52 protein-coding genes (2 of these 52 cut by a window edge) are annotated in these 56,777 nt (G+C 69.6%); 30 read left to right on the top strand and 22 right to left on the bottom strand.

All coding sequences use genetic code 11. The annotated features are described in order from the left end of the window. The 7 genes from ACWDNU_RS01040 to ACWDNU_RS01010 form a co-directional block, all read right to left on the bottom strand. On the bottom strand, window positions 1-103 hold the beginning of the coding sequence (locus tag ACWDNU_RS01040) for an SDR family NAD(P)-dependent oxidoreductase (protein WP_449667192.1). The gene continues 629 nt to the left of window position 1, outside the view; 103 of the gene's 732 nt are visible here — the first part of the coding sequence; it begins with the start codon at window positions 101-103; the stop codon falls past the left edge of the window. A 7-nt stretch (window positions 104-110) separates the two neighbouring features. After that, window positions 111-1,496: an MmgE/PrpD family protein gene (locus ACWDNU_RS01035; protein ID WP_449667191.1), complete on the bottom strand. Its 1,386-nt coding sequence runs from the start codon at window positions 1,494-1,496 to the stop codon at window positions 111-113. Next, window positions 1,493-2,332 (bottom strand): mycofactocin-coupled SDR family oxidoreductase, encoded by an 840-nt coding sequence (locus ACWDNU_RS01030; protein ID WP_449667190.1) that lies wholly within the window; start codon window positions 2,330-2,332, stop codon window positions 1,493-1,495. The genes ACWDNU_RS01035 and ACWDNU_RS01030 overlap by 4 nt, the downstream gene beginning before the upstream one ends. Before the next feature lie 109 nt (window positions 2,333-2,441). Further along, window positions 2,442-3,254, bottom strand: a complete 813-nt coding sequence (locus ACWDNU_RS01025) for an IclR family transcriptional regulator (protein ID WP_449667189.1) — start codon at window positions 3,252-3,254, stop codon at window positions 2,442-2,444. A 55-nt stretch (window positions 3,255-3,309) separates the two neighbouring features. Continuing rightward, window positions 3,310-3,984, bottom strand: coding sequence for a nitroreductase (locus ACWDNU_RS01020; protein WP_370937511.1), 675 nt, complete (start codon window positions 3,982-3,984; stop codon window positions 3,310-3,312). Window positions 3,985-4,191: 207 nt separating this feature from the next. Continuing rightward, window positions 4,192-5,586: an MmgE/PrpD family protein gene (locus ACWDNU_RS01015; RefSeq protein ID WP_449667188.1), complete on the bottom strand. Its 1,395-nt coding sequence runs from the start codon at window positions 5,584-5,586 to the stop codon at window positions 4,192-4,194. Window positions 5,587-5,603: 17 nt separating this feature from the next. Further along, window positions 5,604-7,067, bottom strand: coding sequence for an aldehyde dehydrogenase (locus ACWDNU_RS01010; protein WP_449667187.1), 1,464 nt, complete (start codon window positions 7,065-7,067; stop codon window positions 5,604-5,606). Between the two features lie 158 nt (window positions 7,068-7,225). Between ACWDNU_RS01010 and ACWDNU_RS01005 the strand changes: the two genes are divergently transcribed. Both ACWDNU_RS01005 and ACWDNU_RS01000 read left to right on the top strand, forming a co-directional pair. After that, entirely contained in the window at window positions 7,226-8,395 is a 1,170-nt protein-coding gene (locus ACWDNU_RS01005) for a CaiB/BaiF CoA transferase family protein (RefSeq protein WP_449667186.1), read from the top strand. A gap of 20 nt (window positions 8,396-8,415) precedes the next feature. Beyond that, complete coding sequence (locus tag ACWDNU_RS01000; RefSeq protein ID WP_449667185.1) at window positions 8,416-9,309, top strand: HpcH/HpaI aldolase/citrate lyase family protein; 894 nt, start codon at window positions 8,416-8,418, stop codon at window positions 9,307-9,309. A 440-nt stretch (window positions 9,310-9,749) separates the two neighbouring features. On the opposite strand, the gene ACWDNU_RS00995 is transcribed toward ACWDNU_RS01000, so the two are convergent. From ACWDNU_RS00995 to ACWDNU_RS00940, 12 genes are all read right to left on the bottom strand, one after another. Next, window positions 9,750-10,445, bottom strand: a complete 696-nt coding sequence (locus ACWDNU_RS00995; protein WP_344273608.1) for a GntR family transcriptional regulator — start codon at window positions 10,443-10,445, stop codon at window positions 9,750-9,752. A gap of 79 nt (window positions 10,446-10,524) precedes the next feature. Then, on the bottom strand, window positions 10,525-11,355 hold the full coding sequence (locus ACWDNU_RS00990) for an acyl-CoA thioesterase domain-containing protein (RefSeq protein ID WP_449667211.1): 831 nt from the start codon (window positions 11,353-11,355) through the stop codon (window positions 10,525-10,527). A 62-nt stretch (window positions 11,356-11,417) separates the two neighbouring features. Continuing rightward, window positions 11,418-12,569 (bottom strand): CoA transferase, encoded by a 1,152-nt coding sequence (locus tag ACWDNU_RS00985; protein ID WP_449667184.1) that lies wholly within the window; start codon window positions 12,567-12,569, stop codon window positions 11,418-11,420. Further along, window positions 12,566-13,378, bottom strand: a complete 813-nt coding sequence (locus tag ACWDNU_RS00980; protein ID WP_344273614.1) for an enoyl-CoA hydratase/isomerase family protein — start codon at window positions 13,376-13,378, stop codon at window positions 12,566-12,568. Before ACWDNU_RS00980 ends, ACWDNU_RS00985 begins: the two co-directional genes overlap by 4 nt. Then, window positions 13,375-15,063, bottom strand: a complete 1,689-nt coding sequence (locus tag ACWDNU_RS00975; RefSeq protein WP_449667183.1) for a CoA-transferase — start codon at window positions 15,061-15,063, stop codon at window positions 13,375-13,377. Before ACWDNU_RS00975 ends, ACWDNU_RS00980 begins: the two co-directional genes overlap by 4 nt. Next, a complete protein-coding gene (locus ACWDNU_RS00970) occupies window positions 15,060-15,515 on the bottom strand; it encodes a MaoC family dehydratase (protein WP_449667182.1) in 456 nt (151 codons plus the stop codon). The genes ACWDNU_RS00975 and ACWDNU_RS00970 overlap by 4 nt, the downstream gene beginning before the upstream one ends. Beyond that, window positions 15,512-16,726 carry an acetyl-CoA C-acetyltransferase gene (locus ACWDNU_RS00965; protein ID WP_449667181.1) on the bottom strand — a complete coding sequence of 405 codons (1,215 nt, stop codon included), beginning with the start codon at window positions 16,724-16,726 and terminating at the stop codon, window positions 15,512-15,514. The genes ACWDNU_RS00970 and ACWDNU_RS00965 overlap by 4 nt, the downstream gene beginning before the upstream one ends. Then, window positions 16,719-17,582, bottom strand: coding sequence for an FAS1-like dehydratase domain-containing protein (locus tag ACWDNU_RS00960; RefSeq protein ID WP_449667180.1), 864 nt, complete (start codon window positions 17,580-17,582; stop codon window positions 16,719-16,721). Before ACWDNU_RS00960 ends, ACWDNU_RS00965 begins: the two co-directional genes overlap by 8 nt. After that, window positions 17,579-18,313, bottom strand: a complete 735-nt coding sequence (gene fabG, locus ACWDNU_RS00955; RefSeq protein WP_449667179.1) for a 3-oxoacyl-ACP reductase FabG — start codon at window positions 18,311-18,313, stop codon at window positions 17,579-17,581. Before fabG ends, ACWDNU_RS00960 begins: the two co-directional genes overlap by 4 nt. Before the next feature lie 8 nt (window positions 18,314-18,321). Further along, the gene (locus ACWDNU_RS00950; protein ID WP_449667178.1) at window positions 18,322-19,470 is read right to left on the bottom strand and encodes an acyl-CoA dehydrogenase family protein; all 1,149 of its coding nucleotides are present in this window, start codon (window positions 19,468-19,470) and stop codon (window positions 18,322-18,324) included. Further along, on the bottom strand, window positions 19,467-20,294 hold the full coding sequence (locus ACWDNU_RS00945; RefSeq protein WP_449667177.1) for an HpcH/HpaI aldolase/citrate lyase family protein: 828 nt from the start codon (window positions 20,292-20,294) through the stop codon (window positions 19,467-19,469). The genes ACWDNU_RS00950 and ACWDNU_RS00945 overlap by 4 nt, the downstream gene beginning before the upstream one ends. Further along, complete coding sequence (locus tag ACWDNU_RS00940; protein WP_449667176.1) at window positions 20,291-21,460, bottom strand: acyl-CoA dehydrogenase family protein; 1,170 nt, start codon at window positions 21,458-21,460, stop codon at window positions 20,291-20,293. The genes ACWDNU_RS00945 and ACWDNU_RS00940 overlap by 4 nt, the downstream gene beginning before the upstream one ends. A 243-nt stretch (window positions 21,461-21,703) precedes the next feature. Between ACWDNU_RS00940 and ACWDNU_RS00935 the strand changes: the two genes are divergently transcribed. Beyond that, window positions 21,704-22,381, top strand: coding sequence for a GntR family transcriptional regulator (locus ACWDNU_RS00935; RefSeq protein ID WP_449667175.1), 678 nt, complete (start codon window positions 21,704-21,706; stop codon window positions 22,379-22,381). A 130-nt stretch (window positions 22,382-22,511) separates the two neighbouring features. On the opposite strand, the gene ACWDNU_RS00930 is transcribed toward ACWDNU_RS00935, so the two are convergent. Then, window positions 22,512-23,750 carry an IS110 family transposase gene (locus tag ACWDNU_RS00930; RefSeq protein ID WP_449667174.1) on the bottom strand — a complete coding sequence of 413 codons (1,239 nt, stop codon included), beginning with the start codon at window positions 23,748-23,750 and terminating at the stop codon, window positions 22,512-22,514. A gap of 248 nt (window positions 23,751-23,998) precedes the next feature. Here ACWDNU_RS00930 and ACWDNU_RS00925 point away from each other — a divergent pair, with 248 nt between their 5' ends. Then, window positions 23,999-25,159: a CaiB/BaiF CoA transferase family protein gene (locus ACWDNU_RS00925; protein ID WP_449667173.1), complete on the top strand. Its 1,161-nt coding sequence runs from the start codon at window positions 23,999-24,001 to the stop codon at window positions 25,157-25,159. Between the two features lie 13 nt (window positions 25,160-25,172). On the opposite strand, the gene ACWDNU_RS00920 is transcribed toward ACWDNU_RS00925, so the two are convergent. Next, complete coding sequence (locus tag ACWDNU_RS00920; protein WP_370937497.1) at window positions 25,173-26,159, bottom strand: AraC family transcriptional regulator; 987 nt, start codon at window positions 26,157-26,159, stop codon at window positions 25,173-25,175. A 201-nt stretch (window positions 26,160-26,360) separates the two neighbouring features. On the opposite strand from ACWDNU_RS00920, the gene ACWDNU_RS00915 reads away from it, so the two are divergent. From ACWDNU_RS00915 to ACWDNU_RS00790, 26 genes are all read left to right on the top strand, one after another. Continuing rightward, entirely contained in the window at window positions 26,361-26,834 is a 474-nt protein-coding gene (locus tag ACWDNU_RS00915) for a MaoC family dehydratase (RefSeq protein WP_093574833.1), read from the top strand. Window positions 26,835-26,860: 26 nt separating this feature from the next. Beyond that, window positions 26,861-28,810: an AMP-binding protein gene (locus ACWDNU_RS00910; RefSeq protein WP_449667172.1), complete on the top strand. Its 1,950-nt coding sequence runs from the start codon at window positions 26,861-26,863 to the stop codon at window positions 28,808-28,810. Continuing rightward, on the top strand, window positions 28,807-29,967 hold the full coding sequence (locus tag ACWDNU_RS00905) for an acyl-CoA dehydrogenase family protein (protein ID WP_449667171.1): 1,161 nt from the start codon (window positions 28,807-28,809) through the stop codon (window positions 29,965-29,967). The genes ACWDNU_RS00910 and ACWDNU_RS00905 overlap by 4 nt, the downstream gene beginning before the upstream one ends. 180 nt (window positions 29,968-30,147) lie before the next feature. Then, window positions 30,148-31,227: a LuxR C-terminal-related transcriptional regulator gene (locus ACWDNU_RS00900; protein WP_449667170.1), complete on the top strand. Its 1,080-nt coding sequence runs from the start codon at window positions 30,148-30,150 to the stop codon at window positions 31,225-31,227. A gap of 92 nt (window positions 31,228-31,319) precedes the next feature. Then, entirely contained in the window at window positions 31,320-33,386 is a 2,067-nt protein-coding gene (locus tag ACWDNU_RS00895; RefSeq protein ID WP_449667169.1) for a hydantoinase/oxoprolinase family protein, read from the top strand. A gap of 10 nt (window positions 33,387-33,396) precedes the next feature. Further along, window positions 33,397-35,322: a hydantoinase B/oxoprolinase family protein gene (locus tag ACWDNU_RS00890; protein ID WP_449667168.1), complete on the top strand. Its 1,926-nt coding sequence runs from the start codon at window positions 33,397-33,399 to the stop codon at window positions 35,320-35,322. 8 nt (window positions 35,323-35,330) lie between these two features. Then, window positions 35,331-35,591 carry a hypothetical protein gene (locus ACWDNU_RS00885; protein WP_449667167.1) on the top strand — a complete coding sequence of 87 codons (261 nt, stop codon included), beginning with the start codon at window positions 35,331-35,333 and terminating at the stop codon, window positions 35,589-35,591. 5 nt (window positions 35,592-35,596) lie between these two features. After that, the gene (locus ACWDNU_RS00880) at window positions 35,597-37,159 is read left to right on the top strand and encodes a class I adenylate-forming enzyme family protein (protein WP_449667166.1); all 1,563 of its coding nucleotides are present in this window, start codon (window positions 35,597-35,599) and stop codon (window positions 37,157-37,159) included. A gap of 30 nt (window positions 37,160-37,189) precedes the next feature. Continuing rightward, a complete protein-coding gene (locus tag ACWDNU_RS00875) occupies window positions 37,190-37,909 on the top strand; it encodes a hypothetical protein (protein ID WP_449667165.1) in 720 nt (239 codons plus the stop codon). Window positions 37,910-37,922: 13 nt separating this feature from the next. Further along, window positions 37,923-38,726: an SDR family NAD(P)-dependent oxidoreductase gene (locus ACWDNU_RS00870; RefSeq protein WP_449667164.1), complete on the top strand. Its 804-nt coding sequence runs from the start codon at window positions 37,923-37,925 to the stop codon at window positions 38,724-38,726. 54 nt (window positions 38,727-38,780) lie between these two features. Next, the gene (locus ACWDNU_RS00865; RefSeq protein ID WP_449667163.1) at window positions 38,781-39,122 is read left to right on the top strand and encodes a hypothetical protein; all 342 of its coding nucleotides are present in this window, start codon (window positions 38,781-38,783) and stop codon (window positions 39,120-39,122) included. 18 nt (window positions 39,123-39,140) lie between these two features. Next, entirely contained in the window at window positions 39,141-39,899 is a 759-nt protein-coding gene (locus ACWDNU_RS00860; RefSeq protein WP_449667162.1) for an SDR family NAD(P)-dependent oxidoreductase, read from the top strand. A gap of 50 nt (window positions 39,900-39,949) precedes the next feature. Beyond that, complete coding sequence (locus ACWDNU_RS00855) at window positions 39,950-41,386, top strand: helix-turn-helix domain-containing protein (protein ID WP_449667161.1); 1,437 nt, start codon at window positions 39,950-39,952, stop codon at window positions 41,384-41,386. 88 nt (window positions 41,387-41,474) lie between these two features. Further along, the gene (locus tag ACWDNU_RS00850) at window positions 41,475-42,890 is read left to right on the top strand and encodes an MmgE/PrpD family protein (RefSeq protein ID WP_449667160.1); all 1,416 of its coding nucleotides are present in this window, start codon (window positions 41,475-41,477) and stop codon (window positions 42,888-42,890) included. Then, a complete protein-coding gene (locus tag ACWDNU_RS00845) occupies window positions 42,887-44,245 on the top strand; it encodes an aldehyde dehydrogenase (protein ID WP_449667159.1) in 1,359 nt (452 codons plus the stop codon). The genes ACWDNU_RS00850 and ACWDNU_RS00845 overlap by 4 nt, the downstream gene beginning before the upstream one ends. 107 nt (window positions 44,246-44,352) lie before the next feature. Next, window positions 44,353-44,559: a hypothetical protein gene (locus ACWDNU_RS00840; RefSeq protein ID WP_449667210.1), complete on the top strand. Its 207-nt coding sequence runs from the start codon at window positions 44,353-44,355 to the stop codon at window positions 44,557-44,559. A gap of 76 nt (window positions 44,560-44,635) precedes the next feature. Then, window positions 44,636-45,952: an MFS transporter gene (locus tag ACWDNU_RS00835; protein WP_449667158.1), complete on the top strand. Its 1,317-nt coding sequence runs from the start codon at window positions 44,636-44,638 to the stop codon at window positions 45,950-45,952. Window positions 45,953-45,987: 35 nt separating this feature from the next. Continuing rightward, a complete protein-coding gene (locus ACWDNU_RS00830; protein WP_370937482.1) occupies window positions 45,988-46,254 on the top strand; it encodes a hypothetical protein in 267 nt (88 codons plus the stop codon). A gap of 243 nt (window positions 46,255-46,497) precedes the next feature. Then, window positions 46,498-46,707 (top strand): hypothetical protein, encoded by a 210-nt coding sequence (locus ACWDNU_RS00825; RefSeq protein WP_354742013.1) that lies wholly within the window; start codon window positions 46,498-46,500, stop codon window positions 46,705-46,707. Window positions 46,708-46,721: 14 nt separating this feature from the next. Beyond that, entirely contained in the window at window positions 46,722-48,752 is a 2,031-nt protein-coding gene (locus ACWDNU_RS00820; RefSeq protein WP_449667157.1) for a hydantoinase/oxoprolinase family protein, read from the top strand. A 5-nt stretch (window positions 48,753-48,757) separates the two neighbouring features. Next, window positions 48,758-50,719, top strand: a complete 1,962-nt coding sequence (locus ACWDNU_RS00815; RefSeq protein WP_449667156.1) for a hydantoinase B/oxoprolinase family protein — start codon at window positions 48,758-48,760, stop codon at window positions 50,717-50,719. Then, entirely contained in the window at window positions 50,719-51,453 is a 735-nt protein-coding gene (locus ACWDNU_RS00810; protein ID WP_449667155.1) for a hypothetical protein, read from the top strand. The genes ACWDNU_RS00815 and ACWDNU_RS00810 overlap by 1 nt, the downstream gene beginning before the upstream one ends. Continuing rightward, the gene (locus ACWDNU_RS00805; RefSeq protein ID WP_449667154.1) at window positions 51,450-52,904 is read left to right on the top strand and encodes an aldehyde dehydrogenase family protein; all 1,455 of its coding nucleotides are present in this window, start codon (window positions 51,450-51,452) and stop codon (window positions 52,902-52,904) included. The genes ACWDNU_RS00810 and ACWDNU_RS00805 overlap by 4 nt, the downstream gene beginning before the upstream one ends. Before the next feature lie 16 nt (window positions 52,905-52,920). Then, a complete protein-coding gene (locus tag ACWDNU_RS00800) occupies window positions 52,921-54,528 on the top strand; it encodes a class I adenylate-forming enzyme family protein (RefSeq protein WP_449667153.1) in 1,608 nt (535 codons plus the stop codon). Next, window positions 54,525-55,331 carry an SDR family NAD(P)-dependent oxidoreductase gene (locus tag ACWDNU_RS00795; RefSeq protein ID WP_449667152.1) on the top strand — a complete coding sequence of 269 codons (807 nt, stop codon included), beginning with the start codon at window positions 54,525-54,527 and terminating at the stop codon, window positions 55,329-55,331. Before ACWDNU_RS00800 ends, ACWDNU_RS00795 begins: the two co-directional genes overlap by 4 nt. A 106-nt stretch (window positions 55,332-55,437) precedes the next feature. Further along, complete coding sequence (locus ACWDNU_RS00790; RefSeq protein ID WP_370937474.1) at window positions 55,438-55,815, top strand: DUF2255 family protein; 378 nt, start codon at window positions 55,438-55,440, stop codon at window positions 55,813-55,815. A 13-nt stretch (window positions 55,816-55,828) separates the two neighbouring features. Here the strand turns inward: ACWDNU_RS00790 and ACWDNU_RS00785 are convergent, their stop codons facing one another. Beyond that, a protein-coding gene (locus ACWDNU_RS00785) for a LuxR C-terminal-related transcriptional regulator (protein WP_449667151.1) crosses the window boundary here: on the bottom strand, window positions 55,829-56,777 show its 3' portion. The gene runs 122 nt beyond the window's last position; only the last 949 of its 1,071 coding nucleotides appear in the window; the start codon falls outside the window, past its right edge; its stop codon occupies window positions 55,829-55,831.

Genomic DNA, 56,777 nt, shown 5'->3' with positions numbered 1-56,777 from the left:
AGACGGATGCTCCCGCCTGGGCGAGCCGGGACGAGATTTCCGCGCCCATGCCCCGGCCCGCTCCGGTGACCACGGCGACTTTGCCCGCGAATTCTTCTGTCATGAGTCCGTCAGTCTTCCGGTGTCAGGGGCAGCAGCAAGGCCGCCATCACGTCGTCGACCTTTTCCAGCGCCAGAACGTCCTGGATCATCCGGTCCGCCGTCGAATCCTCGAGCGGCAGCACCGAGAACGGCAGGCACATCCGGAACTTGTCGATGAAATCCTGTTCGCTGAAGGGGTTCTTCGGATGCCCCTTCACATAGACGTGTTCGGTGGCGATCACCCGCCCGTCGCGCAGGGTCGTGGTCAGCCGGGCGCCCCAGTCGGAAACGGACGGATCCTCGACGGCGGAGATCCGGGTCATCAGCTCGCGCACCTCCGGACGCCGCCGCGCTTCGTCCGAATAGGACTGCACGAACACCCGTCGGTCGAAGGCGGCAGTGGCCACGGCGTAGGGAAGGCTGAACTGGCATTCCGGGACGGTTTGCGGTTCCCACTTCTTTTCGGTCGGCTCGCACACTGCCCGCCAGCCCGAGGTCGAGACTGCGATGTGGACGCTCGCGATGTCGGCGGCAGCGAACTCGTGCGTGCGCATCTGCTCGGTGATGCCGTCGATCGAAGAGTGCGAGAAATAGCAGGCGCTGTAGCCCTTGGTGGTGATCTGAGTCGCCGTCCAGTCCTTTCCGAGACCGCGGGTCAGCGCGTCCGGATCGGTTTCCCAGCGCGCCGTGCGCAGAAAACCGTTGGGTCCGGTCAGCACTTCCTGCCGGGGCCCGGTGATGCCGCGGCGAGCGAGCAGGCACGCGGTGATCGCGGATTGGCACACGAGCCCGTGGTGCACGCGCACCATCAGCGTCGCCGGTGCGTAGATGCCCATCGTGTGCGGCTGCGTCATCGTGCGGGCGATGCCCTGGGCGTTCTCCAGCTCCTCCGGGGAGAATCCGAGCAGGCTGCCGACCGCGGCGACAGCTCCGAAGATGTAGTGCCCGCCGCAGTCGTTGTCCTTCACCGCTTTGCTGATCACCCGGTACGCCGATCCGATGCGGATCAACGTTTCCTGGCCGATCACCAGCGCGGTCAAGAACTCCGCGCCGGTCACGTCCGACCGCAGCCCGGTGGCGGCGAGCAGGCTCGCGACGATGTACTCGCTGACGTGCCCGGCTTCCTCGTGCAGATCGCCGCAGTCCATCGCCCTCGGCATCGGGCCGATGGCCAGCGCGGCTTCGGCGGCGGGCACGCATCCGCCGTAGAACGGCAGGGGCGTTTCCGGTTTGCCACCCTTGTCCCGCACTAGGTCCGCGATGGCCGGGATGCCGTCCATTCCGGACCCGCCGATCAGGACCGCCATGCCGTCGAGCAGGGCGTGTTTCGCGTGCCGGACGACGTCTTCGGGAAGGTCGGCGTAGGTCGTCTGCGCTGCGAACCGGCACAGCGCGCGCATGGGGTCCTCGGTCATTTCAGCGTCTGCCCCGCGTCAATCTTCAGTTCGAGCCCGGTCACGTAGCGCGCTTCGTCGGAAGCGAGGAAGGCCACCGCGTTGGCGACGTCCTCGGGCTCGACCCATGGCACATCCATCACCGGGATGGTCGCGAACCGGTCCTTGACCCGGTCGGCGGTGCGTTCCGCTTCCGGGAGGTCCGGTGCGAACAGCGCGTACGTTTCGTCGTTGTGGATCAGTTTCGTGTTGACCGATGTCGGCGCCACGCAGTTGACCCGGATCCCGAACGGGGCCAGCTCCAGTGCTTGCGTCTTCATCAGGCCGACCACGCCGTGTTTGGCCGCGACGTACGGCGAAAGGTTCTGCATTCCCTTGATCGCCATGGTCGAGCTGGTGAAGATCATCGACCCTCCACAGCCCTGGTTCTTGAGGATCGGGATCGCCGCTTTCGCGGTGTGCCACACGCCTTTGAGGACCACGTCCTGAGTGGTCTGCCATTCGAGGTCGGAGATCTCTTCGCTCAGCCCGTACGACCAGATCCCGGCGTTCGCGACCACCACGTCGAGGCGTCCGAGCTGGCGCACCCCGTCGTCCAGCGCGGCCTTCAGCGCGGCGTAGTCGCGCACGTCGACCTGCGCGGTGACCACCGAGCGTCCCAGACTTTTCACCCCGCGCGCGGTTTCTTCGAGGTCTGCGGGCGTCGCTGGCGGCGCCACGTTGGTCTCCACCGGTGCGGCGATGTCGACGGCGATGATGTCCGCACCGTCCCGCGCCAACCGCAGCGCTTCGGCGCGGCCTTGCCCGCGCGCCGCTCCGGTGACGAACGCGACCTTGCCTGCGAGTTTTCCTGGCATGCGCCCAGCTCCGTTCTCGACTCCGTTGTCCGGCCCCGAGATTCGTCCGGTTCGGCCGATGCGGGAAGGGTGTTTCTCGGCTGCCGAGAAACGGCCGGTGCGATGAGTCTCAGCCGAGTTCGATGGCACGCCGGATCTGGCGCAGGAGCAAAGCGATCCGCGGGTCGGGCGAGTGGAGCCGGTACGCGCGGGAGATGCCGCGGGCAGTGGTGTGCAGCGCGGGCAGCAGTTCGGCGGCCGCGTCGGCGGCGAACGGGACGGTGACGGAAAGGGCGGCGAGCGCGGTGCGGTCGCCGGCGAGGATCGGGACGGCGATGCCGGTGGAGTCGAGGGAGATCCAGCGGCGCGCGACGACGTGCCCGACCCGGCGGGCCTCGTGCACGATCCGGGCCACCTCGGCGCGGTCGACGACGCTGTGCTCGGTGAAGCGGACGATCTTGGCGGAAGAGAGGATCTCGTCGCGCACGCCCGGCCGGGCGAACGCGACGAGCACGATGCCGGGCGACGAGGACAGCGCGGGCAGCCGGACGCCGGGCTGGGTGACATTGGTGGCGCCGGCCTGGCGTGCGGACAGGGTGTCGACGTTGAGCACGTCGTTGTGGTCCAGTACCGAAAGCAGCGTCGGCGCCTGGACGACGGCGCGCAGATCCTCCAGGTAGGGGAGAGCGCTCTCGCGCAGCGTCGGCAGGCCGGCCGAGCGGGCCGCGATCTCCCACAGCCGCACTCCGATCCGGATCCGCCGGTAGGCGTCGCGCTCGAGGATTCCCAGCCGGGTCAGTTCCGCCACGATGCGGTGCGCGGAAGGCACCGGAATCCCGGTGCACCGGGCGATCTCGGACGCGGTGCGCGCGCTGCTCGTGTCTTTGACAGCCTCGAGCACGCGCACGACCCGCTCGATCATCGACTCGCCGCGCGGAGACATCCGCCCCGCCTCTTGCTGCGCCTGGGGGCATTCTCCTGAAGTACGACGGCCGGTGTCATTCGTCGGCCCAGGTCACCACTTCCTCCAGTGGCGCGCGAGCGGTGCGGTAGCTGTTCGTCGGATGGTCCTCGTCGGGATAACCGAACGAGATGCCGAGCAGGATCTTCCGGTCGTCCGGGATGTCGAAGTGCTGCCGGATCAGCGTGGCGTGCCCGGCGAGCGCGGCCTGCGGGATCGCGCCCAGCCCGAGGCTTTGCGCCGCCAGCAGGAAGGTTCCGACGTACAGGCCGCTGTCGACGGCGCCGTAGAGGTCGTGCACGGCGTCGGTGGTGACGATGGCGACGTGCGGGGCGCCGAAGAAGCGGAAGTTCTCGAACGCTTGCCGGGCGGATGCTTCCCGGTCGCCGCGTTCGATGCCGACGGCTTCGTACAGTTGCCAGCCGCTGGCGCGGCGCCGTTCGCGGTACACGCCGCGGTATTCGGCGGGCGGGGCGAAGTCGAACTCGGCCGGGTTCTCCCGCGCCCACTCGGTCATCGCTTTCCGGAACCGTTCGGTCGCCGCGCCGCTGGTGACGATCACCTGCCAGGGCTGGGTGTTGCACCACGACGCCGTCCGCTGCGCGAGCGACAGCAGCCGCTCGACGACCGGCCGGGGCACCTGCCGGTCCTGGTAGGCGCGACAGCTCCACCTTGCCACCAGCAGATTTTCGAGTGCCTCGTCAGGGGTCATGCTCACAGTCTAGCAATAATATAAAAAATATTTCTAGACCGGCGCAGGGTGCGATGCGGTGCCGGGCTCGATCGGAGAGTGCGAGTTTCCGGGCGATCGAACGGTTCGCGTCGCCCGGCAGACCGGCGGCAAGGAGTCATCGAGTCCTGTGGCAGGCAAGCGAAAAGCGGCGGCGGAGGCCGAGACCCGCCGCCGCTTTTCGCCGGTTCAGGCCCGCAGCAGCTTGGCGAACTCGGCGGCCGGCTGGTCGAGGTCGCCGTCCTTGATCGCGTGCAGCAGTGCGGCCCGCTGGTCCTCGCTCAGCGCCGAGGACAGCACGTCGTGGAACTTCGCGTCCAGATCCGCCTGCGACATCGGGTTTTCCGCCGTCCCGGCCGGGTTGTCCACGAACACGTGCTCGCCCGTGCCGTCCTGATAGGTCACCGTCAGGTCCGCGACCCAGCGCCCGGGGTACTGCTCGTCCAGGTCCGGCCGCACCTCGATTTTCACCTTCCGGGCCAGCGCGGCGACGTCGCTGTCTTCGCCGAGGTCCAGTTTCCCGGCCAGGTACGCCTGATGCGTCGAGAACCCGTTGCCGCGCCCCAGCGCCGACAGCGCGAACTGGAACGGCAGGCTGTACTGGAGGTGTTCGATGATCTTCGGCGCGTACGCGTTGCGGTTCTGGTTGCCGATCACCACGTCCCCGCCGGTCTGGATGCCCAGCAGCACCGACTCGATCCGGTCCGCGTCTCCGGTCAGCTGCCGCGCGCCGTCGATGTAGGCGTGGTTGATCCCGCAGCAGCAGTAGGGCTTGAGCCAGACGCGGGAGATCTCGAAGGTCTCGCCGAGCCCGAAGGCGGCCGCGGCCTCGTCGCCGACCTCCAGTCGGGCGAAGGTGCGGAAGAAGCCCTTCGAACCGGTCAGGAAGGTGGTCGGGCCGGTGATCCCGGCCCCGGCGAGTTCCGCCGCGCGGATGCCGCCGCGGGTCCCGATGCCCGAGTGCACGCGTTTGATCGAACCGCCGCCGGAGGTGTACTCGGTGGTGCCGGAAGCGTGGCTGAGCGCGATCGAGAGCGCGTGTCCAGTGGTCTCCAGGTCGAATCCGCGCAGTTTGGCCACCACTGCGGCGGCACCGAAGGTCGACAGCAGACCGTGCGGGTGGAACCCGCGCACGAGGAGGTCGGGATTCGCCAGCTTGCCGATCCGGGTGTAGACCTCGTATCCCGCGACGATGGCGGTGAGCACGTCGCGCAGGTCGGAGCCGAGTTCTTCGCCGACGGCCAGGGCCGCGGAGATCACGCAGCTGCCCGGATGCGCGGAACTGGACCGGTGCGCGTCGTCGTACTCGAAGCCGTGGCCGAAGGTGGCGTTGAGGAACGCCGCGTCGGCCGCGCTCATCGCGTCGCCGGTCGCGACGACGTGCGCGTTTCCGGGGACGTGTGCCGCCCTGGTCGCTTCCAGCACGGCTTGGCTCCACGGCAGCGCCGCGCTGCCCACCTGGAGGGCGAGTTGGTCCTGCAGCAGCCGACGGGTCCCGGCGACGGCTTCGGCCGGGATCGCGTCGAAGGTCAGGTCGGTGACGAGCCGCGCCGCGGCTTCTTCGACGGGAGAGAAGGTACCCACAGTGGTTGCCTTTCCGATCAGGAGAGGGGGAGGCCGTAGGACTTGAGCTCGACGTAGGCGTCGAAGCCCTCGGGGCCCGCTTCGCGGCCGATGCCGCTGTTCTTGAATCCGCCGATCGGCGCGGTGAAGCCGACCGGGTTGCCGTTGACCTCGACGGTGCCGGTGCGGATCCGCCGGGCGACCGCCAGCGCGTGCTCCGGGTCGGCGGAGAACACCGAACCGTTGAGGCCGTAGTCCGAGTTGTTGGCGATGGCGACCGCCTCGTCCTCGGTGTCGAAGGCGTGCACGGTCAGGACCGGGCCGAAGATCTCCTCCTGGGCGATCTTCGCGCCCGGATCGACGTCGGCAAACACGGTGGGGGAGACGTACCAGCCGCGCTCCAGCCCGTCCGGCCGTCCGCCGCCGATCAGCAGCGACGCGCCGGATGCCCTGCCGTCGGCGAGATAGCCCTCGACCCGGGTGCGCTGCGCCGCGCTGGCGAGCGGGCCGATCTCGGTCGCCGGGTCGAACGGATCGCCGACCGGCATCGACCCGATCAGGTCCACCAGCCGGTCGTGGAGTTCGTCGCGGCGCGAGCGGGAGACCACGATGCGGGTCTTGTTGCTGCACACCTGGCCGGTGTTGCGCAGCGACACGGCGCGGACGGCGGCGATCGCGGCGTCCAGGTCGGCGTCGTCGAGCAGCACCGCCGCGGACTTGCCGCCCAGTTCGAGCGTGCAGCGGCGCAGGTCCTGGCCGCACAACGCGCCGATCCGCCGCCCGGCCGCGGTGGAACCGGTGAACGACACCTTGTCGACGCCGCGATGCCGGACCAGGTATTCGCTGACTTCCCGCCCCGCCGGAACGATGTTGACCACTCCGTCGGGCAGCCCGATTTCTTCCAGCAGGTGGCCGAGGAGGTAGGCGTCGAGCGGGGTTTCCGGCGAGGGCTTGAGCACCATGGTGCAGCCGGCCAGCAGGGCCGGCGCGAGCTTGATCATGGTGATCAGCAACGGTGCGTTCCACGGCACGATCGCGGCGACCACCCCGACGGGCTCCCGCGTGACGAGCGCGTGCCCGGTCGCGGACCGGCGGGTGTCTTGCCACGGGTAGTCCGGCGCGAGATCGAGGAACGCGTCGAGCAGCAGTCGCGGGCCGATCGCCTGCATCTTCGTCGACAGCGTGATCGGGCAGCCCATCTCGGCGCTGACCAGCTGCGCGATGTCGGTTTCGCGCTCGGCCAGAGCGGCGCTGAGCTTGCGCAGCACGGCGATCCGCTCTTCGAGCGGCAGGCGGGGCCACGGGCCGTGGTCGAACGCATGGCGCGCTGCGGCGACTGCCGCGTCCATGTCCGATTCGACGCCCTCGGCCACCCGGGCGAGGACTTCCTCCGTGGAAGGGGAAACCACGTCGAAACGCCGGCCGGACGCCGGGGCCGTCCACCGCCCGCCGAGGAAAAGCTTGTCGTAGTGGCCTTGCCACAGCTGGGGCTGTGCGGGCATCGGGGCACGCTCCTTGCTCGTCCGAGGGAGACCGGGGTCAGCATACAGAATATAAAATATCTAAACTAGAGGCGGCGGCGAACGGAAGCGCCTTGACTCGCGACGGGCCAGATAATATAAAATATTATCGCAGTGCACCCTCAGCGAAGGCGGGCGACATGCAGCACAAGCCACTCGACGGCATCCGGATCCTGGAGATCGGGGGCTACATCTCGCTCCCGTTCGGGACCTCGATGCTGTGCGGCCTCGGCGCCGAGGTGGTGAAGGTGGAGAAGCCGGTCGTCGGCGAGGACTTCCGGCGCCGGATGAACAACGGGAGCCCGTACTTCCGCCAGTACAACGCCGGCAAGCGCAGCCTTTCGGTCGACCTCAAGACCGCCGAGGGGATCGACCTGATCAAGGCGCTGGTGCCGCGCTTCGACGTGGTGCTCGAGAATCTCCGCCCCGGCAAGCTCGCCGCCATGGGCCTCGGTCCCGATGAGTGCCGGGAACTGCGCCCGGACGTCGTCTACGGTTCGGTCACCGGGTTCGGCTCCACCGGCCCGCTGGCCGACCGGCCCGCTTACGACACGATCGGGCACGCGTTCGGCGGGTTGTACTCGCTCTTCAGCGACGACGGGCGGCCGCAGCTCGCCGGTGGGCTGAGCGCGGACCTGGTCACCGGGCTGACGACGGCGGCGGGCGTCCTCGCCGCGCTGGTCGGCAAGCTGAAGACCGGGCAGCCCCAGCGGATGGAGACCTCGATCATGGAGGCGGTCAGCGTGCTCACCGCCGACGGCATCACGCAGGCCTTCGAACTCGGCCGCGATCCCAGCCGCACCAGCAGGCACCCGCAGGCGCAGAACTTCTGCGTGCCGACCTCCACGGGCGAGTACCTCGCGGTGCACCTGTCGTCGTCGCAGAAGTTCTGGCAGGCGCTGTGCCGCGCGCTGGAGCGCACCGATCTGCTCGAGGACCCGCGCTTCGCCGAGTACCGCCCGCGCGAGGCGAACTACTTCGAGCTGGTGCCGATCGTCGAGGCGGAGTTCGCGCGCAAACCCAAGGAATATTGGGAGCGCGTGCTCACCGAACACGACGTGCCGTTCGCGCCGGTGCTGTCCATGACCGGCTACCTCGACCACCCGCAGGTGCGGCACCTGGACATCGCCGACCATCAGCCGGACGGTCTCGCGCTGCTCCGGCCGCCGTGGACGTTCGACGGCGTGCGCCCGGACCGGTCTTCGGTCGCGGCGACGGTGGGCGCCGACTCCCGTGCGGTCGCGAGCGAGGTGCTGGCGGCCGAAGACGTCGAAAAGCTGTTCGCGACCGGCGTCCTGTACGAATCCTGAACGATTACTGGAGAACTTCGATGAAGCCGTACCGTTCCATGCTCTTCGTCCCCGGCCACAAGGCTTCCTGGGCGGACAAGGGTCTCGCGTCCGGTGCCGACGCGCTGATCCTCGACCTCGAAGACTCCGTCCCGGTCGCGGAAAAGGAGAGCGCGCGCCCCGTCGTCGCGGAGACGATCGACCGGCTGCACGCGCAGGGCGTGCGTCCCGACGTATGGGTGCGGCCCAACGCGTCGGTCAGCGGCATCCAGGGCGCGGACCTCGAAGCGGTCATCCGGCCCGGACTGGCCGGGCTGTTCCTGCCGAAAGTGTTCGACGCCGAGGAACTGATCCGCATCGACGCGGTCGTGTCGCACATCGAGGCGCGCGAGGGACTCGAAGCGGGCAGCGTCGGGCTGATCGTGAGCTTCGAGACCGCCGTGTCGATGGCGCACTGCGAGGAGATCGCCGCCGCGACGCCTCGGGTGTCCAGCCTGCTCGGCGCGACCGGCCCGAGCGCCGACGTCGGCCGCGAGCTGGGCTTCGAGTTCACCCCGGCCGGCCTGGAGACGCTGTACCTGCGCAGCAGGCTCGTGCTCGCCGCCCGCGCGGCCGGACTGCACCACCCGGTGGCCGGGGTGTGGCAGGACATCCGCGATCTCAACGGCGCGCGCCAGTTCTGCGCGGACAACAAGCAGCTGGGCTACCGCGGGATGGTGTGCATCCACCCGTCGCACGTGGCGATCGCCAACGAGGTGTTCACGCCGACGCCGGAGGCGGTCGACCACTCCCGGCGGCTGATCGAGGCGTTCCGCACGGCGGAGGCGGCGGGCAGCGCGGCGGTGGACTTCGAGGGCCAGCACGTCGACATCGCGCACGTGAAGACAGCGGAGGGGATCGTCGCGCAGGCGGACGCGATCGCGGCGAACGCTTGAGCTGTTCCCGGCTGCTTCCGGGGGCGGTCCGCCTCGGCCGGTTCGAGGATCGTCGCGCGGGCGGAGACTAGTGCGGCGAATGCCCGGAAAGCACCAATGCCAGGAGCTTAAGGCGGCGCTGCGGGTGCGTTCGAGCAGCGTCCGCCCAGGTCGATGGTGTCGCCTGGCCTGGGATGCGGGGTGTGCGGTCCGTGAGGGGAACCCTGAGGGAATCTGATTCCTTCAGGGTGGCCCTCACGGACCGCAAGACATGGTCAGGCGGGGAGCAATCGGGCATTTCGGCGGCTGTGGCGTCTCTTGTGGACGGTCAGCGAGACTGAGACCACGCGGCTCAAGATCCTGGCATTGCCGGAAAGCACCGGCTGGGTCACCTCGATCGAGGTGACCCAGCCGGTTTCGTTCTGTCAGCGGCAGGCCGCTCGGCCACTGTCCGGTGTGGACTATTCCGTCTCTTCCGACCAGAGACCGCGCTCCTCGAGCATCCGGACGACGTTGTCGGCTCCGTCGAGGATGTGCCGTTCGGCGATCGTGCGCGCCTTGCGGGCGTGGCGGCCGCGCAAGGCCTGCAGCAGCTCGGCGTGGTCGGCGAGGGTGTGCTCGACGTGGCCTTCGATCGTCGCGTAGAAGCGGTTCGGCAGGTGCTTGACCACCGAGCTGAGCAGCAGCGTCAACCGGTGGGAGTCGGCGGCCAGGTTGAGCTGGCGGTGGAACTCGTGGCCGAGCCGGGTGATCGCTTCCTGGTCCCCGGCTCCGGCGGCCTTCTCGAAATCCTCGTTGATCGCTTCGAGGCGCGCGACCTGCTCCGGCGTGATCTTCTTGGCGGCGCGCGCGGCCAGTTCGGCGGAGAACTGGGCCTGTGCCCAGAACAGGTCCCGCACGTCCTGGCGCGACACGGGGGCCACGACGAACCCGCGGCGCGGCACGAGTTCCACGAAACCCTCGCTGCGCAACGAGAGCAGCCCTTCGCGCACGGGCGTGTTGCTGACCCCGACCGCCTCGGCGATGGGTTCGGTGCGCAGGAATTCGCCCGGCTTGACGTCGCCGGACATGATCAGCTCGCGGACGTACGTCGCGACTTCCTCGGGCAGCTGCTGACGGCGGTCGCCGCCGCGCAGCCGGGCCAGTTCGTCGGCCACGGGCCACCTCCCCAACGCCTCGAAGCGGTTTCGAGGATCTGATGTGCAGCAAAGAACATGATATATCGACGGCAGGGGATTATGGCACGGCCGGCAGGCTCCCGGGCGCGCCGACCCGCCGGGGATCCACCGGCGCGGCGGCGAGCAGCGCGGTTCCGCTGACCGTGCCGAGGGGCCCTTCGCGGTCGAACACGGTCGCGGTCGTGACCGCGACGCCGTCGTGCTCGACGCGGTGGTCGGCGGCGAGGCCCAGCTGCAGGTCGCTCGCGGGGACGCGGCCGAGGGTGAGCGTGAGGTCGGCGTTGATGAACTCCAGACCGGCGTCGCCCCAGTTGGTCACGAGGTTGACCAGGTCCGCGGCGGTCGCGGCGTGCTGGAAGGGCGTGGGCCGCTCGCCGCGCACGATGTCCTGGGGGAACACCCAGATCGTCTTGCGCGAGGCGTTCTGGTGCGGTTCGGGCGATCCGGTCCAGCCGACGCCCTCGCTGTGGAACACGCGCGGTTCCTCGGTCGCGGGCGCCACGTCCGGCGGCGGTGGCGCGGGGTGCCCAGCCGGGGCCCAGACGCTGCCGACAGCGGGGGAGCCGGCGGCGAGGAACAGTCCGGAGCCCTTGCCGACAAGGGTTTCCCCTTGCCAGAGCGTCGCCTCGACGAGGCAGAGGCGACGTCCGCGGCGCACGACCTCCGTCCGTACGGCCGAGGGCGCGAACGCCGCCGGGCGTAGCAGATCGACAGTCCAGCGGGCCGGGCGGAACACCTCCGTCCCGGCCGCCCGCTCCGCGGCGCGAGCGAGCGCTCCGCTGGTCGCCATGCCGCGCAGCTGCGCGCCGTCGCTCCAGCTCGCCCGTGCTTCCGGCAGCGGGTGCAGGAGTTCGCCGTCCGGGCCTGGCGCCGCGGTGAAAAAGGCCATCGTCACCTCCCAAATATAACATTTTATATGTCAGAGGAAGGAGGCGGCCGCGGACAGCGTCGTCAGTTTTCGGCGGGCGTCGGCAGCACTTCGTCGTTGTGCTGCCCGACTTCCGGCGCGGGGCACGGGGCGAGCCGGGCCCCGTCCACTTGGATCGGCGACTTCGGCGCCTGGTGCGGGCCCGCGCCGGGCTGGTCGACCTCTCCGAACAGCGCCAGTTCGCGCAGCGCGGCCCCGCCGTCGCGGCCGAGTTCGGCGAAACTGCGGTAGCGCTCCCACAGAATCCGGTGCCGTGTCAGCGTTTCCGCCGCTTCGGCGTACGGCGTCCGCCCGAACCACCTCGCGAGCAGCGGCGTGATCACGTCGCGGTGCCGGTAGCGGTCGGACTCGGTGGCGAACGAGATTCCCAGCGCCTCGGCCAATCCGGCGAAGGCGGCCGACAATCCGGTCGCGGCGAGCATTTTCGCCCAGTGCCGTTCGGTGAGCAGCACGATCATCACCCGGACGCCGTCGGCGGTCTCGAAATCGTGGCCGTAGGTGCCGTAGACGTCGTTGCCCGACTTCGTCCGCTCGTGGCCGGTGAGCTGTGCTTCGGCGAGGTAGCCGAGGTTCCCGGCGGTGGCGAGGGCGACGTCTTCCAGCGCGACCCGGATCGACCGGCCGCGGCCGGTGACCTGGCGGTGCCGTTCGGCGGCCAGCAGCCCGACCGCGAGATACAGCCCGGCGCAGACGTCCCACGCGGGCACCACGTGGTTGACCGGCGCGGAGTCGGTGCCGGTGAGCAGCGGGAAGCCGGTGGCGGCCTGGACGGTGTAGTCGACCGCGGCGCCGCCGTCGGCTCGGCCGGTGAGCAGGACGTGGATGAGGTCCGGTCGCCGCTCGCTCAGCGCTTCGTAGCCGAGGTCGGCGTGTCGTTCGGTGTTGGTGACGACCACGCACGGGCCGCCGTCGACGATCAGGTCGGCGACCCGGCGGCGGTCCACTTCGGACTCCAGGTCGACGGCGATCGCGCGTTTGCCCTTGTTCAGGCCGGACCAGTAGAGGCTGGTTCCGGAGTCAGAGAGCGGCCAGCGGGTGCGGTCGGCGGCGCCGCCGAGCGGTTCGACGCGGATCACGTCCGCGCCGAGCTGGGCGAGGGTGAGCCCGCACAGCGGGGTCGCGACGTAGGCGGACAGCTCGACGACCCGCAGCCCTGCCAGCAGTGCGGGGTTCATGCGTCGTGCACCCGGGAGAAGTCCGGCTTGCGGCGTTCGCGGTGCGAGGCGAGGCCTTCGTGCACCTCGGGCCCGCCGAAGCCGTAGAACTCCAAGGCCAGCGAGGAGTCGAAGATGGCACCGGCGAGCTGGCGGTACCAGAGGTTGAGGCTCTGCTTGGTCCACCGGATCGCGGTGGGCGCGCCGTTCGCCAGTTCGTGCGCGATCTCTCGGGCGGTGGGCAGCAGGTCGGCTTCCTCGTCCACACACAGCGACACCAGGCCGATCCGTTCGGCTTCGGCGCCGTTGAGCGGTCGGCAGGTCATCAGGTAGTACTTCGCTTTGGCCATGCCGCACAGCAGCGGCCAGCACACCGCGGCGTGGTCGCCTGCCGCGACGCCGAGGCGCGTGTGGCCGTCGATGATCTTCGCGTTGGCGGTGACCACGGAGACGTCCGCGAGCACTCCGGCGACGAGCCCGGCGCCGACGGCGGGGCCGTGGATCGCCGAGACAATCGGCTTCGAGCAGTCGATCACGTTGTAGACCAGGTCCCGCGCCTCCCTCATGGTGCGGGAGCGCGCTTCGAAGTCGGTGGCCAGCTTCTCGACCAGGTCGAACGACCCGCCCGCGGAGAATCCCTTGCCTTCGCCGCGCAGCAGAACGGCTTTCACCGAAGGGTCGCGGTCGAATTCGCGCCAGACGTCGGCGAGATCGGCGTGCGCGGCTTCGCTCACCGCGTTGAGATTCGGGGCGTCGAGGACCAGTTCGAGGACGCCGTCCTCGTCCGGTCCGTCGATCCGCAGGTTCTCGAATCGTGCGTAGCGGCTCATGCCGCTCCCTTCTTGCCGTCGCGGAGGAACAAGCCCTCGCGGTCGTACTTTCGCAGCTGTCGTACGTCTTCTTCGGTCACCTCGGGCAGTTCGCGCAGGTCGTCGGCGACGGTGAGGTCCCAGCCGCACCGCGACCGGACGTGCTCGACGCGTTCGGCCAGCGGCTCCGGACCGGGCGCGATCGCGGTGAGCACGAGTTCGCCTTCGCGCTGGGTCAGGATGCCGAGATCGGTGACCACTGCCCGCACCCGTGCGCCGGGGCTGGTGACGTAGCTGCAGTTTTCGATGAACCGCCGCGGGCTCATCGTCCCGACGACGTACGTCTCGTCGGCGCCGGTCACGACGTCGTTCCCGCCGCCGGAACCGACGAGATACGGGCCGCCGGCGATGCGGGTGGTGTTGATGTTGCCGTGACGGTCGATTTCCGCCGCGCCGACGCAGGCGATCGAGCGCGTCGCGGGGCCGTTGACGAGATTCCCCAGCGCCTGTTCGGTGTCGAGCAGCATCGAGGACGACGGGAAGTTGGCGAAGCTGAAGATGAACGGGTCGCCGGGCGTCGGGGAGTAGTCCCAGAGCCCGAGTTCGGCCGCCAGCGCGACCTCGTGCCCGTCGGCTTTCGCTTGTTCGACGGCTACCCAGGCGGCGAGGTTCGCCAGCCCGGCTCCGGCGAGCACGCCGTCGGCTCGGGTTTCGGCGATCCGGGACCGGACGAGCGCGGCGAGCCAGGTCGCCGCCCGTTCCGGACGCGTCACTGGCCCGGTGTGTTCGCCGCGGCCGGTCGGCGGAGTCGGCTGCCCGAGCGTGCGGGTCAGGCCGGCGAGCCGCGCTTCGCCGAGTTTCGCCAGGTAGGTGTCGTGGTCGACGAGGATCCATTCGCGGATCCAGTCGTCGAAGTCCGCCGAACGGCTCGCTTCCCGCGCCGCGATCCAGAACTCGACGTCCTCGGCGTAGCCGTCGACCGGCAGCCGCGCGCCCTCGGTGCCGGGGAAGACGCCGCCGGGATGGGCGCCGAACGGAGCCTCGACCACGGCCAGCACCCGGTGCGCCGGGATGCGGACGAACGACGCCCACGGGCGCAGGTCGTCGACGACTTTCTCCACCGTCGCCAGCACTCCGCGCCGGGCGGCGAACGCGCCGATCGAGCCTTCGAACATCGGCGGTGCGATCGCCAGGTTGCCCTGTCGGTCGGCGACCGCGGCGTGCACGATCGCGACGTCCGGGGTGAGCGGCGCGACCAGGCCGACCCGGCCGAAGGGGGTGTCGACCTCCGCGTAGCCGGGGTTTTCGGCCATTGACGAATCGCGCACCGAGCCCGTGACGACTGCGGGCACGCCGGTGGCGGCGGCGCGCAGGCCTTGGATGTAGCTGAGGAACGACCAGTTCTCGACCTCGACCGAACCGTCCGAATAGGACTGCTGGAACACCGGATTCGGCGTGAACACGGGAAACGAGTCTCCCGAGTAGACAGTCACGACCTTCTCCAGGCACCCGGAGCGGAACAGCACCGCGCCGAGCGACGAGAGGCTGGCCATGATCAGCGTGAACCGCGACGGCCGGTGCCAGTGCTGCCGTGCGATCTCGCGCACGAGCGCGCTCCAGCGGCTGTGTCCCAGGATGACGTGCAGCGCGTCGCCCTCGCGGACATGGCGGGCGACGGCTTCGTCGAGGCGGCAGAACTCGGTCATCCGGCCACGACCACCAAGGTTTCGGCGACACACGCCGGCTTCGCCGCGCCTTCGAGTTCCACGGTGTACCGCGTGGTGACGGTGACCCCGGCGGCACTGTCTTTCGCCTCGGCGAACGTCGCACGGGCGCGCAGCCGTGACCCGACCGGGACCGGGGACGGGAAGCGGACTTTGCCCAGCCCGTAGTTGATCCGCGCGGACCCGAAGTCGAGCCGGACCAGCTGCGCGCTGAAGAACGGAATCAGCGACAGGGTCAGGAAGCCGTGCGCGATCGTCGACCCGAACGGCCCGTTCGCGGCCCGCTCGGGATCGGTGTGGATCCACTGCCGGTCGCCGGTGGCTTCGGCGAACGCGTCGATCCGCGCCTGGTCCACGGCGAACCAGTCGGTCGGCCCGATTTCCTCGCCGATCGCGGCCCGGACTTCGTCGGCTGAGCTGAATACGCGGGTCATGCGGTTACCCGCTCGAAGACCGCGGCGAGGCCTTGTCCGCCGCCGATGCACATGGTTTCGAGTCCGTAGCGTGCTTCGCGGCGCTGCATTTCGCGGGCCATGGTGGCGAGGATGCGGGTGCCGGTGGCTCCGACGGGGTGGCCGAGGGAGATTCCGGAGCCGTGGACGTTGAGCCGGTCGAAATCCTTGTCGCCGAAACCCCATTCGCGGGTGCAGGCCAGGGCCTGTGCGGCGAACGCTTCGTTGAGTTCGATGAGGTCGATGTCGGAGATCTTGAGCCCGGCGCGTTCGAGTGCGAGCGCGGAGGCGGGCACCGGGCCGATGCCCATCACCTTCGGCTCGACCCCGGCGACGCCGTGGGACACGAGCCGGACGAGGGGGCGGAGGCCGAGTTGGTCGGCGCGTTCGCGGGTGGTGACGATGCAGACGGCGGCGGCGTCGTTCTGGCCGCTGGCGTTGCCCGCGGTGACCGTCGCTTCCGGGTCCTGTTTGCCCAGTACCGGTCGCAGCTTGGCGAGCGTTTCGACGGTGGTGTCGGGCCGGGGGTGTTCGTCGGTGTCCACGACGACGGTGCCCTTCCGCGTCTCGACCGGCACCGGGATGATCTCCTCGGCGAAGACCCCGGATTGCTGTGCGGCGACGGCCCGTCGGTGCGATTCGGCGGCGAGCCGGTCTTGTTCTTCGCGGCTGATGCTGTACTGCCGCCGCAGGTTTTCGGCGGTTTCGAGCATGCCGCCGGGTACCGGGTAGTGCTTGCCGCCGGGGGTTTGGCGCCCGCGGGTGAGGGAGTCGTGGAGGTGGACGCCCGCTCCGCCCGCTCCCCAGCGGAGGTCGTTGGCGTAGAAGACGGTGTTGGACATGCTTTCCGCACCGCCCGCGACGATCAGCTCGCTCGCCCCCGCCTGCACCTGCAGCGCGGCCAGGAGCACCGACTGCAAGCCGGACCCGCAGCGGCGGTCGACCTGCATGCCGGGCACGGTGACCGGCAGCCCGGCGTCGAGGGCGACGACGCGGCCGATGGCGGGGGCTTCGGCGCTGGGGTAGCAGTGGCCGAGGATGACGTCGTCGATCGCGTCGGCGGGCAGTCCGGTGCGTTCCAGCAAGCCCTTGAGCGCGATCGTGCCGAGGTCGGCGGCGGGCACGCTTTTGAGCGCACCGCCGAAGCGGCCGATCGGGGTTCGGACGGGTTCGCAGATGACGGCGTCACGCATGGGGAGTGCCTTCCTCGGGGTAGTCGGCTTCGAGGCTGGTGCACGGTCCCGCAGGACCGACGAGAGTCAGCGTCGCGCCGCCGGGACGCGGTTCGGTGCGCAGGTGCGCGGGCTGGCCGCAGAACAACGGCGCCAAGTTCCGGTGCGCCAGTCGGGTCACTCGCGCGGCGGGGGAGTCCAGGCGCAGCACCTCGGCCAGTGCGAGCGACATCAACGGCCCGTGCACGACCAGGCCGGGATAGCCCTCGGTCCGGGTCGCGTAGGGCCAGTCGTAGTGGATGCGGTGGGCGTTCGCGGTGGCGGCGGAGAAGCGCATCAGCAGGGTGGGGTCGGTGGCGAAATCCCAGCCGTCTTCGCTGCGGCGGAACGGGGCACCGGCGAGGTCGGCTGGCGCCGGGGCTGCCTCGGAGGCGGTCGTGCCTGCTTCGCGGTAGATGAGGTCCTGCCGTTCCTCGACGAGCGGCGCACCGTCCACACCGGACAGAACGGTCCGCACCACGACGATCACCAGGTGCCCGGAGCGGCCGGATTTCTCGGTTACGGAGTCCACAATGGACCGACGGGTGACCGTCTCGCCGATCTTCGGCGGCCGGTGCATGGTCACCTCGCCGCCGGCGAACATCCGCCGGGGCAGGTCGATCGGCGGAAGGAACGTGCCGCGGGCGGGGTGTCCGTCGGAACCGAGTTCGGAGGAGACCGGCCAGCGGGGGAGTGCGACCCAATGCCACAGCGGCGGCAGGTCGTCGCCCGGCTGCGGCGCCGGCAGGCCGTTGTCGAACAGTGCGGCCAACGCCGCGACCGGGGCCGGGTCGACCAGCTCCGCGGTCGTGACGGCATGGGGTTCCCAGCCGGTCACATGAATCGCCCGCCGGTTACTTCGAGGACGGTGCCGGTCATGTAGGAGGACAGGTCGGAGGCGAGGAACAGCGCGACGGAGGCGATTTCGCCGACCTCGCCCGCGCGGCGCATCGGGATCTCGGCCATTTTCTGGTCCCAGGCTTTCTGGGGCATGGCTTCGGTCATGGCGGTGCGGATGAGTCCGGGCTGGATGGCGTTGACCCGGACGCCGTGGTGGGCCATTTCCTTGGCGGCGGCTTTGGTGAGTCCGACGATCCCGGCTTTGGCGGCGGAGTAGTTCGTCTGGCCGACCATGCCGACCTTGCCCGAGAGCGAGGAGAGGTTGACGATCGCGCCGCTCTTGCGTTCGCGCATGATCGCGGCGGCCTTGCGGGTGCCGTTCCAGGTTCCTTTGAGGTGCACGGAGATGACCTGGTCGAAGTCGTCCTCGGTCATGGTGCGCATGGTCGCGTCGCGGGTGATGCCCGCGTTGTTGACGAACACGTCGACCGGGGAAAACGCGTCGGCAGCGGCGGTCAGGAGAGCGTCCACATCGGATGCTGTGGCGACGTCGCAGCGGACGCCGATGGCGTCGCCGTTGAGGCTGTGCGCGGCTTTCTCGGCGGCGTCGGCGTCCAGGTCGCCGATCACTACTCGCGCTCCGTGGGCGGCGAACAGTTCGGCGATGGCGAGTCCGATGCCTTGGGCGGCTCCCGTGATGACGGCGGTCCGGCCGGTGAGCAGAGTCATGGGGTTCCTCAGATCTTGTTGCGGGCGACGAGCTGGGCGGCGATGACGTTGCGCTGGATTTCGTTGGTGCCTTCGCCGACGATCATCAAGGGGGCGTCACGGAAATACCGTTCGACGTCGTATTCGCGGGAGTAGCCGTAGCCGCCGTGGACGCGGATGGCGTCGAGCGCGACCTGCATCGCGGTCTCGGACGCGAACAGTTTCGCCATCCCGGCTTCCATGTCGGCCCGTTCGCCCGCGTCGAGTTTTTCGGCGGCGTCGAGGGTGAGCAGCCGGGCGGCGCGCATTTTGGTGGCCATGTCGGCGAGGAGGTTGCCGACGGATTGGTGTTTCCAGATGGGTTTGCCGAAGGATTCGCGTTCCTGGGCGTAGCGGACGGCGTCGTTCAACGCGGCCTGCCCGACCCCCAGCGCGCGGGAGGCGACCTGGATGCGGCCGACTTCTAGGCCGCGCATCATGTGCGACCAGCCCTGGTTCGGCTCGCCGCCGAGAACCGCGTCCGCGGGCACTTTCTGGCCGTCGAAGACGAGTTCGCAGGCTTCGACCCCGCGGTAGCCGAGTTTGGGGAGTTTCTTGGAGATGGTGAGTCCGTCGCCGGGTTCGACCAGCAGGACGCTCATTCCGCGGTGGGCGGGGGAGGCGTCGCGGTCGGTGATGCACAGCAGCCCGATCAGGCCGGAGTGCGCGGCGTTGGAGATCCAGGTCTTCGACCCGGTGATCGTATAACCGCCAACAGTCGGCACGGCGTGAGTGCGCATGGCCTGCAGGTCGCTGCCGCCGCCGGGCTCGGTCAGCGCCATGGTCGCCCGGATCCGTCCCTCGGCCATCGCGGGCAGGTACTTCTCGCGCTGCTCCGGCGTGCCGAAGGTTTTGATGAGATAAGTGATGACCGAGTGCCCGCCGATCGCGCCCGCCAGGCTCATCCAGCCGCGGGCGAGTTCTTCGGTGACGCGGGCGAAACAGGCGGTGCTGACGTCGACCCCGCCGTATTCGGCCGGAGCCAGCAGTCCGAAGAAGCCGAGTTTCTTCATCTCGTCGATGAACTCGGCCGGGTAGATGTCGTCGGCCTCGAATTCGCGGACGCGGGGGCGGACCCGTTCGTCCACGAATTCCGCGACCAGGGCGACCATCTGCTGTTCGTCGTCGGTGAGCGTCATCGCCCGTTCCCTTCTCGTGCCTGCCGGAGGACGCGCTGGGCGCGTTCCAGCACTGGCTTGTCGACCATCTGCCCGTTCACCGCGACCGCGCCGTCCGCACCGGCGTCGAGGATCGACTGCGCCCAGCGGATTTCCTCGCGCGTCGGCCGCAGCGCCGCGGCGGCGACGGGGACTTGTTTCGGGTGCACGCACAGCTTTCCGGCGAATCCGAGCCGTCGTGCGTAGTGGACTTCGTCGGTGAGGTGCAGCTCGTTGTCCAGATCCGCGGTGACGCCGTCGATCGGCCCGGGCAGTCCCGCTGCGGCGGAAGCGAGCACGAGCGCGCCCCGCGCCGCGACGAACGCGTCCCGGTCGGCCGGATCCGCGCCGAGTTCCGCGGCGAGATCGAAGCTGCCGAACGCGAGGCGCTGCACATTCGGGACGGTCGCGGTCTCCCGCGCGTCCAGCACCCCGCGCGCGGTTTCGACCAGTGCGATCACCACCGGCAGGACGCCGAGCTGTTCGCCCGCGGCACGCGTCGTGACCGGTTCGGCTTTCGGCAGCATCACGGTGCACCGGCGCCGCCTGAGCGCGGCGAGGTCTTCGTCGTGCCAGGCGGTGCCGGCGGCGTTGACCCGCACCGCGCACTCGGGGTTCTCCTCGAGCCACGCGACGACCTGTTCCCGCGCGTACACCTTGCGCTCCGGCGCGACGGCGTCCTCCAGATCGAGCACGACCAGGCTCGCCCCCGAGGCCACGGCCTTGCCGAAGCGCTCGGGGCGGTCGCCCGGGACGAACAGGAGGGTGGTCGCTTCCTGTGCCCGCGTCGCCGCGCGGCTGGTCATTTCTGCGCCTTCTTGGCTTGGCGGACGAGACCGCCGCCGATGATGAGGCGCTGGATTTCGCTGGTGCCTTCGTAAAGCCGCAGCAGCCGGATGTCGCGGTAGATCCGCTCGACCGGCACGTCGCGCATGTAGCCGGTGCCGCCGTGGATCTGCACCGCGAGATCGGCGACCTTGCCCGCCATCTCCGTGCAGTACAGCTTCGCCGCCGACGGCCCGATCCGCCGGTCCTCACCGGACACATACCGCGCCGCGGTCTCCCGCACCAGCGCGCGCCCGGCCATCACCCCGGTCTGCTGATCGGCCAGCATCGCTTGCACCAGCTGGAAATCGCCGATCGCCTGACCGCCCTGCGTCGCCGAAGCGGCGTAGGCGACAGACTCGTCCAGCGCACGCTGCGCGGAACCGACAGCGAGCGCGGCGATGTGCACCCGGCCGCGCGCCAGCGACGTCATCGCGGCGCGGTACCCGTCGTCCTCGTTCCCGCCCACGAGCGCGGACGCGGGCACCCGGACGCCGTTGAACGTGACGTCCGCGGTCCAGGCGCCTTCCTGGCCCATCTTCTTGTCCTTGGGCCCGACCTCCAGCCCCGGAGTGTCTGCGGGCACGAGGAACACGGCGATGCCCGGCCCGGTCTCGTCCGCCGGCCGGGTGCGGGCGAACACGACGAACAGGTCCGCCAGGGGAGCGTTGGTGATGAAGCGTTTCTGCCCGTCGAGCACCCACTCGTCCCCGTCGCGCACGGCTTTGGTGCGCAGTCCGGCCGGGTTGGACCCGGCACCCGGCTCAGTCAACGCGAACGACGCGACGACTTCGCCGGTGGCGATGCGCTCCAGCCACTGGCTCTTCTGCTCGTCGGTGCCGAACCCGACCAGCACCTGCCCGGCGATGCCGTTGTTCGTGCCGAACATCGACCGCAGCGCCAGCGACGTGTAGCCGAACTCCATCGCCAGCTCGACGTCCTGGGTCAGGTCGAGCCCGAGCCCGCCCCACTCCTGCGGGATCGCGTAGCCGAACAGGCCCATCTCCGCCGCCTGCGTCCGCAGGTCCTCGGGGATGGCGTTGCCGTCCATGATCTCCTGCTCGCGCGGAACGACCTTCGCTCGGACGAAGTCGCGCACCAGGTCCAGGATCGGCCGGAAGTCCTCGGGGGTAACCGCTGCTGCCATGCCGTCCACTATGACCCAGACCGCCGACACAGGAAATACTTTATCAGAAATCATCGAATGGCTCACACCGCCGAGTGAGTCGGAGACGATCTCTTGCCGGACTTGCTTACCAGCTCAAGGTGCTTTTCCGATGCTGGCCGCCCTCGTCGTCACAGTGGTGACGAGCCCGCCTGGGCTTGCCCCGGTCGTGTAATACTTCATCCGATACAGTCGCCGACGCACGGATCGGAGAGAGTCGTGGCGATGCCCGAAACCGCGAGTGCCGTACCGCGCCGCGCCGGCCCGGCGAACCTCAAGGCGATGGCCGCCCAGGAGATCCGGCGGCGGGTCTTCTCCGGCCAGCTGCGCGCCGGGGCGAAGATCGACCAGGACGCGCTCGCCGCCGAACTCGGCATCAGCAAACTCCCGATCCGCGAAGCGTTGATCACGCTCGACCACGAGGGCGTGGTGGAGCACATCGCCCGCCGCGGCGCGTTCGTCGCGCAGTTGACCCGCGACGACATCCGCGACCACTACCGCGTATTCGGCCTCGTGTCCGGACTGGCCGCCGAACGAGCGGCGAAGAATCTGTCGCCGGCAAGCCTTCAGGCGCTGGAAGATCTCGCCGACCGGATGGAACAGGAGCCGGATCGGGCGGAGCTGGAACGGCTGAACTTCGAGTTCCATCGCCGGATCAACCACGCCTCGGGCTCGCGCCGGCTGGTCTCGATCCTGGCGATCCTGGTGAAGACCGTGTCGCACGGGTTCTACGAGGCGCATCCGGACTGGCCGGACAAGGCGGCTGACGACCACCGGCGGATCCTGCGCGCGCTGAGCAGCCGTTCGGGCGCCCGGGCGCGGACGCTCGTGGAAAAGCACTTCGCGGACGGAAGCGAGCGCGCGGTGGCTTTGCTGGAGCGGCAAGGGTTCTGGGCGAACTGACCGCTCGCGACGGGGCAACGCCCTTGCCTGGGCCGACCCCTAGTATATAATATTTAATTATCTCTGCCGTGATTCTTGCGACTGCCGAGGAGCGCCGATGACACCCCCTGTGTCAACCTGCAGATCGAAATCAGGCAGCGAGCTGCTGTTCGGTGGTCTGTTGGGCGCCACCGTGCAGAGTCGGATCGTAGGGTGTGCCGTTTTGCCAGCAGCGCCACATGACCCGTACCCAGGCTCGGGCCAGGATGTGGGTGGCGTGCGGGTGATCTTTGCCCGAGGCTCGTGCCCTGTTATAGATGTCGGCGGCCCAGGGACTGGCGAAGCGGGAGTTCGCGGCGAAGGTCGTGATCGCCTGGCGCAGGCGTTTGTTGCATGCCCAGCGGAACGACACGCCTCGTTGTTTGCCCGATGCCTTGGTGACCGGAGTGATCCCGGCCAGCGCGGCGATGGCATCGGGGTGGTCGAACGCGGCGCGGGCATCGCCCCATTCGGCCAGGATCTGGCCGGCGTTGATCGTGCCCGCGCGGGGGAAGGAGCGGAAGATCTCGCCGTCGGGGTGGGTATCCATCGTCTTGTTGATGGAGCGGTCCAGGTTCTTGATCGCGGTGTTGAGCGCGGCGATGACGGTGACTTGAGCGAGCACGGCATCGCGGATGCCTTGGGAAACAACGGGATCGAGCGTTCCAGCCGGCACCGAGCGCAGCCGGGCCAGCAGCATGGCGGCGGGTTTCTTTCCGGAGTAGCCCTGCTGGGCGCAGAACGCGGCCAGGCGCTTCTCCGTCAGACCGGCAGCCGCTGCGGCGGTGGGATAGGCGGTCAGAAACGCCAAGGCGATCGCGGACTCGATGTTGGCGAAGATGGCCTTGGCTCCGGGCCAGTGCACGTCCAGCAGCGCCGCGAGCTGGTTGGTGGCCGCGACCCGGGCGTCGACCAGGTCGCCGCGGGTGCGGACCACGGTGCGCAGGGCCTTGGTATGGCTGGACAGGGGCTCGGCCGGGCGCAGGCGGTGGAAGCGGACCCGCAGATAGTCGGCGATCACCTCGGCGTCGCCGGGGTCGGATTTCGCGCCGGAGAGGACCTCGGATTCCCGCCAGGTCTTGATCGCGTTGGGTTTGACCGGCAGCACAGGGTGCCCGGCCTCCAGCAGCGCGTCCACCAGACGGCCGTCGGGGCGTTCGATGGCCACTGGCACCCGCTCGATGTCACCGAGCCTGCCCAACCGGGCGGCCAGCCGGGCGAACCCGGCGGCGGTGTGCTCGACGGTGAACGCGGCGACCTTTTTCCCGGTCTGGTCAAGCACGCACACAGCGTGCTCGGCGGCAGCCCAGTCGATCCCGACGAAGAACAACGGCCCATCTTCCAGCGACAACCCCGTCGCCTCTCTGTTCGCACCATGAGGCAGGCACCAGACGGAGGCGAGGGAACCGATGGTCGAGTGGTCACTAACCGGCGCTCTATGGCGCGTCCCTCTGTCATCGATCCGCGGTTCCGGGGAAGCCGGGGGCGGCAGTGTCATCGAGGCCCACGAAGGGCGACCACTGAAGGCCGTCACCCCGGCTTCCGCCTAGTTCCTACCACAAGCCCCCTTAGCGGGCCTGCGCGAAAGAGGGTGCACTAGTGACCACCGAGACGGCCCGGACCGGACCGCTGGCCGGAGTACGGGCGGCGGTGCTCGCCGGGATGGGCCCGACGCCGTTCGCGAGCATGCTGCTGGCCGACTTGGGCGCGGAAGTCGTGCGTGTGACGCGACCGGCGCGCCGGCGGGGCCGGGCGCTCGGCCAGACCGAGGGCATGGCCGCCCGCCACGATCTCGCCAACCGGGGCGTCAGAACGGTCGAGGCCGATCTCAAGTCTCCGGAGGGCGTTCGCGCGGTGCGGCGGCTCGGCGAAGCGGCCGACGTGTTCGTCGAGGGTTACCGCCCGGGTGTCGCGGAGCGGCTCGGGCTCGGGCCGGAGGTCCTGCTGGCCGGGAACCCCGCGCTGGTCTACGCGCGGCTCACCGGATACGGCCAGTCGGGTCCGCTCGCGCAGCAGGCCGGCCACGACATCAACTACGTCGCGCAAACCGGTGCGCTGCACGCGATGGCCCGGGCAGGGGAGGCGCCGCGGCCGCCGATCAACCTGCTTGGCGACTACGCCGGCGGAGGCCTCGTCGCGGCCTTCGGCATCGTGAGCGCGCTGCTGGAAGCCCGCACGTCGGGCCGGGGCCAGGTGCTCGACGCGGCGATGATCGACGGCGTCGCGTTGCTGACCGCCAAGCTCCAAGGCTTGCGGGCGGCCGGCCGGTACTCCGACGAACCCGGCACGAACTACCTCGACTCCGGCGCTCCGTTCTACGACACCTACCGCTGCGCGGACGGCCGGTACGTCGCGGTCGGCGCGCTGGAGCCTGATTTCTACCGCGAGTTCGTCTCCCGGCTCGGCGTCGATCCGAGCGGCTGGCCGGACCAGGACGACCGTGCGGGATGGCCCCGGCTGCGCACGCTCATCGCGGCGGCGCTCGCCGGGAAGGACCGCGACGAATGGGCCCGGATCTACGCGGGCACCGACGCTTGCGTCACGCCGGTGCTCACTTTCGACGAAGCGGCCGAGCATCCGCACAACGCCGAACGGCACGTATTCGAGCGCGTCGGCGGTGTGCTCCACCCGCGGCCCGCCCCGCGCTTCAGCCGTACTCCGCCGCGCGAACCGTCCGCGCCCGACGCCGGGGTGCTGGACCTGGACCGGCTGCTGACGGCGTGGACCGCGTCCGCCGAGCCTCGCGAACAGTCGGCCTGAGCCCCGGAAGCCGTCAGCCGCACCGGCGGGCGGTTGCCGACGGCAGCACCCCGAACCGTTCGCGGTACTGGTGCGCGAATCGTCCGGGATGGAAGAAGCCCCAGCGCGCCGCGACATCGGTGACTGAGTCGGGGCCGCCGGAGAGCAGTTCCCGGTGCACTCGGTCCAGCCGGACGGCGCGCAGGTAGGCCATCGGCGATTTCCCGACCTCCTCGCGGAAACCCGCTTGCAGGGCTCGCGGGCTGATCGAGGCCATGGCGGCCAGGTCGGCGGTGGTGACGGTCTCCTCGGGGTGCCGGTCGAGGTAGTCGACGATCTCGCGGATGCGGGAACCCCGGGTGTGCGCGGGGCGGCTGTGCAGCCGGTCGCTGAGCCGGCTGGGCAGGGTCAGCAGCAGCTGGGTCATCAGCGCCGACTCGAACTCGTGGCACGCGGCCGGAACCGTCGCCAGGCCTCCGTCCCGGTTCAGTTCCGCGTACAGGAAGCTCACGGTCGCGAGAAACGCCTGCGCGGCGGGCGAACGGAGCGAAAAGGTCAGGTCGAAGTCGATCTCTTCGCGGATCGGCTGCCCGATCAGCTTCGCCGCGTGCGCCTCGAGCAGATCCTTGGGCAGCTTGACGTGGTACTGCCAGGAGTCCGCGCTCCACTGCACCAGCACCGGGGACTGCGGCACGAAAGCGACGCCCGCCTCGCCTGCGGCGAAACTGCGGCGGACGCCGTGCTGCTCCACCGTGCTGGTGCCGGTGGCGGGCAGGTTCACGTGGTAGCACAACCGCATCGGCGGGCCGACGATCGTCGTGTCCGCCCCGTAGGCCATCCGCCCGATCGTGAGATGCGGGGACGGCGCGAGATCGAGCCGGAACCGCATTCCCGCGCGGTCGGCCACGTGCACCTCGTGGCTCGCGAAGGTTCGCGTCACCTGCTCGCGGGCCGTGTCGAGGTCCGCGGTGCGGAAGGTGACCGGGCCGGGCCGCGCGGCGAGCTGCTGGTCCTCGGACATGGGCTCCTCCTCGTCTCCCGCGCCGTCGGGGGAGTACGCAGAATATATGATATTCACCTCGCGGCTGGACGGGTCAACTCGCAGAGTATATATTTTATATTCAATGAGGCGGGGCGCGGCCGAGCAACCGGTCCGAGGCCCGGCGGCACATCAACCGTGACTAAAGGCGCCGCGACCAGCGCGGCGGGGAGAGGACACCGGATGGCAGGCCTGTACTTCGAGGAGTTCGAACCGGGGATGGTCATCGACCACCCGACCCGCCGCACGGTCACCGAGGCCGACAACACGCTGTTCAGCGTCATGACGCTGAACCTGGCTCCGCTGCACCTCGACGCCGAGTACAGCAAGAACAGCATCTACGGCCAGCGCCTGGTGAACAGCTTGTTCATCCTCGGCCTCGTGTCCGGGGTGACGGTGCCGGAGACGACGCAGGGCACCACGCTGGGCAACCTCGGTTTCGAGAAGATCACCTTCCCCAAACCGGTGTTCCACGGCGACACCATCCACGTGCGCACCGAGATCGTCAGCAAGCGCGAGTCCAAGAGCCGCGGCGATTCCGGCATCGTCATGTTCCGGCACCTCGGGATCAACCAGCGCGACGAGATCGTGTGCGACGCCCTGCGCGCCGGTCTGATGCTCAAGCGGTCCGCCGACCAGGCAGCCGCACAGGCCTGAGCAGCGGTTCGGGAAAGGAAGTGGCCATGGCCGAGGACGCAGCAGGCCCTGCCTGGACGCCGCCGCGGGAGGTGCGGGACCGCAGCAGGTACCTCGCCGCCGTGCGGAAGTGGGGAGCGTCCGCCGACGCGGCGGGCGTCGCGGAGGTGAACCGGCGGGCGATCGCCGACCCGGAGTGGTTCTGGCGCGCCGTCGTCGACGACCTCGACGTCGCCTTCGCTGAACCGTTCGCCCGGGTGCTCGACGAATCCGAAGGAAAGCCGTTTCCCCGCTGGTTCCCCGGCGGCCGGATCAACGTCGCCGAACTGTGCGCGCACCGCCACGCCCGCGGCGAACTCGCCGGCAAGACCGCGGTGGTCTACGAGGGCGATTCCGGGCAGCGGCGCACGCTGACCTTCGGCGAACTGGACGAGCAGGTGCGCCGGTTCGCCGCGAACCTGGCCGTCGCCGGCGTCGCGCGAGGCGATCGGGTCGTGTTGTTCATGCCGGTCGTGCCCGAGGCGGTCGTGGCGTTCCTCGCGATCGCGATGCTCGGCGCGATCGCGGTCCCGACGTTCAGCGGCTACGCGGCCGACGCGCTCGCCACCCGGTTGCAGGATTCGGAAGCGGTCGCGCTGATCACCGCGGACGGGACCACCCGGCGGGGCAAGGAAGTCCCGCTGAAACCGGTCGCCGACGCGGCGCTGGCGGACGCGCCGTCCGTGCGCACCGTCGTCGTGGTCCGCCACCTCGGGACCGACGTGGCGATGCGGCCTGGCCGCGACGTCTATTACGACGAGCTGGATCCGTCGCCCGCGCCGGTGGACACCGCGTCGACCGAGGCGAACGACCCGCTCACCGTCGTCTACACCTCGGGCACGACCGGCCGGCCGAAGGGGATCGTGCACTCCCACGGCGGATTCGCGGTGAAGACCGCGGTCGATTTCGCCTACGGGTTCGACGTGCACGCCGACGACGTCGTCTGCTGGATCACCGATCTCGGCTGGCTCGTCGGTCCGATGCTGATGACCGGACCGCTGCAGCTCGGCGCGACCATCGTGATGATCGAAGGCCTGCCGACGCATCCCGCCCCCGACCGGATGTGGGACGTCGTCGAGCGCAACGGCGTTACCGTGCAAGGGATCGCGCCGACCGCGGCCCGTGCGTTGCGCGCCGCGCAGGAGAAGCCGGAGCACGCGCTGGCCACGCTGCGGTCGTTCGTCTCCACCGGAGAGGCGTGGGACGAGCCGACCTGGTGGTGGCTGTTCGACCAGGTCGGCAAGCGCCGGGTGCCGATCGTCAACTACAGCGGCGGCACCGAGGTCGGCGGCGGGCTGATCGTCGGTTATCCGTTCCTGCCGGGCGAAGCTGCGGCGTTCACCGGTCCGCTGCCCGGAGTGGACGCAGTGGTGCTCGACGACGCCGGGCAGCCGGTCGTCGGCGCGATCGGCGAACTGGCGGTGCGCAACACTTTCCCCGGCATGACGCACGCGTTCTGGCACGACCGCGAGCGCTACCTCGAGACCTACTGGGCGCGGTTCGACGGCATCTGGGTGCACGGCGACCTGTCCAGTGTGGACGAGCACGGCCAATGGCGGATCCACGGCCGCTCCGACGACACGCTCAAGCTGGCCGGGCGGCGTGTCGGTCCGGCCGAGATCGAGGCTGCGCTGCTGCGCGACGAGCGGATCGCCGAGGTGGCCGTGATCGGCGCCCCGGACGCACTGCGCGGCCAGCGGGCGGTGGCGTTCGCGGTGCTGCGCGCACCGGGGGCCGACCGCGGCGACCTGGCGGCGACCGCGCTCGAAAACGCGGGGAAGTCGTTCGCCCCGCAGCTGTACGTCGTGCCGACGCTGCCCAAGACCAAGAACGGCAAGATCATGCGGCGCGCCATCCGGGCGCGGTTCGTCGGGGCGCCGGTCGGCGACCTGTCGTCGCTGGACCCGGCCACGCCGCTGGAAGACATCCCAGTACTCGCGGAGGAGAACGCGCAATGACCGACCCGGAAAGCAATGTCGAGATCGTCCGGAAGGCGACGCGGGAGCTGGCCCGGAAGTTCGACCACGACTACTGGCTGGACAAGGACCGCAATCACCAGTACCCGTGGGAGTTCGTGAAGGCGTTCGCCGCGGGCGGCTGGCTGGGCGCGATGATCCCGGAGGAGTACGGCGGCATCGGCCTCGGCCTGGAAGAGGCCGCGGTGATGATGGGGGAGATCTCGGCGTCGGGCGCCGGGATGGCCGGTGGTTCGGCGATCCACTTCTACGTGTTCCCGCCCGCCCCGGTCGTGAAATACGGCTCGGAGGAGATGAAGCGGGAGTACCTGCCCAAGCTGGCGGCGGGCGAGCTGCTGATGGCGTTCGGCGTGACCGAGCCGGACGCCGGGGTGGACACGTCGCGGATCAAGACGAAGGCGACCAAGGTCGAGGGCGGCTGGAAGGTCAACGGCAAGAAGGTCTTCATCACCAATGCGCAGAACGCGCAGAAGATCCTGCTGCTGGCCCGCACCTCGCCGCGGCGGGAGGACAAGCCGCTCTACGGCATGTCGCTGTTCTTGGCGGACATGGACCGCGACGCGATCGCGGTCCGGGAGATCGAGAAGCTGGGCCGCGCGGCGATCGACACGAACGAACTGTTCATCGACGACCTGTTCGTGCCCGAGGACCGGCTGGTCGGCGAGGTGGACAAGGGCTTCTACTACCTGTTGGACGGGCTGAACCCGGAGCGCATCGTGGTCGGCATGGAAGGCATCGGCCTCGGCCGGGCGGCGCTGGACATCGCATCGGAGTACGCCAAGAACCGGGTGGTGTTCGACCGTCCGATCGGGCAGAACCAGGCGGTCGCCCACCCGCTGGCGGATTCGTGGATCCGGCTGGAGGCCGCCGAGGGCATGGTCATGCGGGCTGCGCGGCTGTTCGACGAGGGCAAGCCGTGCGGGCCGGAGGCGGCCGCGGCGAAGTATCTGGGCGCCGAGGGCGGTTTCGAGGCGTGCGACCGGGCGTTCTCGACGCTGGGCGGCTATGCGTATGCGAAGGAGTACCACGTGGAGCGGTTGTGGCGCGAGGTCCGGTTGCTGCGCAACGCGCCGTTCTCGCAGGAGATGGTGCGGAATTACATCTCGCAGCAGGTGCTCGGGCTGCCGCGCTCGTACTGAGACAGGGTGCTGTGGCGGGAAACGGCGGTACCTTCGGCGCTTAGCTGAGGGCCTCGCCGTTCCCCGCTGCTCTCTGTGCCGGGCCGCTGGGAAGGCGGCGTTTGAACCCTCGCCCTGCTGCGCATATATTGTGCATAACACGGCGGCGATGCCGTGCCTCGGAAGTACCAGAGGTGGCCGATGGACGTGGAGAACACGGTCTCGGAGGCCGCGCGGTACCGGGACTTGTGCGTGGACGTCGGGGCCGCGCTGGGGCTCGACGTGCCGGTGCCGCGGCTCGACGGTCCTTGGGCCGACGAGGCGGTCAGCGTGCTCGGGCGGCTGTGGAACGCCGTGCTGGCCGAAACGCTGCACACTGCCGAGGAAGCGGGAGTGTCCGGAACACGGCGGCGTGAGCTGGCTGAGTTGCTGGCCCGGATCCGCGCGGTCGAGGCCGAACTGGCGGAAGCGCGGCTCGCCGACCGGCATGTGCTGCTGCGCCAGGTGGCCGCGTCGCTCGCGTCGGTCCGGGACGCACAGTCCGTGGACGAATTTCTCGGCCGGGTCCCGGAGGCGGGCTGCCGGCTCGGCTTCGACCGGGTCCTGGTCTCCCGGGTGGTGGATTCGGTGTGGCGGCTGCACACGATGTGCGTTGTGCGCGAGCCGCGGTGGGCGGACGAGATCGTCGCCGTCGGGAAAGCGTCGCCGCCCGCCTTGCGCGGCGGGCTGATCGAGGCCGACGTGGTCGACCGGGCCGAAGCCCGGCTCATCTTCGACACCCAGCACAGCCGGCGCGTGGACCGCGACCTGATCCGCGTCACGAAGTCCACTTCGTACGGAATCGCGCCGTTGACGGTGCAGGGCCAGGTCGTCGGGCTGCTGCACGGCGATCGCTACCACCAAGGCCGCGACGTCGACGAAACCGACCGTGCGCTGCTCACGCTGATGGCCGAGGCGCTGAGCCATTCCCTCGGCCGCCTCACGATGCTGGAGGGCCTGGCCTTCCTGCGCGACACCGCCGACGGGTTGATGACGCGTCCGGCGGCTCTCCCCGCACCGGTCGCCCCCTCCGCGCCGAGTCCGCGGATCCCGTTGACCGCACGGGAAAACGAGGTGATGGAGCTGCTCGCGGCAGGCCGGTCCAACCGGCACATCGCGCGCGAGCTGGCGATCACCGAACGCACCGCGAAATCCCACGTCACGCAGATCCTGCGCAAGCTCGGCGTCGCCAGCCGCACGGAGGCGATCGCGCTCTGGCTGCGCGGCGGGGGACTGTCCTAAGGTCCCACTCCCTCTCGCACCCTTGTCCGATGTGACGGCGGTCGCACCGAGCACAGAATCACCTCACACACCACGACCCGTGGAGGCATGAGGTGACTGAGCAACGAGGCTCGGCAGGCTGGCTGGTCGGCATCGACGTCGGCGGGACCTTCACCGACATCATCGGGCTTGACCGCGCCACCGGGGAAATCCGGGACGGCAAGGTGCTGTCCACGAAGGAACAGGAACACGGCGTCCTCGAGGCGCTCGCCGCGATCGGCGTCGAGCCGGCCGAGGTCGCGGAGATCGTGCACGGGCACACCGTCGGCATCAATGCGCTGCTGAGCCGGGCGGGCGCGAAGACCGCGCTGCTGGCCACGCGCGGGCACCGGGACCTGCTCGACATCGGCCGGATGCACCGCGAGTTCGGCGACCGGTTCTACGACCCGACCTGGCTGCGCCCGCACCAGGAGCGGCCGATCGTGCACCGGCGCGACCGGATCGGCATCCCGGAGCGGATCGGCTACGACGGCACGGAGCTGCTGGCGCTGGACGAGGACGCCGTCCGCGCCGCCGGTCGCGATTTCGCCGCGCAGGGTGTGCAGGCGGTCGCTGTGTGCTTCATGAATTCCTACCGGGAACGCGGCCACGAGCGGCGCGCGGCGGAGATCCTCGCCGAGGAGATTCCGCACGCCTACGTGCAGACCTCGGACCTGTATCCGGTCACGAAGGAGCACGAACGGACCACGACCGTCGCGCTGGACGCGTATGTCGGCCCGGCCGTGGTCGGGTACCTGCAGCGGCTCACCGTCGCGCTGGAGGAGCGGCGGTTCGGCGGCACGCTCTGGATCATGACGACCAACGGCGGCGTCGCGACCGTGCAGGACGCGGGAAAGGCTCCGGTCTTCCAGCTCGTGTCCGGCCCGGTCGGCGGCGTGACCGGCAGCCTCCAGCTGGCGCGCGAATCGGGCAAGCACAATCTGCTGACCATGGACGTCGGCGGCACCAGCACCGACGTTGCCGCGATCGTGGACGGGCAGACCCCGCTCACCGACCTGTGGACCCTGGAGACCGGCCTGACGCTGACGCTGCCGCTGGTCGATGTGGAGAGCGTCGGCTCGGGCGCGGGCAGCATCATCGGCCCGAACGCGCTCGGGCAGGTCGCGGTCGGCCCGAAATCGGCGGGCTCCAACCCCGGCCCAGCGTGTTACGGGCGCGGCGGCACCGAGGCGACGCTCACCGACGCCTGCCTGCTGCTCGGGGTGCTCCAACCCGATCTGTTCGCGAACGGCCGGATCTCGCTGGACGTCGAGGCCGCGCGCGCCGCGCTGGCCCGGACCGGCGAGCAGTGGGGGCTTTCCGCGCTGGAGCTGGCCGAGGCCGCCTACCAGATCGCGTGCGAGGACATCGCGGCGAAGATCCGCACCATCTCGGTCTACCGGGGACTGGACGTCCGCGAGTTCGCGTTGCTGCCGTTCGGTTCGGCTGGTCCGATGCTCGCTGACCGGGTCGCGCGAATCCTCGGGCTGCACACGGTTGTCGTACCGTCGACGCCGGGTCAGTTCTCCGCACTCGGGCTGTTGCAAAGCGACCTGCGGACCACGCGGGCGCAGTCGCTGATGGTCCCGCTCACCGCCGATAACGCCAAGACGGTCGAAGCGGAATTCGCCGCCATGGAACAGAGCTTGACCGAGGAATTGGACGCGCAGGGCGTGGAACTGGCCGGGCTGGCGTTCGACCGCGCGGTCTTCGCCATGTATCGCGGGCAGACCTGGGACAACCGGCTCCCGCTCGCTCCCGGCCCGATGACGGAAGACCGCGTGCCCGGAGTGGTCGCCGACTTCCACGCGTTCTACCAGGATTCCTACGGTTTCTCCGCGGCGGAAATACCCGTCGTGGTCTCGACGCTGGAAGTGACCGCGGTGATCCCGAGGCCGAACAAGGTGCCGTCCACCGCGGCCGAGCAAGGCGAATCCCTGCTCGGCGAACGCGACTTGCGCGTGCCCGGGTCCGGGGAGACCACGAGCGTCCCGGTGCATGTCCGCGAACGGCTCGCCGCGGGCGCGGTCATCGATGGGCCAGCGATCGTCTCCGAGAAGTTCGCCACCACGGTCGTGCTCCCTGGCCGCCAGGCCCGGGTGGACGCCGACCGTCTCCTGATCATCGAAAACCAGGACTAGGAGCGCCGCCATGACGATTTCCGCGGAACCCGCCGCCGGCACGGCCGAGTTCGAGCTCGACATCCTGCGCTACGGCCTGATCGAGGTCGCCCGCGAGATGAACGAGGCGCTGATGCGCAGCGCGTTCTCCCCGGTATGCCGCGACATTCTCGACTGCACCACCGCCATCCACGTCCGCAGCGGCGACGGATGGGAGACGGTGGCGCAGTGGGAAGGCTGCATGCAGCACGCCTTCACCTCGCCGCACATCGTGAACTTCGTGATGGACGAGTTCGACCTGGACTCGCTGCAGCCCGGCGACGTCATCTTCGTCAACGACCCGTGGCGCGGCACCATCCACCAGTCCGACGTCAACCTGCTCCGGCCGGTGTTCGTGGACGGCCGGGTCGAGTTCATGCTGCATTCGACCTCGCATCTGGTCGACCTCGGCGGCCCGATCCCCGGCGGATTCTCCAACGGCACGCAGACGTCGTTCGAGGAACAGATCAAGCTGCCGCCGTCGCTGCTGTATGCCAACGACGTCCCGGTGCGGCCGTTGTTCAACTTCATCCTGGAGAACAACCGGGTGCCGCACCTCGTCCTCGGCGACTTGCGCGCCCTGCACGGCTGCCTGGTGGTGGGGGAGCGGCAGCTTCAGGCGCTCGTCGCACGCGGCGGTCTGGAGAAGGTGAAGGCGGCCGGCCGGTACGCGATCGAGGCCACCGAAGCGAGCATGCGCCGGGGCATCGCGGACATCCCGGACGGCGACTACTCCGTGGAGGATTTCCTCGACGAGGACGGCGTCACCGACGAGCCGATTCCGGTGCGCGTGACGGTAAAAGTGCGCGGTGACAGCATGGAGATCGACTTCTCCGGTTCCGGCCGGCAGCCGCTCGGCAACTGCGGCACGGCGTGGTGCGAGGCGGTGCGGTGCATCGAAGCGGTCAAGCTGATGGCCGACCCGAGCACACCGGTCAACAGCGGCACCCTCCGTCCTATCGAGACACTCCTGCCGCAGGGCAGCGTGGTGTGCGTGCTGCCGCCGTCGAGCTGCTCGAACCATGCCGACATCGGAGCCCGCGGCATCAACGCCGTCGCCAGCGCATTGAGCCAGGCTGTCGGCGACAGGGCGATCGCGTGCGACACCGGCACCGCGCTGGTGGTCAGCCTCGGCGGGATCGACACTCGCGCCGGGCACGAGGGCATGCCGTGGGGCGCGTTCGCGCTCGCCGGCGGCGGGTGGGGCGGAACGTGGAAGGAAGACGGGATTTCCTTCTGCGTCACGCCGATCGGCAACTGCCGGACCTCGGTGCAGGAGCACGTCGAGATCGAAAGCCCGTTGATCGTGGCGCAGCACGAGATGGTGCTCGACACCGCCGGAGCGGGCGAGTACCGCGGCGGGCTCGGCTCGGTGTACACGCTCACCGCGCAGTCGGACACGATGGTCACGATCACCTGCGACCGGGTGCGCGTCGGTGCGCCGGGCGCCGCCGGAGCCGGTCCGGGCGCGCCCGCGTTCGGCTGGTACATCGAGAACTTCGACCTGGCACAGCACGCGGATCCGCTCGACCTTCGCGGCACCGAACCGCTGTTCGGCATGTTCGACGACGACGGCCGCCCGGACCCGAACAACGGCGGGTTCTGCCGGGGCGCGCGGTACCAGACCGGCAAGTTCTCCGGGCTGGTGCTGAAAGCGGGCGACGCGATCCGCTTCCTGATCGGCGGAGGCGGCGGCTGGGGCGATCCGCTCGCCCGGGGCCTCGACCGGCTCGGCCGTGACCTCGCCGACGGGCTGTACAGCGAGGAATTCGCCGCCGAGGCGTTCGGTGCCGTGCTGCGCGACGGCCGGATCGACGAGACCGCGACCGCCGAGCGCCGCGCCGAACTCGCCGCCCGGCGCGACGCGGGCACCTGGTCGGTGCCGGTCGCCACGCCCGTCAACTGGATCCTGGGATAGGAGCACTCATGTCTGTCGACCGACTTCTCTTCCCCCGTCCGGAAACCCCGCGCGTGTCCGTCGAGCGGACGCCGGTGGACGCCACCTGCCCGTCGTGCGGGAGCACGGACGTCAAGCGATACGCGGTGGCCAACTATCTCGGCCCGCGCATGGTCGTGAAGTGCCAGGATTGCTTCACGCATCTGTCGGTGACCCGGCCGGAGCCCGAGGACCACTGGCCCGCGTGGCGCTCGCCGACGCGCGACTGGGCGCCCTCGCGGCTGGGGTGACACACATGTCCCCGACCCCACTGGCCCGGCTGTACACCCAGGCGTACGCCGAGTTCGCCGACCGGCCCGCGATCCGGGACTCCCGGCGCGAGCTGACCTACGGCGAACTCGGCACCCGCGCCCGGCGGATCGCCCAGGCGTTCCGGGCGCTCGGCGCGGAACGCGGCACCCGCGCGGTGCTGCTCGGGCCGAACAGCTGCGAATGGGCCGAGGCGTACCACGGGCTGGTGCTCGGCGGCGGAGTCCGCGTGGGGCTGCTGCCCCGGCTGCACCCCGCCGAGCTGGCCCAGATCGCCGCGGACGCGGAACCGGCGTTCGTGCTTGTCGACGGCGAGTGGCTCGCCGAGCACGGCACCGCGTGGATTCCGCCGCAGGTCAAGGAAATCATCGTCATCGGCGAAGGAGCCGAGGGGATCCCGTTCGAGGAGTTCGTCGCCTCCGGCTCGGACGACGAGTTGCCGCTGCCCGATGCCGACGACGATGCCTGGCTGCTCTACACGTCCGGCTCGACCGGGCAGCCCAAGGGCGTGCGGGTGCCGCACCGGACGGTCGGCGCGCTCGTCCGCAACGCCCGTGAGGTGCTGCCTCCGCTCGGCCCGGGCGACGCCGCCCTGCACACCGCGCCGATCAGCCACTTCAGCGGCGGGATCGCGGACGTGCTCACCGCGAGCGGCGGGCTGAACATCTACGCGCCGAAGTTCGACGTGGCGGAGGTCGCGGACCTTGCGGCAGGCGGCGAAGTGACCGCGCTGCCGCTGGTCCCGACCATGATCACGATGCTGCTGGAGGAACTCGCCCGGCGCGGCGCCCCGGCCGGTCGCGTCGGCAACGTCCGGATCCTGCCTTACGCGGGCTCGGCGATCCAGCCGGACCGGGCGGCCAAGGCCCGCGCGTACTTCGGCGAGGCGATGCAGCAACTGTACGGCGCGAGCGAAGCACAATTGCCGATCTCGACGCTTCGTCCGGAGGACCACGTCGAAACCCTGAACGAGCGCGGTTTGCCACGGCTGGCCTCTGCGGGCCGGGTGACCGCGCACGTCGAGGTCGAGATCGTGGACGCGGACCGTCGCCCCGTCCCGCCCGGGACGACCGGCGAGATCCGGACTCGCGGCGCGCACGTGAGCGCCGGGTACTGGCGGAAGCCGGAAGCGACGGCGGAGACCTTTGTGGACGGCTGGGTGCACACCGGCGACGTCGGCTGCCTCGACGAGCACGGGTATCTGTTCATCCTCGACCGGCGCAAGGACATGATCATCACCGGCGGGTTCAACGTGTACCCGCGCGAGATCGAGAACGTCGTCTCCGAACTGCCCGGGATCCGGGAAGTTGCCGTCGTCGGCGCGCCGGACGAGCGGTGGGGCGAGGCGATCACCGCCTTCGTCTCGGCGGAACCCGGGAACGCGGTGTCCGCCGACGGGGTGCTCGCGCATTGCCGGGCGCGGCTCGGCGGCTACAAGGTGCCGAAGAAGGTGGTCTTCGTCGAGGACCTGCCGAAGACCGGCACCGGGAAGATCCAGAAACAGATCCTGCGCGAGAAATTGTGGACCGGCCTGCAGCGCCGGGTCTGAATTCCGCGTGAACCAGAAGGAGTGAAACACGTGGCGGTGCCGAATTTCGACAACCGGAGCCTGTTCTTCGCGTGGAGCACGTACAGCACGGATTACGACACCTACGCGAAGTGGTACGACGACGAGCACATCCCGCAGGTGATGGACGTGCCGGGAATGGTGGGAGCGCAACGGTTCCTGCTCGCGGACACCAAACCGCTGCCGGGCGTGCGCGCTCTCGATTTCGGGCACCTCGCGATCTACGAGATGGAGGGCTCGGCGCAGCCGTTCCGCGAGGAGGTCAAGCGCAAGCTGATCTCGGGCGAAATGGTGCTGCCGGACTTCATGAACCAGCCGTTCCAGGCGTTGTTCCTCGACGCGGTGAGCGAACCGTTCCACACCGAACAGTTCGCGGTGGCGGAGAACCTGGACGACCGGCATCTGTTCTTCGCGTGGAGCCGCCACACTGGCGACGACGCGACTTTTGCGAAGTGGTACGACGAGGAGCACATCCCGCAGATCATGTCCGCGCCGGGAATGCTTCGCGCCCAGCGGTTCGAGGTGTCGGACCTGAAGCCGCTGCCCGGCGTCGAAACCCCGGATCTCGGTCATCTCGCGATCTACGAGATCGCCGGAGACCTCGAAGGCTTCCGCACTGAGGTGAAGCGGCAGTTGATCTCCGGCGAGATGGTGCTGCCGGACTTCATGATCCCGCCGTTCGCGGCGATGTTCCTGAAACCGGTCAGCCCGTTCTTCCCAGCCGCGAACTGACCGGGAGTTGCTCATGAGCTGTCCACCACGGCGCGCCAAGCCGGAACTCGCGCTGATCACTGGAGCTGCGGGCGGCGTCGGCTCCGCCACCGCTCGGCGGCTCGCTGAGGGCGGGGCCAAGCTGGTCGTCACCGATATCGACGAGAAACGGCTGGCAAAGGTCGCGAACGACACCGGCGCGATCGCTGTCCCGGCAGACGGCACCGACCGCGAAGCCATCCGGGCCTTGGTCGCGCGAGCGGTCGAGGAATTGGGCGGCCTGGACACGGTGATCGCGACGCAAGGCGCGGCGATCGGCGGGGGAGCGCGCCCCAAGCACGTCGACTCGTACCACCGCGCGCTCGACGTCAATCTGCACGGATCCTTCTACCTGGCCGGAGAAGTGCTCCCGCACTTGGCGGCCAGCGAAGGCTCCCTGGTCCTTTTCGCCTCGACCGCGGGATTGATCGCCGGTCCGCCCGGAGCGGCGGGCTACAGCGCGGCGAAAGCGGCGATCATCGGCCTCACCCGCTGGCTGGCCCGCGATTACGGGCCGAAAGGCGTGCGCGTCAACGCCGTCTGCCCGGGGTTCGTCCGGACCGCGCTCGCGGCAGGCAGCATGGCCCACCTCGCCGAGCGCGAAGGCATCAGCCTGGAAGAGGCTTACTCGCTGAGCGCAGCACACGTCCCGCTGCGCCGGGTCGCGGAGCCGGAGGAAATCGCGGCCTGCTGCGCGTTCCTGGCTTCGGGAGATGCCTCGATGGTCACCGGCCACGTGCTGGTCGCCGACGGCGGCGGCGCGGCGGTGGACGCCTCCACAGTGGCCTTTGACGGCTGAAGTGTCCAAGTATCCGGACAGTCGAGCGGTCAGCGCGCGCTTAGCGTTCTTCGCATGTCAACGACGACTCATGAAGAACTGGCCAAGGGCTGGATCCGCGCGCTCTCGGACGTCGAAGTGTTCTACTCGCTGTGCGCGGACGACTGCAAGGTCTGGCACAGCGCCGACGACAAGTGGATGACCGTCAAGGAAGCAGTCGACGCCGTCCACGAACGCGGCGGCCTTCCGACGTTCGAAAACTCCCGCTACACGTTGACCGAGAAGGGTTTCTTCGTGCAGACCTCGGCCACGCTGGCGGCCGCGCGGGTTCACCTGATCCAGGTGGTGACGGTGAAGGACGGCAAGGCGGTCTCGGCCGAGGAGTACATCGGCCCCGAGATGGACATCGCCGTCTAGGCGGGGAACGGACTTTCGATGAGTGCAATCGCAGGACGCTCCATCATTGTCACCGGCGGAGCCAGCGGAATCGGCGAGACGGCCGCGCGGCTCTTCGCCGAGAACGACGCGCTGGTGACGATCGCGGACATCAGCACCGAAGCCGGTCAAGCGCTGGCGGAGGAACTGTCGGGCAAGGGCTACGAGGTCCAGTTCGTCACCACCGATGTCACCGACGAGGCGCAGGTGACGGCGATGGTGGAAGCGGCGGAATCCGCGTACGGCAGGTTGGACGGCGCGTTCAACAACGCGGGTGTGCCGAACAACGGCAAGAAGCTGGCCGATCTCACCCGCGAGGAGTTCGACCGGGTCTTCGCGATCAACGTGACCGGGCCGTTCCTCTGCATGAAGCACGAGGTGCCGGCGATGCTGCGCACGGGCGGCGGGTCGATCGTCAACACCGCGTCGGTCGGGTCGTTCATCTACATTCCGCTGGCCGCGGAATACACCGCGTCCAAGCACGCGCTGATGGGCCTGACGAAAGCGGCGGCGGCCGAATACGGCGAGCACGGCATCCGCGTCAACGCCATCGGCCCCTCCACCGCGCGCACGCCGATGTACCTGGAGTACCTGAAGCTCAATCCGGAGTACGAGAAGACCGTCGCTGCCACGCACGCGCTGCGGCGCGGCAGCGAGCCGGTCGAACAGGCCCAGGCGGCGATGTGGCTGCTGTCGGACGCGGCGTCGTTCGTCACCGGCGTGACGGTCCCGGTCGACGGCGGCTACACCTTGTACTGAACGGTGCCGCTTCATTGACCACCGGATGGCCACATGAAATATTATGTTCCATGAGTGCGCTGCTGACCCGTGCCGCGGGTCCGGTGCTCGACCGGGTGCAGACGGAGCTGCGGGGCGGTTCGGTCGCGGTGCTGCTGGCCGACCAACGGGCCCAGGTGGTGGACATCCGCTACGGCGAGCGCGCTTTCGGCCGGGAAGTCGGCTCCCTCGGCGTCTTGCCGGGCGTGCGGCTGGGGGAGGACGACGTCGGCGTGAACGCGATCGGCACGCCGCTGGAAACCCGCCGGAGCCTGCTGCTGCGCGGTACCGAGCACGCGCTGCCCGCGTTCCACGGGTTCACCTGCTTCGGCCACCCGATCGTCCACCCCGGAACCCGGCGGATCGCCGGGGTGCTCGACTTCGCGGTCCCGGCGAGCCACGACGAGCGGCTAGCTCCGGCGTTGGTGCGCCATCTGGTGGCGGAGATCGAGAGCAGACTGCGGACGGGCACAGCGGAGGCGCAGCAGCGGCTGCTCGCCGCGTTCCAATCCGCTGCCCGGCGACGCGATCGGCAGGTGCTGGTCGTCGGGCACGGCCTGGTGCTGGCCACGCAGTCCGCGCTCGACCTCTTGGCGCCGGCCGACCACGCCGCGGTCCAAGCCTGTGTCGAGACCGGCGACGGGAACGCTCTGGTCACGTTGGCCTCCGGCCAGGCAGTGCGGCTTTCCTGGGTGCCGGTGGATGGCACCGAGGGGACTATGGTCGACCTCGTTGCCGAGACACAGCCGGGCCCGCGCGCCGCGGTGCCGGTGCGATGGCCGTTGCTGGTGGCGGGGGAGCCGGGCACGGGCAAGACGACCGTCGCGCGGGAGGCCGCCGGGGACGATGCGGCGGTGCTGGACGGGGTCGAAACGGTTCGGATCGGCGAGGCGGAATGGGCCGAGCGGGCCAGCCGCCTGCTGGACGGTGCCGGACCGGCTGCCATCGTCGAAAACGTCCAACTGTTGTCGGGGCCGCTGGCGGCGTTGGTCGCGGCGCGGATCCGGACCTCGAGACGGAACCTGGTGCTGACCTCGACCCCTGGGGAACACCATTCGTCGATCGCGGCGCGGTGCGGCGAGCGTCGGGACTTGGCCCCGCTGCGCCTTCGCCGCCACGAGATCCCGCGGCTGGCGCAGCGAATGCTGACCGAGGAGTGCACCGCCCGGTTCACGCCGGAGTCCTTGCGGGTGCTGGCGGCTCAGCCGTGGCCGGGGAATCTGGCTGAACTGCGCCGGGTCGTCCGCGCCGCGGCGGAGCTGCGTTCGGCGGGCGACGTCGTCCCGGCCGACCTTCCGCCTTCGCACCGGGGCGCATCGGTGCTCGCGTCGCCGTTCGACCAGGCCGAGCGCGAGGTGATCGTCGCGGCGATCGCGGCCGCGGGCGGCAACAAACTCGAAGCGGCCCGTGCGCTGGGGATCAGCCGCTCGACGCTGTACAACCGGCTGAAAGCCTTGCGCATCCGCTGATTCCGGCGGTCTTCCGGCGGCTTGACGGGTCTTCCGTCAAGATATTATATATTTAATGCGGCCAATCTGGCATCAACGAGGAGCAGGCATGGCGACGATCATCGAGGAGCTCGCGGGATTCGCCGCGGGCGCGGACGCCCGGGAGTTCCCCGACGAGGTGATCCGCGAATCCCAACGGATCCTGCTCGACTCGCTGGGCTGCGCGGTGGCGTCCCTCGGCGACGAAGGCGCGCAGCGGGGCGTCGACTACGCGCGATACCTCGGTGGCACCGAGGGGACAGCGTTGATCCTCGGCACCGGCACGAAAACTTCGGTTCCCGCCGCCGCGTTTGCCAACGCCGAACTGATCAACGCACTCGACCAGGACGCGGTTCTGCCGCCCGGACACGTCACGCCATACGTGCTGCCCGGCGCGCTGGCCACCGCGGAGTCGTTGCGGACGTCCGGCACGAAGCTGCTCGAGGCGATCGCGGTGGCCCACGAGATGTCGTACCGGATCGGGAAGGCGACCGACTATCTGCGCGACATCAAGGACGGCGTCGTCACCATCCCGGACGTCATCGGCTACAGCAGCACGCTTTTCGGCGCCGCGGCCGCGGTCGGCGTCGTGAAGGGCCTCGACGGCGAAACTCTGGGCGACGCGCTCGGCATCATGGGCTCCACCGCGCCGACCAACACTCAGCGCGCGTGGATGATGCACGCTCCGTCGACGACGATCAAGTACCAACTCGCCGGCGGAATGGCGCTGTACGCGGTCACCGCCGCGAACCTCGCCGAACGCGGCCACACCGGCGACCGGCAGATGCTCGACGACCGCGAGTACGGCTTCCCGCGCTTCATCGGCACCTCCCGCTGGGAACCGGCGCCGATCACGGCCGGACTGGGCACGGAATGGACGTTCACGCCGTTCCAGTCCTTCAAGCCCTACCCGCATTGCCGGGTGATGCACGCACTGTTCGACGCGCTCACCGAGATCGTCGAAACGCACGACATCCGGCCGGACGAGATCGACGCGATCACCGCGTACGGCGAGAGCTTCGTCATGCAGCCGGTGTGGGTGAACGAAACCATCCGCAACCCGCGCGACGCCCAGTTCAGCATGACGCACGGCCTCGCCCTCGCCGCGCACCGGATTCCGCCCGGCAAGGACTGGCAGACCCCGGAAGCGGTGCTGGACCCGTCGGTGCTCGATCTGACGAAGAAAGCCGAGTTCAAGGCGCACCCGGACTACACGGAGGCGCTCAAGAACAACCCGGCCGCTCGCCGTTCGCTGGTCGAGGTCCAGGCGCGCGGCACCACCTATCGCGGCGAGCGCGCCTACCCGAAGGGCAGCCCGTCGCCCGACCCGGCCACGTATCTGACTGACGACGAACTCGTCGCGAAGTTCCGGCACAACGTAGAGGGCGTCGTGGCGGACCCGGACGCGATCGTCCAGGCGGTTTTCGATCTGCAGAATGTCGAGGACGTTTCGGTGCTGCTGAACCAGGTCGGAGGTGCGGCATGATCGACGTCGTCAACCCGGCCACCGAGGAAGTGATCGGGTCCATTGTGGACAGCGATGCGACGACCGTCGATGCCGCTGTGTCCGCCGCCAGCGCAGCTCTCGGCCCCTGGTCGGCGCTGTCGCCCGTCACCCGTGCTGGTTACCTGCGTGTGCTGGCGGACGAGTTCGAGAAGCGGTCCGACGAGATCTCGGAACTGGTCACGCGGCAGAACGGGACTCCGATCAGCATCACCCGCGCGATGCAGAGCCAGGTGCCGGTCTGCTATCGGTATTTCGCTTCGCTGGCGGAAAAACTCTCGGTCGAGGAACACGTCACGACAGCGAGCGGCGACGCGATCGTGCTGCGCGAACCGGTCGGCGTGGTCGCGGCCATCACCCCGTGGAACGGCCCGCAGCCGCTCATCGCGTGGAAGCTGGGCCCGGCGTTGGCGGCTGGTTGCACCGCAGTGATCAAACCGGCACCGGAGACGTCGCTGGACGCGTTCGTCTTCGCGGAAATCGTCGCCGCGGCGGGAATTCCGGAAGGCGTAGTGAACATCGTGACGGGCGGACGCGAGACTGGCGCTGTCCTGGTCGCGCACCCTGGCGTGCACAAGGTGGCATTCACCGGTTCGACCGTGGCGGGCAAGGCGATCGCCGCTGAGTGCGCGAAGCAGCTGAAGCACGTCACACTGGAACTGGGCGGCAAATCGGCGGGCATCCTGCTCGACGACGTCGATCTCGACGCATTCCGGCCGCTGGTGCTGTCCGCCTGCTCGCCGAACACCGGGCAGACCTGCCGGGCGCTGACCCGGGTGCTGGCTCCGGAATCGCGCTACGACGAGGTCGTGGACCTGCTCGCGGCCACGATGACCGGAATCCCGCAAGGAGATCCGCTCGACCCGACGGTGTTCTTCGGCCCGCTCGTGAACGCGACGCAGCGGGAACGAGTGGAGTCCTACATCGAACTCGGCAAGGCAGAAGGCGCCGAGATGGTGATCGGCGGCGGCCGCCCGTTCGGGCGCGGGTACTACGTCGCGCCGACGATCTTCCGCGGCGTCACCAACGACATGCGCATCGCCCGCGAGGAGATCTTCGGCCCGGTGCTCACCGTGATGCCGTACCGGACAGTGGACGAAGCCGTCGCCATCGCGAACGACTCGGAGTACGGCCTCGGCGGCGGAGTGTTCTCGCCGGACCGTGACCGGGCGACGGAGGTGGCCCGCCGGATCGTGACCGGGAGCGTCGGGGTGAACACCTCGACGTTGCCGATCGAGACGCCGTTCGGCGGGGTGAAGAACAGCGGGATCGGCCGGGAACTCGGGCCGCAAAGCGTGGACGCGTACCTGGAGTACAAGACGATTTTCCGGGCGTAGCCTAAGTGCGCACGGCAACGGCAGCCCTGCTCGGTACTCGCGACCGAGCAGGGCTGCCCAGTGTTTGCCCGGGTCCCCGCACCATCGGCGACTGAGCGAGTCCGGCGATCTTCCGCGGTGCCGCCGACGACATGCGGATCGCCCGCAGGGAGATCTTCGGCCCGGTCGTCGTCGCGATTCCCGCGTCGTCTCGAGACTCCCGCCGGCCATGCGGCCGCCCGCCCGGACTCTTCAACGCGCTCTGCCCGGGCCCGAGACCCACCCGTCAGCGCGCCGCTTTCCCCGCCGCCGAACCAGGATCCGGTTCCTTGTGATCAAGGATTGAATATTTTATATTTCACTGCCCGTCGAACACTGTCGGGTGAACACCGGCTCCGGGATGAGGACGACATGAGCGTACAAGGACGTATCGCACCGGCTGAGGCGGCGACGAAACGCCGCGGGAAAGTGCTGGCGGCCGCCATCGCGGCGCAGTCTCTGGAGTACTACGACTTCTTGATCTACGGAACCGCGGCCTCGCTGGTCTTCAACCACGCGTTCTTCCCGTCGACGAGTGCGGTGGCCGGGGTGCTGGCCGCGTTCGCGACCTTCGCGGTCGGGTTCGCGGGCCGCCCGGTGGGCGCGGCTGTCTTCGGGCACATCGGCGACCGGTTCGGGCGCAAACCCGCGCTCGTGGCGTCGACGCTGTCCATGGCGGTGGCGACCACGCTGGTCGGGCTGCTGCCGACGTTCTCCTCGGTCGGCGCGCTGGCTCCGGTGCTGCTGGTGATCCTGCGCGTCGCGCAGGGAATCGCGGTCGGCGGGGTGTGGGGCGGGTCGACCCTGCTCGCGGTCGAGCACGCTCCGCCGAACCGCCGGGGGCTGCACGGCTCGCTGCCGCAACTCGGCATCTTCGCCGGGATGGTGCTCGGCACCCTGGTCTTCGTCGTGCTGTCCGGTGCGCTCACCGCGGACCAGTTCGCCGCGTGGGGCTGGCGGATTCCGTTCCTGCTCGGGATCGTGATGATCCCGGTCGTGTTCTACATCCACCGCTACCTCGAAGACTCTCCGGATTTCCGCGCGGTGGAGGAGAAACTCGCCGCGGCGCCGAAGCGCTCGTCGGTCGTGCAGGTGCTGCGCCGGCCGAAGAATCTGCTGCTGGTCGTGTTCATCTTCCTGCCCGCGACGATCATGTTCTACGCGACCGTGACCGGCCTGCTGGACTACGGCGTGCGGGAGCTGAAGATCGCCAAGGGCACCATGCTCACCGCGGTGATGTTCTCGATGATCGCGACCGGGGTGAGCACGGTGCTGTGCGGGCGGCTGTCGGACACCGTCGGCAGGCGTCCGGTGTACGCCGGCGGCGTGGTGCTCGCGGGAATCTGGGGCTTCGCCCTCTTCCCGCTGGCCGACACCCGGAACTTCTGGGCGATCCTGCTGGCGATCGTGGTCGGGCAGATCTCGGTCGGCGCGATGTTCGGCCCCGGCGTCACGATGTTCGCCGAGATGTTCCCGCCGTCCGTGCGGTTCTCCGGCGCGTCGATGGGGTACCAGCTGGCCAACATCATCGGCGGGGGACTGGCCCCGTTCGTGATGGCGGCGCTGATCGCCGCGACGCACACGACGCTGTCCGTGTCGGTCTACATCCTCGTGGCCTGCCTGATCAGCCTGGTCCCGCTGGCGCTGCTGGGCCGCCGGGCCTTGACGCCGGCCGCGGTCGAAGGATAATATAAAATATTATTTCGACGACGAGGAGGTGCGCGATGGCGCCTCGAACCGATTCCGAGCTGAGCTGCCGGGCACGGGCCCTCCTCCGCGTCGTGGCGGCCGGGCGGGCCGAGATCACCTGCAGCAGCGAGCCGGACATGTTCGTCGACGGCGTGGCGTGCTGCGACCAGTACACCGCGCACGCGCTCGCCCACCGGGGCTTGATCGTCCAAACCGGACCGGCGGGGCTCGGGAAGCGCGTTCGCGCACGCCTCACTCCGGCCGGCGCGGCAGTCCTGGGCGCTATCGGCGAGGCGGCCTGAACGAGAACGACGGGCGGTGCGACGGCCGAGGAGGCTGCCGCACCGCCCGTAACCATGTTCCTGCCAGGGAATCCGCGGGCCAGTCCGTCCACAACGGATCGACCTTCGGGCGAGGCGTGCTTCGTTTTGCGGACTCGGCCGTGCGGTGAGCGGCTGTTGCCCCGGTCTCCTCCGGCCTACCGTTCGGTGTGCGGTGGCGCACCAGCGCCGGCCGAATCGAGCCAACAGTGGAGTTGCGCCGAAATGAGCCAGGAACCGAACCCGCCGTCCCTCGAGCGGGAACCAGTCGAGGGAGTCTGCCCGCGCTGCGGCGCCGCCGAACTGTTCCGCTACCCGGTCAATTCCGAGGGCGGCTGGTTCGACGTCGTGAAATGCCGGTCGTGCCTGTTTTCGGTCAGCCGGGACCCCGGTCCGCGGCTCGGACCGGTCCAGCTGCTCTCCGATCTCCTGTAGCGAAAGGATCAATGATGATCGCAGTCGACGTGGGCGGCACCTTCACCGACGTGGTCGCCTTGCAGGACGGGGAGATCCGCACCGCGAAGGTCTCCACCGACTACACCGACGTGACCCGCCCGGTGCTCGAGGGCGCCGCGCTGCTCGGCGTCGCGGGCGCACCGGTGTTCAACCACGCCAGCACCCACGGGCTGAACGCGGTGATCACCCGCACTGTGCCGAAGATCGGGTTTCTCGCCACCGAGGGGCATCGCGACATCCTCGACATGGGCCGGGTCTGGCGGCCCGCGGAGGCCATTCTGGACCCGGGCTGGCGGCGAAGCTTCGGCGACGCCGCACGGCCGCTGGTGCCGAGGTATCTGCGCCGGGGGATCCGGGAACGGCTCACCGCTTCCGGCGATGTCCTGTTCGAATTGGACGAAGCCCAGGCGCGGGCCGAACTCGAAGTGCTGCGCAAATGCGGGGTCGCGGGCGTGGCGATCTGCCTGATCAACGCCTACGTGAACCCGGCGCACGAGCTCCGGCTGCGCGAGCTGGTCCGCGAGGTCCTCGGCGACGTGCCGTGCTCGCTGTCCAGCGAGGTCTCCCCGCTGGCCAAAGAATACGCACGGGCCTCGACGACGATGGTCGACGCGCTGATGAAGCTGATCTACGCCGACTACACCGCGCGGCTGGAGAAGGGCCTGGCCGAACTCGGCTTCACCGGGCAGCTGAACTTCGCCGACTGCGCCGCGACGCTCGTGCCGTCGCATCGGGCGATGGAGCAGCCGTTCCGCATCGTGTTCTCCGGCCCCGCTGCGGGCACGGTCGCCAGCGCCCACTTCGGTTCGCTGATCGGGGAGTCGCAGCTGCTGTGCGCGGACGTCGGCGGCACGTCGTGCGACATCAGCGTCGTCACCGGCGGCGAACCGTTCGTGGACACGACCTTCGAACTGGAGCACGACCTCGTCGTCAACGCACTGGCGAACGACGTCAGCGCGATCGGTGCCGGGGGCGGAAGCCTGGTGACGATCGGCGCCACCGGCGAGATCCAGGTCGGCCCCGGCAGCGCCGGTTCGACGCCCGGCCCGGCCTGCTACGGCCGCGGCGGCACGCAGCCGACCACAACGGACACTTGCCTGCTGATCGGGATCATCGACCCGGGCACGTTCGCCGGCGGCGAGCTGGCGCTGGATCCGGCTCTGGCCCGCCAGGCGTTCGAGAACCTCGAATCGGACTTCACGCTCGCCCAGCGCGTCCGGTACGCGTACGAGATGGCGGTGCACAACATCGCCGAGGGCGTGTTCAACGTGGCGATCAAAAACGGCGTCGACCCGCGCGACTACAGTCTGATCGCGTACGGCGCGGCCGGTCCGATGCTGCTGCCCGCGGCGATGGACGCGGTGCACTGCAAGCAGGTCGTCGTGCCGCCGAACCCGGGTTTGTTCTCCGCGCTTGGCCTGCTCTCGGCCGACCAGGTGTTCACCGTGAACCGCAGCGCCTACACCGTGCTCACGCCGGACGTCGCGGAGCGGATCGACACGCTGTTCACCGAGATGGAGGCGCAGCTTCGCGAGCGCCTGAGCGCGGACGCCGCGGTGACTTTCGAGCGCAGTTACGACGGGCATCTGGTCGGGCAGAGCTGGGACACGCCGTTCGTGCCCGTCCCGGACGGAACGATCGACGAGCCGGCGGTCGCGGCGATGATCGCGTCCTTCCACGACACCTACCAGGAACGTTCGGGCAACCGCTTCGAGATGGTCCCGGTCGAGGGCGTCACCTTCCGGGTCCGCGCGGTGCTGGACACCCCGAAGGTCGAGTATCCCGAGCTGCCCGCGCGCGCCGCGGACGAGCCGCTCACTCCGGTTCGGACGACGACCCTGCGGTACCTGGGCGAAGACGCCGAAGGCCAGGAAGCGGCGGTGTACGAACGCACCGCGCTCCGGGCGGGCGACGAGTTCGACGGCCCGGCGATCGTCCACGAAGGACTGTCCACCACTCACGTCGGGGCGGGCCAGCATCTGGTCGTCGGCCGCTACGGCGAACTCGTCATCCGGAAGAAGTGAGCGCCATGACCACCATCGAGGAGCCCGCCGGACGCATCCGCGATCTCACCGACGAGCAGTTCCGGACGGCCTATCACGCCGACCGGTTCACCGGGTCGGTGATCGTGAACCGGTTGAAGTACGCCGTCGGGCACATGAGCACGGCGTTCCTGCGGGAAGCTTTCTCGCCGATCATCCGCGACTGGTACGACTTCGCGTGCACGATCAGCGGACCGCCCGCGCAGGACTACCGGATGGCCGTGGTCAGCAACAGCCTGACGCCGTTCCTCGGCACGATGCCCGACGCGACCCGCAACGCGGTCGAGGAGTTCGGTCCGGAGAACCTGTCCCCGGGCGACGTGCTGATCTGCAACGACCCGTACCGCGGCGGCCGCCACGTGAACGACGTCCTGTTCACCCGGCCGGTGTTCGTGGCCGGCGAGATCGTCTCGTTCGTGACGATGTGCGCGCACCAGCTGGACATGGGCGGCACGGTGCCCGGCGGGTTCTCCGCGACCAAGACGAACGTCTACGAGAACGGCCTCGTGCTGCCGCCGATGCTGCTGTGGGCGAAGGACCAGCCGGTGCGGTCCACGTTCAGCCTGATCTTCGACAACACCCGCTGGGGCGGTCTGCTGCTGCCGGACTTCCAGAGCATGCACCAGCAGCTGCAGCTCGGCGAGCGGCTGGTGCGGGAGAACATCGAGCGCTACGGCCTCGACGCGTTCCTCGGCTCCCTCGCCTACGCGTGCGACACGTCCGCCGAGCAGATGCGCGAAGCGATCGCCCGGATCCCGGACGGGGACTACTCCGGGAGCGCGCTGATCGACGCCGACGGGCTCGACGACACCGTCGACTACCGGGTGCGGGTGACGCTGCGCAAACGCGGGCACGACATCGAGGCCGATCTCTCCGGCACCTCGGCGCAAGCCCGGACCTGCATCAACTGCGGCGTCCTCGACGCGAAAACCGCGCTGGGCGTGGCGTTGACGATGCTGCTCGACCCGGCGATCCCGTTCACCTCCGGGACTTGGCGCAACGTCGACCTCGTCGCGCCGCCGGGAACGCTGCTGAGCGCGCTGCCGCCGGAGGGCGCACCGATGATGTTCTGGGAGCCGTCCGGCGCGCTGATCTCCGCGATCTTCGAAGCGCTGAACCCGGTGCTGGGCGAACGCGCGGTCGGCGGGGACTACGGCTCCACCAACACGCACAACGCGAGCGGAGTGCGGGACGACGGCACGCCCTGGACGAGCGCGACGCAATGCGGCGGCGAGCACGGCCCGTGGGGTGCCACCAAAGAGGGCGACGGCGACAGCTACACCGTGCTGTACAACCTCAACAACCTCGATCCGGCGACGGAGACGATCGAGCACGACTCGCCGGTGGTGATGCTGCGCAAGGAACACGCGATCGACACCGGCGGGCCGGGCAAGCACCGCGGCGGCGCGGCGAACCTCAAGGACACGCTCTGGCTGACTGCCGCCGCCCAGCATCTGTCGCCGTTCCGGACCAAAGAGCCCAGCGGCGTCGGCGCCGACGGCGGGAAGCCGGGCCCGACCGGGGCGATGTGGATTTTCCCGCCGGGAGAAGGGACTTCCGGACCGGACGGACTGCTGGGCGTCTCGAGCGACGTCTACGCGCGGAGCACGCCCGTCGCCGGGGTGCTGGATCCCGAAACCAAAGCACTCGACCCGGAGAAGGGCGTCTACCACTACTTCGCGAGCCAGAAGGCGTGGCTGACCGAGGCAGGTTCGGTCCTGCGCTGCCTGACGAACGGCGGCGGGGGATGGGGCTCGCCGTTCGAGCGCGAACCGGCCAAGGTGCTCGCCGATGTGCGCGACGAGTACGTCAGTGTCGAAGGGGCGGCCCGGGATTACGGGGTGGTCGTCGTCGGCGACCCGCACTACGACCCGGAGGGTCTGCGGGTCGACGAAGAAGCAACAACCCGGCTGCGTTCCGGCCGGTCGAACGAACGAGGAGTGAGCTGATGGTTTCCGCCAAGGTCCCGGTTTTCGGGGATCGGAACCTGTTTTTCGCGTGGAGCACCTACACCACGGACTACGGCACCTACGCGAAGTGGTACGACGACGAGCACATCCCGCAGGTGATGGACGCGCCAGGGATGGCCGGGGCGCAGCGGTTCCTCGTCGCGGACACCAAACCGCTGCCCGGCGTGCGCTCGCTGGACTTCGGCCACCTCGCACTGTACGAAATGGACGGAAGCCCGCAGGGGTTCCGGGACGAGGTCAAGCGGAAGCTGATCTCCGGGGACATGGTGCTGCCGGATTACATGGTGCAGCCGTTCCAGGCGCTGTTCGCCAAGCCGGTCAGCGAACCGTTCCACACCGAGCGGTTCGCCGAGGCGGAGAACCTGGACGACCGGCATCTGTTCTTCGCGTGGAGCCGCCATACCGGCGACGACGCGACGTTCGGGAAGTGGTACGACGAGGAGCACATTCCGCAGATCATGTCCGCGCCGGGAATGCTTCGGGCGCAACGGTTCGAGGTGTCGGACGTCAAGCCGCTGCCCGGCGTCAGCCCGGTCGACGAAGGGCACCTGGCGATCTACGAAACCGCTGGCGACCTCGAAGGCTTCCGCACGGAAGTCAAGCGGCAGCTGATGTCCGGGGAGATGGTGCTGCCGGACTTCATGATCCCGCCGTTCGCGACCATGTTCCTCAAGCCCGCCAGCCCGTTCTTCCGGTCGGATCACGGGGCATGATGCGCGAGATCGCCGGTGTCCCGGTGCCTCGCCTCGACTCGGTCTACGTGGCGGGGGAGTGGGTGCCTGCTACCGGACCGGCGTACGAGATCGTTTCGCCGTCGACCGAGGAAACCGTCGCCGAAGTTGTGCTGCCGTCCGTAATGGAAGCGGACGCGGCCCTCACGGCGGCGACGGACTCCAAGTGGGGTCGGCTGCCGGTCGAGCAGCGAGCCGAGATCTGTGCGAGGTTCTGCGCGTCGCTGGAGGCCCGGTTCCCGGACCTGGGCACGGTCTGGGCCGCGGAAGCGGGCATGCCGGTGCGCTACAGCGCGACGCTGCACAAATACGGCGCAGCGGGGGCGTGGAACTCCGCGCTGGCGAGTGCGGCGGACGCCCTGCGCGACGACCACCGCAGCTCCTTGCTCGGCGACGTCGTGGTGCGCCGCGAACCGGCAGGGGTCGTCGTCGCGATCCTGGCCTACAACGGCCCGGTGGTCACGATGGCCACGAAGGTCGTGCCCGCCTTGCTCGCGGGCTGCCCGGTGGTGGTGAAGGCCGCACCCGAATCGCAGCTGGTCATGCGGTTGGTGGCCGAATCCGCCGCGGCAGCGGGTTTCCCGGCCGGTGCGCTGAGCATCCTGTGCAGCGACGTCGAGGTGGCCCGGCAGCTGACCGCGGACCCGCGCGCCGACCTGGTCTCGCTGACCGGAGGCCGGGTCGCCGCGCAGGAGATCATCGAGGCGACGCGAGGACGGTTCGCCCGCACGCACCTCGAACTCGGCGGAAAGTCCCCGGCCCTGATCCTCGACGACGCGCCGCTCGACCGGGTGCTGAAGTCGCTGGTGCCCGGGGCGACGGGCGGTGCCGGGCAGGTGTGCGCCGCGTTGTCCCGGGTGCTGATCTCGCGGCGGCGCCACGACGAACTCGTCGACCGGCTCCGCACCGCCTGGCAAGGACTGCGGATCGGCGATCCGTTCGACCGGGAGACGGCGATCGGGCCGCTGGTGAACCCGGCGGCGTTGCGGCGGACCGAGGGCTTTGTGGACCGTGCGCGCGCTGCCGGGGGCGAAGTCGTCACGGGAGGACGGCGGCCGGAGGGGTTCCCCGCCGGGTACTACTACGAGCCGACGCTGATCACCGGCGTCGCCCGGGACGCCGATCTGGCGCAGAATGAGGTGTTCGGGCCGGTCACCGTCGTGCAGACCTACGACGATCTGGCCGACGGGCTGCGGCTGGCCAACGACACGAGCTTCGGCCTCGCCGCGAGCGTCTACACCGCTGACCGTGCTCTCGCCGCGGAAGCCGCTTCCGCCATCGCCGCGGGCTCGGTCGCGATCAATACGTTCGGGCCCGCCGTGAGCGCTCCGTTCGGCGGGGTGAAGGGCTCGGGCTGGGGCCGCGAGTCCGGGCCCGAGGGCATCCAGGAGTTCACCGAACTGAAGCAAATCGTCTTCGGACCGGGCGTGTGAGACAGGAGGGCAGGTCATGACGTTCACCAGACTGCTCGACGCGGTGGCCGACCAGCTCCCGCCGCCCGGCCACGACGGCATCGCGGTCAGCTTCGACGGTCGCGAACGGCTCACCTACGCGCAGCTGCGGGACAAATCGCTGCGCTACGCGACTGCGCTGCGGGAACTCGGCCTGAACAAGGGCGACCGGCTCGGCCTCATGCTCTTCAACGACGCCGAGTACCTGCCGCTGTGCTTCGCCGCGATGCACCTCGGCGTGGTCGCGGTCCGGCTCAACTTCCGGCTCGCGCCGGCCGAGCTGAAGTTCATCCTCGCCGACTCCGGCTGCAAGGCGGTGATCGTGCACAGCAGTCTGCTGGACCGGGTCGAGCCGGTGCGCGCGGAAACCGGCGTCGAGACCTTCGTGGTCCGGCCGGACACCGCTGATCCGGCGCCGGACTGGGCGCTTCCGTTCGACGTCCTGCTCGGCCGCGAACCGCTGGCCGACGTGCCGGAAGTGAGCGACGCGGACCCGATGTCGCTGCTGTACACCTCGGGCACGACCGGCCTGCCCAAAGGCGCGGTGTGGACGCACGCCAACACCGTGAGCACGGCGACCACGCAGGCGCTGCGCTGGCGGTTCTCACCGGAAACCGTCGCGCTGGTGCCGGGCCCGCTCTACCACGCAGGGGCGTTCGAGGCGGTGACCGCGCCGACGTTCCTGATGCACGGCACCGTGGTGTGCCTGCGGTCGGGGAACTTCACCGTCGAGCGGCTGCTGGAGGTGCTCGAAGCCGAGCAGGTGACCGATTGCCTGCTGTTCTCGTTCATGCTGCACGACCTGCTGCGCGTGGACGGGATCGAGGACCGGCTGCCGAAATCGGTCACGCACTTCGTCATCGGCGGGGACACGATGATGCCGTGGGTCGTCGACCAGGTGCGGCGGAGACTGCCGTGGGTGCGGCTGACCCAGGTCTACGGGCTGACCGAGGGCGGCGCGATCGCGACGACGCTGGACGACGGGGACTTCGACGCCCAGCCGAAAAGCGTCGGCCGCCCGGTGCCGCTCACCGAGGTCCGGGTCGCCGGGGACGGGCTCGAACCGGCCGCGCCCGGCGAGGTGGGCGAGATCCTCGTCCGCGGCCCCGCGGTCTGCGCCGGGTACTGGCAGCGGCCGGAGGCGAACCGGGACACCTTCGTGGACGGCTGGTGCCGCACCGGGGACCTCGGCTTCGTCAACGCCGACGGTTTCCTCGTGCTCGCCGGCCGGGCGAAGGACATGATCCGCAGCGGCGGGGAGAACGTGTACCCGGCCGAGATCGAGCGGGTGCTGACGCAGCATCCGGCGGTGCTGGACGCGGCCGTGGTCGCGGTGCCGGACCCGAAGTACCTCGAAGTCGGCTGCGCGGTCGTGGTGCTGGCGGAAGGCATCGCGCTCGACGAAGCGGAGCTTCGGGCCTATTGCCGGGAGAACCTGGCGACGTACAAGGTGCCCCGGTATTTCGCCGCGCAGCCGGAGCTGCCGCGCAACGCGTCGGGGAAGATCCTCAAGTTCACCCTGCGCGAGAAGTACGGAAAGCTTTGCACCCCAACGGATTCCGGCGCGTCCGAGGCGACGCGGCCGGGAGAGGAAGGCGCACGATGAACCATCCGATCCGGCGGCGCAAGCCCGAATTGGCACTGGTGACGGGCGCGGCGGGCGGAGTCGGCTCGGCCACCGCGCGGAGGCTGGCCGAGGACGGCGCGAAGGTCGCGGTCACGGACCTGAACGCCGAACGGCTCAAGGAACTGGCGGACGAACTCGGCGCGGTCGCGCTGCCCGCCGACGGCACCGACCGCGCCGCGATCCACGACGTGGTCGAGCAGGCTGTCGCGAGTCTGGGCGGCCTGGACACGGTGATCGCGACGCAGGGCGCGGCAGTGTCGGGCACCGCGCGGCCCGAGCACGTGGAGGCGTATCAGCGGGCGTTGGACGTGAACCTGCACGGTTCGTTCTACCTTGCCGGGGAAGTGCTGCCGCATCTGGTGGAGCGGCAGGGCTCGCTCGTGTTGTTCGCGTCGACAGCCGGGCTGATCGCCGGTCCGCCCGGGACTGTCGGCTACACCGCGGCCAAGGCGGGGATCATCGGCATCACTCGCTGGCTCGCGCGGGACTACGGACCGAAGGGGGTCCGGGTGAACGCTGTCTGCCCGGGCTGGATCCGGACTCCGCTGGGCGAGGGCGCGATGGCTTACCTGGCGAAGCGCGAGGGCATCACGCTCGACGAGGCGTACGCGCTGACGACGAAGCACGTGCCGCTGCGCCGTGCCGCGGAACCGGAGGAGATCGCGTCGGTGTGCGCGTTCCTCGCCTCGGGTGACGCGTCGATGGTGACCGGCCATGTCCTGGTCGCGGACGGCGGCGGCGCGGCGGTCGATTCGTCCACCTTGGAGTTCGACGCGCCGTGACCGGCGACGCGGGCGTGGGAGGGGGCTGACAGCACCTCCCACGCCCGTCCGCGAGCGCCTAGCGTACGAAGCGAACCGTCCCGTTTTCGTCTCGAAGGAGCCCGCTATGTCGTTCGACCCCGAGATCCGCGACCGGATCGGCGCCGCGTCGGAGATCCAGATCAGCAGCTACCGTCGCGACGGTTCACTCCGCCGGTGGACCCCGATCTGGGTGGTCCGCTCCGGCGACGAGCTGTACATCCGGTCGGCGTTCGGCACGGAGGGCGGCTGGTACCGCTGGGCCTCGGCCAAGCAGCTCGCCCGGGTGCGAGTGGACGGAGTGGAGACCGACGTGTCTCTGCACCTCGAGGCGGACGCCGACACGAACGCCGCTGTCGATGCCGCGTACACGGAGAAGTACCGCAGCATGCCGAGCGCGCTGGCGCCCATGGTCGCCGAGACCGCCGCCGCCACCACGACCCGGCTGGAGCCGGTGCCCGCCTGAGCCGCGGTCCGGCTCAGTTCCGCAGCCAGTACGCGACCGCCTCCGCCCGGGTCGCCGCGTCGAGCTTGCGCAGGATGTGCGTGATGTGCGTCTTCACGGTCCCCTCCGAGATCGACAGCTTCCGCGCGATCGCCCGGTTCGCGTCGCCGCGCGCCATCAGGTCGATCACCTCCGCCTCGCGGGCCGACAGCAGCGGATGCCGCGTCAGGCCCGGCTCGGGCGGGGGAGCGATGCGCACGTCCGCGGCCAGCCGGGTCATTCCCGCCTGGAGCGAGGCGAGTCCTTCGAGGACGGACACCCGCGCCAGCGTCTCGCTGACGCCCTCCGCGTAAAGGTTCAGGACGGCTCGGTCGGTGACGTCGACCTCCCGGCAGGGCGAGTAGTAGCTGTCCGCGTGCAGCAGTCCGACGACTTTCCCGTACGCCCGCAACGGCGCGATGGCGTAGGACGTGCAGCCGGAGAGCGAGACGAGCTGCCGGTTGACGCGCGGGTTCTCCTGTACGTCGTACACGAGACCCGCGCGAGCGTGCCGGACGACATCGGATTCGACCAGCGAGCCGTCGAGCCGCGGCGGGGCCTCGCGGCCGGCAGCGAGCATTTCGTCGGCCAGCCGGGGATCCTGTTCGATCACCATGCGCCGCAGCACCCAGGTCGCATCGTCCACAGTGGAGACGAGCACGCGGTCGAACCCGATCGTGCAAGCCTCCTCGGCGGCGCGGGAGAGGAGTTCCTCGGCGGTCGACGAGGCGTGCAAACGGGTCAGCGCGCGGCGGACTCGGCGCATCGTCGCGACGCCGTCGGCGACCCTGGCATCGTCCACTCGGGACTCCAGCTCGCGGACCCGGCTCAGCAGCGCGGTCAGGCCGGGCAGCCGGTCCGGCGCGGGAGCCGAGCCCAGTTCGGCCATCGCGGCGTCCCAGACCTGGCCGAGCAGCCGTTTGGCGGGCAGCACCTCGGCGCAG

The organism is Amycolatopsis sp. NPDC003676 (assembly GCF_053587275.1).
Note: the sequence above shows the minus strand (reverse complement) of the source record. Positions and strands in the feature narration are given on the sequence as shown.

Excerpts from the sequence above, each read along its gene's own strand:
- ACWDNU_RS01035 (WP_449667191.1), bottom strand. The coding sequence starts at position 1,496 with ATGACCGAGGACCCCATGCGCGCGCTGTGCCGGTTCGCAGCGCAGACG.
- ACWDNU_RS01030 (WP_449667190.1), bottom strand. The coding sequence starts at position 2,332 with ATGCCAGGAAAACTCGCAGGCAAGGTCGCGTTCGTCACCGGAGCGGCG.
- ACWDNU_RS01025 (WP_449667189.1), bottom strand. The coding sequence starts at position 3,254 with ATGTCTCCGCGCGGCGAGTCGATGATCGAGCGGGTCGTGCGCGTGCTC.
- ACWDNU_RS01020 (WP_370937511.1), bottom strand. The coding sequence starts at position 3,984 with ATGACCCCTGACGAGGCACTCGAAAATCTGCTGGTGGCAAGGTGGAGC.
- ACWDNU_RS01010 (WP_449667187.1), bottom strand. The coding sequence starts at position 7,067 with ATGCCCGCACAGCCCCAGCTGTGGCAAGGCCACTACGACAAGCTTTTC.
- ACWDNU_RS01005 (WP_449667186.1), top strand. The coding sequence starts at position 7,226 with ATGCAGCACAAGCCACTCGACGGCATCCGGATCCTGGAGATCGGGGGC.
- ACWDNU_RS01000 (WP_449667185.1), top strand. The coding sequence starts at position 8,416 with ATGAAGCCGTACCGTTCCATGCTCTTCGTCCCCGGCCACAAGGCTTCC.
- ACWDNU_RS00990 (WP_449667211.1), bottom strand. The coding sequence starts at position 11,355 with ATGGCCTTTTTCACCGCGGCGCCAGGCCCGGACGGCGAACTCCTGCAC.
- ACWDNU_RS00985 (WP_449667184.1), bottom strand. The coding sequence starts at position 12,569 with ATGAACCCCGCACTGCTGGCAGGGCTGCGGGTCGTCGAGCTGTCCGCC.
- ACWDNU_RS00980 (WP_344273614.1), bottom strand. The coding sequence starts at position 13,378 with ATGAGCCGCTACGCACGATTCGAGAACCTGCGGATCGACGGACCGGAC.
- ACWDNU_RS00975 (WP_449667183.1), bottom strand. The coding sequence starts at position 15,063 with ATGACCGAGTTCTGCCGCCTCGACGAAGCCGTCGCCCGCCATGTCCGC.
- ACWDNU_RS00970 (WP_449667182.1), bottom strand. The coding sequence starts at position 15,515 with ATGACCCGCGTATTCAGCTCAGCCGACGAAGTCCGGGCCGCGATCGGC.
- ACWDNU_RS00965 (WP_449667181.1), bottom strand. The coding sequence starts at position 16,726 with ATGCGTGACGCCGTCATCTGCGAACCCGTCCGAACCCCGATCGGCCGC.
- fabG (WP_449667179.1), bottom strand. The coding sequence starts at position 18,313 with ATGACTCTGCTCACCGGCCGGACCGCCGTCATCACGGGAGCCGCCCAA.
- ACWDNU_RS00950 (WP_449667178.1), bottom strand. The coding sequence starts at position 19,470 with ATGACGCTCACCGACGACGAACAGCAGATGGTCGCCCTGGTCGCGGAA.
- ACWDNU_RS00945 (WP_449667177.1), bottom strand. The coding sequence starts at position 20,294 with ATGACCAGCCGCGCGGCGACGCGGGCACAGGAAGCGACCACCCTCCTG.
- ACWDNU_RS00940 (WP_449667176.1), bottom strand. The coding sequence starts at position 21,460 with ATGGCAGCAGCGGTTACCCCCGAGGACTTCCGGCCGATCCTGGACCTG.
- ACWDNU_RS00935 (WP_449667175.1), top strand. The coding sequence starts at position 21,704 with ATGCCCGAAACCGCGAGTGCCGTACCGCGCCGCGCCGGCCCGGCGAAC.
- ACWDNU_RS00920 (WP_370937497.1), bottom strand. The coding sequence starts at position 26,159 with ATGTCCGAGGACCAGCAGCTCGCCGCGCGGCCCGGCCCGGTCACCTTC.
- ACWDNU_RS00915 (WP_093574833.1), top strand. The coding sequence starts at position 26,361 with ATGGCAGGCCTGTACTTCGAGGAGTTCGAACCGGGGATGGTCATCGAC.
- ACWDNU_RS00910 (WP_449667172.1), top strand. The coding sequence starts at position 26,861 with ATGGCCGAGGACGCAGCAGGCCCTGCCTGGACGCCGCCGCGGGAGGTG.
- ACWDNU_RS00905 (WP_449667171.1), top strand. The coding sequence starts at position 28,807 with ATGACCGACCCGGAAAGCAATGTCGAGATCGTCCGGAAGGCGACGCGG.
- ACWDNU_RS00900 (WP_449667170.1), top strand. The coding sequence starts at position 30,148 with ATGGACGTGGAGAACACGGTCTCGGAGGCCGCGCGGTACCGGGACTTG.
- ACWDNU_RS00890 (WP_449667168.1), top strand. The coding sequence starts at position 33,397 with ATGACGATTTCCGCGGAACCCGCCGCCGGCACGGCCGAGTTCGAGCTC.
- ACWDNU_RS00885 (WP_449667167.1), top strand. The coding sequence starts at position 35,331 with ATGTCTGTCGACCGACTTCTCTTCCCCCGTCCGGAAACCCCGCGCGTG.
- ACWDNU_RS00880 (WP_449667166.1), top strand. The coding sequence starts at position 35,597 with ATGTCCCCGACCCCACTGGCCCGGCTGTACACCCAGGCGTACGCCGAG.
- ACWDNU_RS00870 (WP_449667164.1), top strand. The coding sequence starts at position 37,923 with ATGAGCTGTCCACCACGGCGCGCCAAGCCGGAACTCGCGCTGATCACT.
- ACWDNU_RS00865 (WP_449667163.1), top strand. The coding sequence starts at position 38,781 with ATGTCAACGACGACTCATGAAGAACTGGCCAAGGGCTGGATCCGCGCG.
- ACWDNU_RS00860 (WP_449667162.1), top strand. The coding sequence starts at position 39,141 with ATGAGTGCAATCGCAGGACGCTCCATCATTGTCACCGGCGGAGCCAGC.
- ACWDNU_RS00855 (WP_449667161.1), top strand. The coding sequence starts at position 39,950 with ATGAGTGCGCTGCTGACCCGTGCCGCGGGTCCGGTGCTCGACCGGGTG.
- ACWDNU_RS00850 (WP_449667160.1), top strand. The coding sequence starts at position 41,475 with ATGGCGACGATCATCGAGGAGCTCGCGGGATTCGCCGCGGGCGCGGAC.
- ACWDNU_RS00845 (WP_449667159.1), top strand. The coding sequence starts at position 42,887 with ATGATCGACGTCGTCAACCCGGCCACCGAGGAAGTGATCGGGTCCATT.
- ACWDNU_RS00835 (WP_449667158.1), top strand. The coding sequence starts at position 44,636 with ATGAGCGTACAAGGACGTATCGCACCGGCTGAGGCGGCGACGAAACGC.
- ACWDNU_RS00830 (WP_370937482.1), top strand. The coding sequence starts at position 45,988 with ATGGCGCCTCGAACCGATTCCGAGCTGAGCTGCCGGGCACGGGCCCTC.
- ACWDNU_RS00825 (WP_354742013.1), top strand. The coding sequence starts at position 46,498 with ATGAGCCAGGAACCGAACCCGCCGTCCCTCGAGCGGGAACCAGTCGAG.
- ACWDNU_RS00820 (WP_449667157.1), top strand. The coding sequence starts at position 46,722 with ATGATCGCAGTCGACGTGGGCGGCACCTTCACCGACGTGGTCGCCTTG.
- ACWDNU_RS00815 (WP_449667156.1), top strand. The coding sequence starts at position 48,758 with ATGACCACCATCGAGGAGCCCGCCGGACGCATCCGCGATCTCACCGAC.
- ACWDNU_RS00810 (WP_449667155.1), top strand. The coding sequence starts at position 50,719 with ATGGTTTCCGCCAAGGTCCCGGTTTTCGGGGATCGGAACCTGTTTTTC.
- ACWDNU_RS00805 (WP_449667154.1), top strand. The coding sequence starts at position 51,450 with ATGATGCGCGAGATCGCCGGTGTCCCGGTGCCTCGCCTCGACTCGGTC.
- ACWDNU_RS00800 (WP_449667153.1), top strand. The coding sequence starts at position 52,921 with ATGACGTTCACCAGACTGCTCGACGCGGTGGCCGACCAGCTCCCGCCG.
- ACWDNU_RS00795 (WP_449667152.1), top strand. The coding sequence starts at position 54,525 with ATGAACCATCCGATCCGGCGGCGCAAGCCCGAATTGGCACTGGTGACG.
- ACWDNU_RS00790 (WP_370937474.1), top strand. The coding sequence starts at position 55,438 with ATGTCGTTCGACCCCGAGATCCGCGACCGGATCGGCGCCGCGTCGGAG.